Source organism: Phormidium tenue FACHB-1052, from assembly GCF_014696675.1.
Lineage (GTDB): Bacteria > Cyanobacteriota > Cyanobacteriia > Phormidesmidales > Phormidesmidaceae > Nodosilinea > Nodosilinea tenuis_A.
On record NZ_JACJQN010000001.1, the window covers coordinates 397,590 to 455,260 of the forward strand.

The 57,671-nt window shown below is 58.0% G+C and carries 50 protein-coding genes and 1 pseudogene (2 of these 51 cut by a window edge); 30 read left to right on the forward strand and 21 right to left on the reverse strand.

Features of this window, described 5'->3' with window-relative positions:
• Nucleotides 1–570: the start of a photosystem I core protein PsaA gene (psaA, locus tag H6G07_RS01840; RefSeq protein WP_073606694.1), read on the reverse strand. The gene continues 1,695 nt to the left of window position 1, outside the view; 570 of the gene's 2,265 nt are visible here — the first part of the coding sequence; its start codon is at nt 568–570; its stop codon lies off the left edge, out of view.
• Nucleotides 571–1,180: 610 nt separating this feature from the next.
• On the opposite strand from psaA, the gene H6G07_RS01845 reads away from it, so the two are divergent.
• From H6G07_RS01845 to H6G07_RS01855, 3 genes are read left to right on the forward strand one after another with little or no spacing between them, the layout of a single operon-like run.
• Entirely contained in the window at nt 1,181–1,624 is a 444-nt protein-coding gene (locus H6G07_RS01845) for an NUDIX hydrolase (RefSeq protein ID WP_073606693.1), read from the forward strand.
• Nucleotides 1,625–1,645: 21 nt separating this feature from the next.
• Nucleotides 1,646–2,404 (forward strand): M48 family metallopeptidase, encoded by a 759-nt coding sequence (locus tag H6G07_RS01850; protein ID WP_073606692.1) that lies wholly within the window; start codon nt 1,646–1,648, stop codon nt 2,402–2,404.
• 3 nt (nt 2,405–2,407) lie between these two features.
• Nucleotides 2,408–3,481, forward strand: coding sequence for a tocopherol cyclase family protein (locus H6G07_RS01855; RefSeq protein ID WP_073606691.1), 1,074 nt, complete (start codon nt 2,408–2,410; stop codon nt 3,479–3,481).
• 74 nt (nt 3,482–3,555) lie between these two features.
• On the opposite strand, the gene H6G07_RS01860 is transcribed toward H6G07_RS01855, so the two are convergent.
• Nucleotides 3,556–4,245 carry an SDR family oxidoreductase gene (locus H6G07_RS01860; protein ID WP_073606690.1) on the reverse strand — a complete coding sequence of 230 codons (690 nt, stop codon included), beginning with the start codon at nt 4,243–4,245 and terminating at the stop codon, nt 3,556–3,558.
• Nucleotides 4,246–4,395: 150 nt separating this feature from the next.
• Between H6G07_RS01860 and mtnA the strand changes: the two genes are divergently transcribed.
• From mtnA to H6G07_RS01880, 4 genes are read left to right on the forward strand one after another with little or no spacing between them, the layout of a single operon-like run.
• Nucleotides 4,396–5,466 carry an S-methyl-5-thioribose-1-phosphate isomerase gene (mtnA, locus tag H6G07_RS01865; protein ID WP_073607038.1) on the forward strand — a complete coding sequence of 357 codons (1,071 nt, stop codon included), beginning with the start codon at nt 4,396–4,398 and terminating at the stop codon, nt 5,464–5,466.
• Nucleotides 5,467–5,506: 40 nt separating this feature from the next.
• Nucleotides 5,507–6,271, forward strand: coding sequence for a hypothetical protein (locus H6G07_RS01870; RefSeq protein WP_073606689.1), 765 nt, complete (start codon nt 5,507–5,509; stop codon nt 6,269–6,271).
• Entirely contained in the window at nt 6,268–6,492 is a 225-nt protein-coding gene (locus H6G07_RS01875) for a DUF167 domain-containing protein (protein ID WP_073606688.1), read from the forward strand. Before H6G07_RS01870 ends, H6G07_RS01875 begins: the two co-directional genes overlap by 4 nt.
• 12 nt (nt 6,493–6,504) lie before the next feature.
• Nucleotides 6,505–7,131: a molybdenum cofactor guanylyltransferase gene (locus H6G07_RS01880; protein WP_073606687.1), complete on the forward strand. Its 627-nt coding sequence runs from the start codon at nt 6,505–6,507 to the stop codon at nt 7,129–7,131.
• A 16-nt stretch (nt 7,132–7,147) separates the two neighbouring features.
• Here H6G07_RS01880 and H6G07_RS01885 read toward each other — a convergent pair whose 3' ends face one another.
• Nucleotides 7,148–8,632 (reverse strand): hypothetical protein, encoded by a 1,485-nt coding sequence (locus H6G07_RS01885; RefSeq protein WP_073606686.1) that lies wholly within the window; start codon nt 8,630–8,632, stop codon nt 7,148–7,150.
• A gap of 398 nt (nt 8,633–9,030) precedes the next feature.
• On the opposite strand from H6G07_RS01885, the gene H6G07_RS01890 reads away from it, so the two are divergent.
• A complete protein-coding gene (locus tag H6G07_RS01890; RefSeq protein WP_073606685.1) occupies nt 9,031–9,765 on the forward strand; it encodes a rhomboid family intramembrane serine protease in 735 nt (244 codons plus the stop codon).
• Nucleotides 9,766–10,134: 369 nt separating this feature from the next.
• Nucleotides 10,135–10,701 carry a pentapeptide repeat-containing protein gene (locus tag H6G07_RS01895; RefSeq protein ID WP_190740676.1) on the forward strand — a complete coding sequence of 189 codons (567 nt, stop codon included), beginning with the start codon at nt 10,135–10,137 and terminating at the stop codon, nt 10,699–10,701.
• Here the strand turns inward: H6G07_RS01895 and murQ are convergent.
• From murQ to H6G07_RS01910, 3 genes are read right to left on the reverse strand one after another with little or no spacing between them, the layout of a single operon-like run.
• Complete coding sequence (murQ, locus tag H6G07_RS01900; RefSeq protein ID WP_244901895.1) at nt 10,698–11,648, reverse strand: N-acetylmuramic acid 6-phosphate etherase; 951 nt, start codon at nt 11,646–11,648, stop codon at nt 10,698–10,700. The genes H6G07_RS01895 and murQ overlap by 4 nt on opposite strands.
• A 52-nt stretch (nt 11,649–11,700) precedes the next feature.
• Complete coding sequence (locus H6G07_RS01905; protein ID WP_073606682.1) at nt 11,701–12,624, reverse strand: DUF4870 domain-containing protein; 924 nt, start codon at nt 12,622–12,624, stop codon at nt 11,701–11,703.
• An 11-nt stretch (nt 12,625–12,635) separates the two neighbouring features.
• Nucleotides 12,636–13,037 carry a DUF3110 domain-containing protein gene (locus tag H6G07_RS01910; protein ID WP_073606681.1) on the reverse strand — a complete coding sequence of 134 codons (402 nt, stop codon included), beginning with the start codon at nt 13,035–13,037 and terminating at the stop codon, nt 12,636–12,638.
• 253 nt (nt 13,038–13,290) lie between these two features.
• On the opposite strand from H6G07_RS01910, the gene H6G07_RS01915 reads away from it, so the two are divergent.
• From H6G07_RS01915 to cobW, 5 genes are all read left to right on the forward strand, one after another.
• The gene (locus H6G07_RS01915; RefSeq protein WP_073606680.1) at nt 13,291–18,768 is read left to right on the forward strand and encodes a translocation/assembly module TamB domain-containing protein; all 5,478 of its coding nucleotides are present in this window, start codon (nt 13,291–13,293) and stop codon (nt 18,766–18,768) included.
• Between the two features lie 73 nt (nt 18,769–18,841).
• Nucleotides 18,842–19,465, forward strand: a complete 624-nt coding sequence (gene lepB / locus H6G07_RS01920; RefSeq protein ID WP_073606679.1) for a signal peptidase I — start codon at nt 18,842–18,844, stop codon at nt 19,463–19,465.
• 240 nt (nt 19,466–19,705) lie between these two features.
• The gene (locus H6G07_RS01925; RefSeq protein ID WP_073606678.1) at nt 19,706–20,350 is read left to right on the forward strand and encodes a hypothetical protein; all 645 of its coding nucleotides are present in this window, start codon (nt 19,706–19,708) and stop codon (nt 20,348–20,350) included.
• A gap of 16 nt (nt 20,351–20,366) precedes the next feature.
• Complete coding sequence (locus tag H6G07_RS01930) at nt 20,367–20,870, forward strand: VOC family protein (protein ID WP_425320100.1); 504 nt, start codon at nt 20,367–20,369, stop codon at nt 20,868–20,870.
• An 88-nt stretch (nt 20,871–20,958) separates the two neighbouring features.
• Nucleotides 20,959–22,014 (forward strand): cobalamin biosynthesis protein CobW, encoded by a 1,056-nt coding sequence (cobW, locus tag H6G07_RS01935; protein ID WP_073606676.1) that lies wholly within the window; start codon nt 20,959–20,961, stop codon nt 22,012–22,014.
• Nucleotides 22,015–22,017: 3 nt separating this feature from the next.
• On the opposite strand, the gene msrP is transcribed toward cobW, so the two are convergent.
• Complete coding sequence (gene msrP / locus H6G07_RS01940; RefSeq protein WP_073606675.1) at nt 22,018–23,007, reverse strand: protein-methionine-sulfoxide reductase catalytic subunit MsrP; 990 nt, start codon at nt 23,005–23,007, stop codon at nt 22,018–22,020.
• A gap of 692 nt (nt 23,008–23,699) precedes the next feature.
• Between msrP and H6G07_RS01945 the strand changes: the two genes are divergently transcribed.
• From H6G07_RS01945 to H6G07_RS01955, 3 genes are all read left to right on the forward strand, one after another.
• Entirely contained in the window at nt 23,700–24,479 is a 780-nt protein-coding gene (locus H6G07_RS01945) for an RNA polymerase sigma factor SigF (protein WP_073606674.1), read from the forward strand.
• Nucleotides 24,480–24,548: 69 nt separating this feature from the next.
• Nucleotides 24,549–25,583: a hypothetical protein gene (locus H6G07_RS01950; protein ID WP_073606673.1), complete on the forward strand. Its 1,035-nt coding sequence runs from the start codon at nt 24,549–24,551 to the stop codon at nt 25,581–25,583.
• 137 nt (nt 25,584–25,720) lie between these two features.
• Nucleotides 25,721–26,905, forward strand: coding sequence for a bifunctional sterol desaturase/short chain dehydrogenase (locus H6G07_RS01955; protein WP_073606672.1), 1,185 nt, complete (start codon nt 25,721–25,723; stop codon nt 26,903–26,905).
• Nucleotides 26,906–26,946: 41 nt separating this feature from the next.
• On the opposite strand, the gene H6G07_RS01960 is transcribed toward H6G07_RS01955, so the two are convergent.
• From H6G07_RS01960 to H6G07_RS01970, 3 genes are read right to left on the reverse strand one after another with little or no spacing between them, the layout of a single operon-like run.
• On the reverse strand, nt 26,947–27,246 hold the full coding sequence (locus tag H6G07_RS01960; protein WP_073606671.1) for a hypothetical protein: 300 nt from the start codon (nt 27,244–27,246) through the stop codon (nt 26,947–26,949).
• A gap of 9 nt (nt 27,247–27,255) precedes the next feature.
• The gene (locus tag H6G07_RS01965) at nt 27,256–27,699 is read right to left on the reverse strand and encodes a DUF6010 family protein (RefSeq protein WP_073606670.1); all 444 of its coding nucleotides are present in this window, start codon (nt 27,697–27,699) and stop codon (nt 27,256–27,258) included.
• Between the two features lie 6 nt (nt 27,700–27,705).
• Nucleotides 27,706–28,761, reverse strand: coding sequence for an ABC transporter permease (locus H6G07_RS01970; protein WP_073606669.1), 1,056 nt, complete (start codon nt 28,759–28,761; stop codon nt 27,706–27,708).
• A 314-nt stretch (nt 28,762–29,075) separates the two neighbouring features.
• On the opposite strand from H6G07_RS01970, the gene ptsP reads away from it, so the two are divergent.
• From ptsP to H6G07_RS26610, 3 genes are all read left to right on the forward strand, one after another.
• On the forward strand, nt 29,076–31,634 hold the full coding sequence (ptsP, locus tag H6G07_RS01975; protein ID WP_073606668.1) for a phosphoenolpyruvate--protein phosphotransferase: 2,559 nt from the start codon (nt 29,076–29,078) through the stop codon (nt 31,632–31,634).
• A 382-nt stretch (nt 31,635–32,016) separates the two neighbouring features.
• A complete protein-coding gene (gene ptsG, locus H6G07_RS01980; protein WP_073606667.1) occupies nt 32,017–33,870 on the forward strand; it encodes a glucose-specific PTS transporter subunit IIBC in 1,854 nt (617 codons plus the stop codon).
• A gap of 106 nt (nt 33,871–33,976) precedes the next feature.
• Nucleotides 33,977–34,105 (forward strand): hypothetical protein, encoded by a 129-nt coding sequence (locus H6G07_RS26610; protein ID WP_277882035.1) that lies wholly within the window; start codon nt 33,977–33,979, stop codon nt 34,103–34,105.
• A gap of 548 nt (nt 34,106–34,653) precedes the next feature.
• On the opposite strand, the gene H6G07_RS01985 is transcribed toward H6G07_RS26610, so the two are convergent.
• Complete coding sequence (locus H6G07_RS01985; RefSeq protein ID WP_073606666.1) at nt 34,654–36,111, reverse strand: DASH family cryptochrome; 1,458 nt, start codon at nt 36,109–36,111, stop codon at nt 34,654–34,656.
• A gap of 142 nt (nt 36,112–36,253) precedes the next feature.
• Between H6G07_RS01985 and H6G07_RS01990 the strand changes: the two genes are divergently transcribed.
• The 3 genes from H6G07_RS01990 to H6G07_RS02000 are packed head-to-tail and all read left to right on the forward strand — an operon-like array spanning nt 36,254 to nt 38,632.
• Nucleotides 36,254–36,715, forward strand: a complete 462-nt coding sequence (locus H6G07_RS01990) for a peroxiredoxin (RefSeq protein WP_073606665.1) — start codon at nt 36,254–36,256, stop codon at nt 36,713–36,715.
• A gap of 1 nt (nt 36,716) precedes the next feature.
• Nucleotides 36,717–37,130, forward strand: a complete 414-nt coding sequence (locus tag H6G07_RS01995) for a nuclease A inhibitor family protein (RefSeq protein ID WP_073606664.1) — start codon at nt 36,717–36,719, stop codon at nt 37,128–37,130.
• A 53-nt stretch (nt 37,131–37,183) separates the two neighbouring features.
• Nucleotides 37,184–38,632: a glycoside hydrolase family 13 protein gene (locus H6G07_RS02000; RefSeq protein ID WP_073606663.1), complete on the forward strand. Its 1,449-nt coding sequence runs from the start codon at nt 37,184–37,186 to the stop codon at nt 38,630–38,632.
• A gap of 67 nt (nt 38,633–38,699) precedes the next feature.
• On the opposite strand, the gene H6G07_RS02005 is transcribed toward H6G07_RS02000, so the two are convergent.
• Nucleotides 38,700–39,671, reverse strand: a complete 972-nt coding sequence (locus H6G07_RS02005; RefSeq protein ID WP_073606662.1) for an ABC transporter ATP-binding protein — start codon at nt 39,669–39,671, stop codon at nt 38,700–38,702.
• A 190-nt stretch (nt 39,672–39,861) separates the two neighbouring features.
• Here H6G07_RS02005 and H6G07_RS02010 point away from each other — a divergent pair, with 190 nt between their 5' ends.
• The 6 genes from H6G07_RS02010 (at nt 39,862) to folE (ending at nt 45,444) form a co-directional block, all read left to right on the forward strand.
• Nucleotides 39,862–40,008, forward strand: coding sequence for a hypothetical protein (locus H6G07_RS02010; protein ID WP_171972932.1), 147 nt, complete (start codon nt 39,862–39,864; stop codon nt 40,006–40,008).
• Nucleotides 40,009–40,552: 544 nt separating this feature from the next.
• Nucleotides 40,553–41,248 (forward strand): aldehyde oxygenase (deformylating), encoded by a 696-nt coding sequence (locus H6G07_RS02015; protein WP_073607037.1) that lies wholly within the window; start codon nt 40,553–40,555, stop codon nt 41,246–41,248.
• A 194-nt stretch (nt 41,249–41,442) separates the two neighbouring features.
• Nucleotides 41,443–42,495, forward strand: coding sequence for a long-chain acyl-[acyl-carrier-protein] reductase (locus H6G07_RS02020; RefSeq protein WP_073606661.1), 1,053 nt, complete (start codon nt 41,443–41,445; stop codon nt 42,493–42,495).
• Between the two features lie 135 nt (nt 42,496–42,630).
• Complete coding sequence (accA, locus tag H6G07_RS02025) at nt 42,631–43,611, forward strand: acetyl-CoA carboxylase carboxyl transferase subunit alpha (protein WP_073606660.1); 981 nt, start codon at nt 42,631–42,633, stop codon at nt 43,609–43,611.
• 304 nt (nt 43,612–43,915) lie between these two features.
• Nucleotides 43,916–44,653 (forward strand): SDR family oxidoreductase, encoded by a 738-nt coding sequence (locus H6G07_RS02030; protein WP_073606659.1) that lies wholly within the window; start codon nt 43,916–43,918, stop codon nt 44,651–44,653.
• A gap of 83 nt (nt 44,654–44,736) precedes the next feature.
• Nucleotides 44,737–45,444, forward strand: coding sequence for a GTP cyclohydrolase I FolE (folE, locus tag H6G07_RS02035; protein ID WP_073606658.1), 708 nt, complete (start codon nt 44,737–44,739; stop codon nt 45,442–45,444).
• Nucleotides 45,445–45,555: 111 nt separating this feature from the next.
• Here folE and H6G07_RS02040 read toward each other — a convergent pair whose 3' ends face one another.
• Nucleotides 45,556–47,964: a glycoside hydrolase family 9 protein gene (locus H6G07_RS02040; RefSeq protein ID WP_073606657.1), complete on the reverse strand. Its 2,409-nt coding sequence runs from the start codon at nt 47,962–47,964 to the stop codon at nt 45,556–45,558.
• A 346-nt stretch (nt 47,965–48,310) separates the two neighbouring features.
• Between H6G07_RS02040 and H6G07_RS02045 the strand changes: the two genes are divergently transcribed.
• Entirely contained in the window at nt 48,311–49,843 is a 1,533-nt protein-coding gene (locus H6G07_RS02045) for an N-acetylmuramoyl-L-alanine amidase (RefSeq protein WP_073606656.1), read from the forward strand.
• 361 nt (nt 49,844–50,204) lie between these two features.
• On the opposite strand, the gene H6G07_RS02050 is transcribed toward H6G07_RS02045, so the two are convergent.
• From H6G07_RS02050 to H6G07_RS02080, 8 genes and pseudogenes are all read right to left on the reverse strand, one after another.
• Nucleotides 50,205–51,587 carry a cytochrome c biogenesis protein gene (locus H6G07_RS02050; RefSeq protein WP_073606655.1) on the reverse strand — a complete coding sequence of 461 codons (1,383 nt, stop codon included), beginning with the start codon at nt 51,585–51,587 and terminating at the stop codon, nt 50,205–50,207.
• A gap of 35 nt (nt 51,588–51,622) precedes the next feature.
• On the reverse strand, nt 51,623–52,360 hold the full coding sequence (locus tag H6G07_RS02055) for a cytochrome c biogenesis protein CcdA (RefSeq protein WP_073606654.1): 738 nt from the start codon (nt 52,358–52,360) through the stop codon (nt 51,623–51,625).
• A gap of 100 nt (nt 52,361–52,460) precedes the next feature.
• On the reverse strand, nt 52,461–53,651 hold the full coding sequence (locus tag H6G07_RS02060) for an FtsW/RodA/SpoVE family cell cycle protein (protein ID WP_073606653.1): 1,191 nt from the start codon (nt 53,649–53,651) through the stop codon (nt 52,461–52,463).
• A 238-nt stretch (nt 53,652–53,889) separates the two neighbouring features.
• Nucleotides 53,890–54,093 (reverse strand): phycobilisome linker polypeptide, encoded by a 204-nt coding sequence (locus H6G07_RS02065; protein ID WP_073606652.1) that lies wholly within the window; start codon nt 54,091–54,093, stop codon nt 53,890–53,892.
• Between the two features lie 251 nt (nt 54,094–54,344).
• A complete protein-coding gene (gene apcB / locus H6G07_RS02070; RefSeq protein ID WP_073606651.1) occupies nt 54,345–54,830 on the reverse strand; it encodes an allophycocyanin subunit beta in 486 nt (161 codons plus the stop codon).
• Between the two features lie 64 nt (nt 54,831–54,894).
• Nucleotides 54,895–55,380, reverse strand: coding sequence for an allophycocyanin subunit alpha (gene apcA / locus H6G07_RS02075; RefSeq protein ID WP_073606650.1), 486 nt, complete (start codon nt 55,378–55,380; stop codon nt 54,895–54,897).
• Nucleotides 55,381–55,778: 398 nt separating this feature from the next.
• On the reverse strand, nt 55,779–56,297 hold the full coding sequence (locus H6G07_RS26795; protein ID WP_338420675.1) for a phycobilisome rod-core linker polypeptide: 519 nt from the start codon (nt 56,295–56,297) through the stop codon (nt 55,779–55,781).
• Between the two features lie 33 nt (nt 56,298–56,330).
• A pseudogene (locus H6G07_RS02080) lies at nt 56,331–57,671 on the reverse strand (phycobilisome rod-core linker polypeptide) (its annotated part continues 1,329 nt past the right edge of the window); the annotation flags it as partial.

A 57,671-nucleotide genomic window follows, 5' to 3' on the forward strand; every position in this document is an offset into this window, starting at 1 on the left:
GAACCACTCGAGCTTGGGCGCTCGCTTGTGGTAGTGGAACCAGCCAGCAAACAGCATCAGAGCTGCCATGACTAACGCACCAATGGCGGTGACGTAGAGCTGGAAACCGTTGGTGATGCCAGCGGCCCGCCACATCTGGAATAGGCCAGAGGTAATTTGAATACCGTGGAAACCACCACCCACGTCGCCATTGAGAATCTCTTGACCGAAGATCGGCCAAACGACCTGGGCGCTGGGCTTGATGCCCGTGGGGTTGGTCATCCAGGCTTCGAAGTTTGAGAACTTAGCGCCATGGAAATACATGCCGCTAAGCCAGATAAAGACGACGGCTAGGTGACCGAAGTGCGCACTAAAGATTTTGCGCGAAATGTCTTCTAAATCACTGGTATGACTATCGAAATCGTGAGCGTCGGCGTGAAGGTTCCAAATCCAAGTGGTGGTTTTGGGGCCCTTAGCTAAGGTCCGATCAAAGTGACCCGGCTTACCCCACTTCTCGAAGGAAGTAGGTACTGGATCCTTATCTACGATGACCTTGGCTTTCGCCTCCCGCTCCCGCGGGGTAGTTGTCATGGAGACTCTCCTCTCTCTAGACAAAAGCAAATGGAGAATCAATCGCTTTAGGTCGAACTATACCCAAGTGAGCCATAGCTCACAGGCACAACCGATACTTAGGCGGTGATTGCTCTTGAGCATTATAGTCTCGCGATTTGACGCTTTTTGACCGAGGTTTACAATAATTCAATCTGCGAAAGCCCTTGATTCATGAGGCTTCCAGAATTGCTCTGATCACAAAATTGATCTCTGAATCAGGGTTCTATTAACAAAACTCAATAAATGCGCGGGTTGATACCTCCAAATTGGCGATCGCACCCTCTTTTTATTAACTAATGTTAATTATTGCTGCCCAACGCTTGATTTTTAGCAAGTTGCAGAGACCTTAGAGTTTCCGAAATCCTAAGTACTGGCGATGTATCTGGTGGTGTGACCAATCAGGAGGCATCCCCATGACTAGAAATAGTTATTTCGACATCAATAGTGTTAAGTACAGCGTTACATTTGGTGCGTCAGCTTACTACGAAGGACGTGGATCAGGCCGGTAGAGCATGAATGATGACGCGGAATGAGGGTTTGAATGACCTGTATGTATAAGGAGTAATGAATAGAGTGAGTGATGCTCCCTATGACAGCTAAACCTGAGGTGGCGATCGCCATCCTTTACCAAGACGATCGCTTCCTGCTTCAGCTGCGCGACGATATTCCTACCATTGCCTGGCCCGGCCATTGGGCCTTCTTTGGCGGCCACCTTGAGCCGGGCGAAGACCCTGACGCGGCGGTGTACCGAGAATTAGAGGAAGAAATCGGCTACATCGCGCCTCAGCTATCGCTATTTGAGCAAGTGGAGGATGAAACTGTGGTGCGCCATGTCTACCACGGGCCGCTGGTGGTGCCGGTGGAGCAGCTGGTGCTGAGCGAAGGGTTGGACTTGGGGCTGTGGAGCGTTGACGATATTCACCGGGGTCAGCGGTTCTCAGCTCGCGCCCGTGGGGAGCGCCCGCTGGGGCCACCGCACCAGCTAATTTTGCTGTCTTTTCTAGAGCACCGTAGGATAGAACAGGCTATTTAAAATAGTGTGTTCCTGCCGCCCATGGCTGACTCGTCTGAACAGCTAGAGCTTTTCTCGCCTGAGACGGCGGCGCTGCCCGACTACCGCATTCGGGAGAGCGATCGCGCCCGCCATGTTTCGATCAAAGTGCATCTCAATGGCCAGGTAGAAGTCGTGGTGCCCCTAGGGTTTGACCAGCGCCAGGTGCCTGAGCTATTGCATCGGCGGCGCGACTGGCTGTGGCGATCGCGCCAGCGCCTGGCCCACCAAACCGCTGGGCTGACCGACGACCACTTTGAGGAGAAGCCGGGGCAGATCGAGGTGCGATCGCGCCACCAAACCTGGCAGATCCAATACCAGCCCGCCACTACCCGCACCCTGGCTATGACCCAGAGCGGCCCCCACACCCTCTTGCTGCGCGGCGCTGTAGACAACAGCGCCGCCTGCGCCGATCTGCTGCGCCAGTGGCTGAGCCGCAAGGCCCGCGCCGAATTTGCCCCCTGGCTGCGAGAGCTGAGTTTTGTGATCAACCTGCCCTTTAGCCGCGTCTCCATACGCGGACAAAAGACCCGCTGGGCCAGCTGCTCTAGCAACAAAGACATCAGCCTTAACTACAAGCTGCTGTTTTTGCCTCCGGAGCTGGTGCACTATGTCTTTGTTCACGAGCTGTGCCACACAGTGCACATGAACCATTCCGCCGCCTTTTGGCAGCTGGTGGAAGAAAAGCAGCCAGGACATCAGCAGTTTCGCGACGAAATCCGGGATGGCTGGCAGTATGTTCCCCGCTGGGTTGAAGAATAATCTATGCCCCTCCACCCCCTTCAAACTCCCCACAGCGGCTACCACTGGGATGGCAAAGATAACCGATTCTTTGAGGGCTGGTACTTTCGCCTGACGCTGCCGGAAAGTCGCCAGACCTTTGCCTTCATGTATTCCATTGAGGATCCGGTTGGGGGTCAGCCCCATAGCGGCGGTACGGCGCAAATTTTAGGCCCAGATGACGGCTACTTTTCTCGCACCTTTCCCGATGTAGGGCAGTTTTGGGCCTGGACTGAAGGCTTGGGGCTGGGGCACTGGCGAGGAGAAACCAGCATCCGGCCTCGGCTGCTATCGTCATCCGAGTTTAAGGATCAGGTACCGGAGGGCTACCAGGTGACGGCGACCTGGCACCGGGGTTATTTGAACGATCCGGTAATGGGGTCTGTGGCGTGGGAGTATCACACCGAGCCGGTCTATGGCTGGGGGAGCACCGGGCAGCCGCAGCAGTCCACCGCTGGGCTGCTCTCTAGCCTGCAAATTTTTGAGCCGGGCTGGCAGATTCTCATGGCCCACGGCCAGGCTACAGGGTGGATTGAGTGGCAGGGGCAGCGGTATAACTTTGCCAAGGCTCCGACCTACAGCGAGAAAAATTGGGGGCGATCGTTTCCGCAGAAGTGGTTTTGGCTCAACTGCAATGCGTTTGAGGGGGTGCCCGATCTGGCCCTCACGGCTGGGGGCGGTCGCCGCCAAGTGCTGACCTGGATGGAGTCGGTGGCGATGGTGGGGGTTCACCACGGCGGCAAATTTTACGAATTTGTGCCCTGGAATGCCCGCGTCACGTGGCACATCACCCCCTGGGGCTCTTGGCACATGCGGTGCGAGCGCCCTGATTACGCGGTTGAAGTGACTGGCACCACTGCTCTCCCCGGCATTCTGCTGCGGGCACCCACCCACGAGGGTATGGCCTTCTGCTGTCGCGACACCGCCCTGGGTGACCTCAGCCTCAAGCTCTGGCAGCGGCGGGGTAGCGGACTGGATCTAGTGATCGCCGCCACCAGCACCCAAGCTGGCTTAGAAGTCGGCGGTGGCCCCTGGAATGAGCCCTGGATTAAGGAGTAATGGCGCTGAAATACACCGCTCTAATGCTGAAATACACCGCTCTAATATAGATATAGAGTCAGCAGAATTTTTCGCTACCAGGGCAACACGTCTCCATTCGAGTGCCAGAAGGTGCCGGAATTCTCCAGCGTTAGCGCGTCGATGCGGGCCAGCAGTCCCTTGACCGAGGCTTCTGGGGTAATGCCGCTGGGGGTAAACCCGGTCATGCGGGTCTGCACCAAGCCGGGGTGCAAAATGGCTACGGCGATGCCCCTGGGTTTGAGGTCGTGGGCCAACGACTTACCGGCCATCGACAGAGCCACCTTTGACATGCGATAGCCGTAGGAGCCGCCGGAGGTATTGTCAGCGATCGACCCCATGCGGCTAGTCATGATCGCCACCTTTGACCCGGTGCTTAGATTGGGCAGCAGTGCCGCCGTCAGCCGCAGCGGGGCGATCGCATTCACCTCAAACTGCCGCCGCAGGCTGTCAAAATCCAGATTCTCCAGCGTGACGCGCTCGGCCATACCAGCGTTGTTGATCAGCACGTCGATGGCGATGCCATTGAGCCGCTGAGCCAAATCGGCGACGGCGGCCTCGTCGGTGAGGTCAATGCCGGTTTCCACCTGAATGTCTAGGGATTTCAGTTCATCGGAGGGCTGGCGGCAGACGGCAATGACGCGATTCTCCTCCGGGGACGCGACGCGATCGCCCCCCTGCTGAAGCTGCCGACAATATTCGTAGCCGATGCCGCGATTTGCGCCAGTGATTAAATACGTAGCCATAGGATTCAGTCCGAAGTAGAGAATTGGGGTCAATGTCTGTGGATGCAAGCGAGGGTTGGGCTGGGCAGCATTGACAGGGGCTGAGAAACCTCCATACTAAATGTCATTGGATGAGCGGCTGCCCCCTATTATTTCTGCGAAACCGTGATGATGGCCCCTAGCGATACCCACGTTTACCCGGTAGTTTGGCAGGATGACCATCTGGTATTGATTGACCAGCGGCAGCTGCCGGAGCGCTACAACATTGTCACCATTCGCCGCTGCGACGATGTGGTGCGATCGCTCCGCTCTGGCATTGTCCAGGGCGGTTCGGCCCTGGGGCTTGCCGCCGCCTACGGCTTGTATCTGGGGGCGACCGAAATTCACACCGACGACCCGATCGCCTTTTGGGAACGGCTGGAGGCGATCGGCGACCAGTTTAAGCAGACCCGGCCCGACAAGGCCCACCTCCAGTGGGCGGTGGATAGAATGCTGGCGGTGGCCCACCACTCCAGCGAGGCCATTGAGGTGGTTAGGGGTCAGCTCTTGGCTGAAGCCCAGGCCATGCAGGCTGAGGACTTTAGCCTGTGCCACGCCATCGGCGACCACGGCATGGCGGTGTTGCCAGAAAATCCGGCAAAGCTGACCCTGCTAACCCACTGCAACCACGGGGCGCTGGCCACATCGGGCTATGGCACCTCGCTGGGCATCATGCGATCGCTCTGGCAAGCGGGCCGTCTAGAGCGCATCTACGCCGCCGAGACTCGCCCCACCTTTCAGGGCTCGCGCCTCACCGCCTGGGAGTGTGTGCAGGAGGGCATTCCGGTGACGGTGGTGACCGACAGCATGGCCGCCCACTGCATGCAGCGGGGGCTGATCCACGGGGTGCTGGCCGGGGCCGATCGCATTGCCGCCAACGGCGACACCCTGAGCAAAATCGGCACCTACAGCTTGGCCCTAATGGCCAAAGCCCACAACATTCCCTTTGTGGTGGCGGCTTCGATATCGACCATTGATCTGACGATCGCCAGCGGGGAGGGTATGGCGATCGCAGAGCACCCTCCTGAGGAGATTTACCAAATGGGCGATCGCGTCACCTCTCCCAACGGCGCAGAATTTTACAACCCGGCCTCAGACGTCACCCCGGCTGGTTTAATTACGGCGATCGTGACCGAAAAAGGAGCCTTTGCCTCTCATCAACTGGAGAAAGTCAGCCAGCTCGAGCACCGTCTAGATAACTAACTTTTCTTCTCGATCAAAAGCCAGATATTGAATCATCGTTATGATTAGGGGCATTATTGCCCCCGCCCTGTTTTCGTCATTCCTAACCATGCCCATCCAGCGCCCCTCAGCCAATGTATATCGGTATTTGCTGACGGTTGTTGTCGTTACTGCGGCTGTATTGGCCGCACGGTTTTTTATTACCTGGGCAGCGGAAGCATTTTTGCACCCCATTCCCATTTTGGGCGGCTGGCTTAAAAGCCTCGAAATTGTCGAGCTGAGCGTCATTATCCTATTTGCTTTTTTGGGCTTTGGGCTGGGGGCAGCCTCGCGTCACCTAGCCGCTAAAACTCCCGTGGCGATTAAGTCAATTGTGTTGGTTGTAGTGCTACCGCTGGTGTTTTTTAGCAGCTACTGGCTGCGGCATCACCTGTGGCTGAGCCAGCTGACCGCCGAGTCAGGCATGTCTCGCCAGGAGATCACGGCGCTGGCCAACCAGGCCCTCTCTAGCGAAGGCGGCAGCCAGGGCTTTTGGGGCTACTACACGACAACGACCCGCATGCCCATTCTGCCTGCCACGGTCGCGGAGCTACAGCGCATGGTTGAAGACCAAAAGTGGTTTCGCTCCGAGCTCACCCGCTTCAGCGGCATTGAGCCAGGCGTGTTTTCAATGATTTTTGACGGGGCCGGATGGGGTATTCGTCTGTTTTATATGGTGTTGGCCTTGCTCACTGGGGTTATCTACTTCTTTAAAGGGCTGGTTTGGGCCGATGCCGCCCGGCTGCGCAAGGTTGCCCGGGGTGCTATCACTCAGGGCAAAGCATGACGGTGGTGACGGTGCGGGTTAAGCCTAACGCCAAGCAGCAAAAAGCCATCTGTCTCGACGACGGCAGCTGGCTCCTCCACCTCAAAGCCTCGCCGCAGGATGGCAAGGCCAACCAAGAGCTAGTTGTCCTGCTGGCCCAGGCATTGGGTATTTCTAAAACTCAGGTACAGATTAAGGCGGGGCACGCCGTCCGCACTAAGCGAGTCGAAATTGATGCGTAGGGTCTGGATGAGATGACCTCCCTGGCTGCCGTAATTTTGGCGGGGGGCCGCAGCTCTCGGATGGGGCGCGACAAAGCCCTGATCGCAGTTGGTGACGAAACGCTAATTCAGCGCACCTGTCGGGTCGCGCTGCAATGTACCGATGGCGTGTATGTTGTTACTCCCTGGCCCGATCGCTATCGACCGGCTTTGCCCAACACAGTCGGTTTTATTGTAGAAGCCCCAAGTCCAAGACAGGCCGGTACTTTTCATGGGCCGCTGATGGCGCTGATCACATCCCTAAGCGTTCTGCGGGCTAGGCAGGAAGATCCCCCGGCCTGGGTGCTGGCCTTAGCCTGCGATATGCCCAATCTTTCGGCGGCGGTGTTGGCCACCTGGCGCAACCAATTGGACAATCTGGAACCGCAATACTTAGCTTACTTACCCAAGCGCCAGCAGCGATGGGAACCGCTGTGCGGGTTTTATCGGGTCAGCGCACTAGATGCCCTAGAGCAGTATGCGAATACGGGCAGGCGATCGCTGCAAGCATGGCTGAATCAACAGGCGATCGCGCCCATCCCCAACATCGATGAGGCCATGTTCGCCAACGTCAACACGCCCAGCGATCTAGCCGAGTGGCAAAAAACCAGGGATTCTTAGCGCTGTCCCTCTGTGATCACTCTCCGCCTGAAGGTGAATCGTCAGAGCTTTCCGCCTCAGTTTCAGTTGGGGTGTTAGCTTCGTCGGGGGACTCGGCTTGGGGCCAGGGAATGCGGCGATCGGCGGCTAGCAGTCGAGCCATCTCTCTCGCCCCGTAGCGATTGATGTGGCTGGGGTCAGCAAACAGGTGAGATTGCCAGCGCCACTCCTCTAACCGATCCACGAGGGTAAACGCACCCTGGTTAGCCCAATTCTGCAAAAACCGCTGAAACTGGCGCTCGTAGCGCGTGCGCGTCCCGTCTAGGTAGTCGTTACTCAGGGGCAAATTCACAAACACTAATGGAATGCCTTGACTCTCCAAAAATTGGGTCATCGCCGCCAAAGACTGGGTCTGCACCCCTTCCAGGCGAAAGGCGCGGTAAGCATCGTCATACTGACCGCGCACCCGAGGAAAGCGGCGGTAGTATACCGTCGGGTTGAACTGATCGTTAATCGCCAAAAAGCCCTGGGAGTTGATTGGGGTCAGCGGTACGGTTCCGTAGCTGGCGACGGCGGTGGCAGAGGACATTTCTGAAGCGTCGTCGGGGGTTTTAGTCGATTCTTCAGCGGGCTCAGTCCCAGCTTCAACGACGGGCTCAGACACTTCAGCTTCAGAATTGTCAGCGATTTCAGGGGATGCGGCAGTTTCAGCAGACGCCTCGGCGGGATCTTCGAGGGCAGAGGCGGAAGGAGCCTGGGCTGGCAGGGTCAACTTCGCACCCTGCTGCACGGCAGCGTAGCCTGGAGACGCCAAAATTTCGGCAAAGGTGCGGTCAAACCGACCGCTGTTAAAGGCGCGGGAGCCCTCAGCCCAGACAATTAGCCGGGGCTGCAGATCGGTGGCCAACAGCTGCCGAATGACAAAGCTCACCACCTGGGCCGTGGCCCCGTTGACGCTGAAGTTATATACCCGTAGGCCAGGGTAGCCCTCTACCGCCAGCGCCTGTTGCAGTACCTGGGGGTCAATGCCCTGGAGCGATCGCGAACTGCCCACAATCAGCACATCGGGTGGGCCTTGGGCCGCGACATAGGCCCGGTAGAGACTGACCTGCTCGTCTAGCACATCGCTGCCCAGGGCCGGAAAAGCGCGGGGTAACCCCTGCAGCTCGGCCTTTTGGTAGGCCAGCAGCAAATTTTGCCGATATTCGCGGGCCTGGCGCTGACTAAAGACATGGCGGGGGTCATCGGTGGGGATAGCTTGCAGCAGGGTTAGCGATCGCCCCCAGGCTCCAGCCACCTGTTGCCACTGGTCAGCAGTAGTGGCCGTCGCCGCTAGCTGACTAGCTCGGTTGGCTTCACCAATAGCTCCATGCCAGGGGTCAGCGGGCACCGCTGCCGCCGCTTCGCCGTTGCCGGCCTGAGGAATGCCCTGGGGGCCAGGAGAGCCGATGCAGCAGGAGAGTAGCGTGCCCAACGACAGCGACACCACCAGCCCAGCGCGAGACGTGAAGAGTTTAGTCATGGCTGTTTGAGGGCGTGGTGACGAATAGTGAATCCTGGAAATAGTGCTGTGCCCCAGCCCCTCATTCCAGTGTAGAAAATTGTGTCGCCGAGCAGACAGCATTCCCCTTGGCTTTTCGGCTCCAGCCTTCGTCCCGGAGCGGATAAGGGGGAGCAGGTTTTAAACCTTGCTTAAGTCTAGCTATGTCAGTTGCCAGCGATCGCCTTCTCAAGCCCCGCATTCAAAATCCAGATTGCTCTCAGGTACGACGGCTGCTGACCACGAGCACCACATATTGAGTTCATTCTGCTGCCAGCAGGCTGCTAAACCTGAAGCAAAGGCCCACCAGAGACAGATTTTCATTTTTTGAACACTCTGCAATAGTGTCTTTGTCTCCAGCACTATTTGCGAGGTCACTGGTGGTACCCCTAAAAGACTATAATCCAGGTCAGCGGACGCCCTACGTCACCTACGGGCTGATTGCGCTCAACATCGCCATTTTTATCTACGAGCTCAGCCTGCCCGCCTACGGACTGACCGATTTTTTCCACAGCTGGGCCTTGGTGCCCGACGAGCTGTCCACCAGCTTCACCACGGGAGTCTCAGCCCCCAACGCTGAAGAATGGGTGACGATATTCACCAGCCAGTTTCTCCACGGTGGCTTTTTGCACGTGGCCGGCAACATGCTCTACCTGTGGATCTTTGGCAACAATGTCGAAGACCAGATGGGGCATGGGCGGTTTTTGGTGTTTTACCTACTGTGCGGCGTGCTGGCCAACCTGGCCCAGTGGTTCTTTGCAATGGGTTCAGAGATTCCGTCTTTGGGGGCGAGTGGGGCGATCGCAGGCGTCATGGGGGCCTATATTTTCCGCTTTCCAGAGGTGCGCATTCTCACCCTGGTGCCCCTAGGGCCGTTCCCTCTACCGCTGAGAATTCCGGCCTTGTTTTACCTGGGTATCTGGTTTGTGCAGCAAGCCTTCTACGGTTTCGCCAGCCTCGGGGCCCCGGCCATGATCGGCATGGAAAGCGGCGGCATCGCCTACTGGGCTCACGCGGGCGGCTTTGCCATTGGGGCGCTGCTCGGCCCCCTGTTTGGTCTATTTAGTCAGCCCGGTCCTATGGCAGCTGGCGCTGAGACACCCAGCGCCGAGTAGGTCACAAACGAACTGGGAGCAGTCTGGGAACCCCAGCACGCAAACTGGCTCAAAACGAGTTTTCTTAAACCGCTGGCCCAGGGTTCACCGACTCAGGATGAAGCGCCCTACCCGTGGATCCCTGTAATCTTTCCCTCAGGCCTAAGACGAGCAAAACCCTTGGCCACTTTCAAGCTGCCGACGGATGCTGTAGCCGGAGTCGGTATTTTTTGTCGCGCTTGCAACCGGAATGAGGAGTTGTTACATTAGTTTACAATTGTGTAACAATTAGCAACGTGATGAGGTCTTGATTCGCAAGCCTGTGAGAAATCAGCTGTCCCTGAGCGGCAGCATCGGTTGGAGTATTGTCTGATGGGTAAAAACAGTCCTATGGATGCTCAATCCATCACCATCACCATGGCTCAGGTGCTAGACCTGTATGCCGCTGGTCGCCGCGATTTTAGCCGCCTCGACTTCCACGAAGCCTGGATGCCTGGGCTAGAGCTGCCCGGCATCAACCTGAGCCAGGCCAACCTGGTGTCGATCAATCTCAGCGGGGCTATGCTGGCCGGAGCTAAACTGGGCGGCTGCAACCTGTGGCGCGCCAATCTAGAAGATGCCAATTTAGACGGTGCCGACCTGGCTCGGGCCGTTTTGATTCGAGCTGAACTCAGCCGGGTCAACCTGACGGGGGCCACCCTGCGCTGTGGCGACCTGCGCCTGGCCACCCTGCACTACAGCACGCTGATCGGCGCTGATCTGCGCCATGCCAACCTCAGTTACACCGATTTGCGCGGTGCCGACCTCACTGGTGCTGACCTACGCGGTGCCGATCTCACCGGCGCTAACCTGCGGAGTACGACCTTAGGGTTCACCCGGTTAGAGGGCACCTGCCTCGATCGCGCTTGGCTGGACGAAGCCGAACCGCCTCACCCCGAACTATCTTCCAGGGTTTAAACCTTCCCCTCAGGCCGATCGGCCAAAGCCTGTCGCAGCTGCCCCCGGTGCTGGGTTAAGCGCTCGGCTGCGGCCTGGGCGTCGAGGTTGCCCAGGTGCATCATTAGGGCCAGTTTGACTTGCTGGTTGCTGCGATCGAGCAGGTCGGCGGCAGCCTCGCGATCGAGGTCGGTCAGGTCGCAGAGAATGCGTAGGGCGCGATCGCGCAGTTTAGTATTGGTCACCGCCACATCGACCATGCGATTGCCATAGACCTTGCCCAAACGCACCATCACTCCCGTCGAGAGCATGTTGAGGGCCATTTTGGTGGCGGTGCCCGCCTTTAGCCGGGTCGAGCCCGCCAGCAGCTCTGGGCCGACCAGCAGACGAATGTCGATATCGGCCTCGGTGGGCACCTGGTCGGCGGGCACGCAGGCCATAAACACCGTGGTAGCTCCGCGCCCATTCGCGGCAGCGATCGCCCCCTGTACGTAGGGCGTCGTGCCCCCAGCTGTAATACCCACCACCACATCGTGGGACTGCACATTGCGCTCGGCGATCGCCGCGGCCCCGTCTGCGGCAATATCCTCCAGCCCCTCAGAGCTTTTCACCAGCGCCCCGGCCCCTCCGGCAATGATGCCCTGCACGAGATCGGGCGGGGTGCAAAAGGTGGGCGGGCATTCTGCCGCATCGAGCACCCCCAGACGACCGCTAGTGCCCGCACCCACGTAAAACAGTCGCCCCCCCTGGCGCAACGCCTCGCTAGCAGCATCGATCGCCGCCGCTAGCGCCTCCCTAGCTCCAGCGATCGCGGTTAGGGTACGTTGATCCTCGCCATTAAATAGATCGACGAGTTCCAGCGCGCTGAGCCGATCGAGCTGGGCGCTGCGGGGATTGGCTTGCTCGGTGAGCAAGTAACCGCGATCGGTCGGGTCTGCGGGGTTAGCCAGGGAAAAATCAGCGGTCACAGGCAGCATCCATAAGGCATATACACTGCCGCTAATGTAAGGGATGGTGGGTCTAGCGCACAAACCGAATCGCTACGCCATAGCGGACGGGTTTGCCCTCGGCGGCCTGAATCGTCGCCACAATGCAGCTGACGATTTCGACCAGAGTCAGGGGCACCACCAGCAAAAAGCCCACCAAAATAAACATCAGCGCAATGGTCACGACCCAGGCAATTAGCATCGTTAGCTGAAAGTTGAGGGCGGCCTTTGCCTGGCTTTGCACGAAGGCAGAATTTGGGGCAGCATTGGGAGCCGCATCGGGGTTAGATGCAGACCCCGCTCCTTTTACTAAAAGCAGCACTAGAGGCACCACCACCCGCCAAGGCAGCAAAAATGAACTGCCCCACAACAGCGGCCACCCCCCTAGCCACTGGCTGCCGATCGCCAGATAGCTCACCAGCGGCACCAGGTGAGTCAGCGCGACCAGGGTCGTTTCTGATATTCCCCCTCTGTCATTGTCTGAAATAGGGGGCGCTGGCGGCGAGTTGTCCACAGGAGAGGCAACTGCTATCCCAGCCAAGGAATCCTGAGGCAGTCCCGTTGACTCAGCATTCTCTGCGGTAGCAGGCGGATTCAATGTCGTGCCGCTAGCGTCCTCAGCCGCTCCAGCCGCCTGAGCATCCGTTGGGGTAGATGAGCCCTTGAGACTAAAGGATTCTTGCCAGTCGGCGGTGTCAGCGCCAGTTTGTCGCCCGCTGACCCACACGCCATCGATCGGGCACGTTAACCCCAGGCGCATCATGCCCCGGCGGATGTGAGGCACCACCAGATTTTGAGGGATAGCGGTATCGGCCTCTAGATCGAGGTGGAGCATGGTACCCCGCCACTGACCACGAGCGACTACACCGGCGGCTAGGGAAGGAGTCAGTAACTGGGCGATCGCCCGAGCATCGCCCTGGCGGGCTTGAGCAACCAAGGTTGAGATCGGAGTTGGCATTGTCCGTCACCCTAAAGCAATTTCTCAAGCTGCTGGCGCATGCGGTCTAGCTCAGCTTGAGAAAGTCCGTTATCGTCGGTGGGCGCAGCACTGTCGGCCAGTGGCGCAACGGCGTCGGGGTCATCGGGGTTCCAGGTAATTTGCTCAAGGGTTTGATCGGGAGGCACAGCCAGAGTACCTTCTGGCACCAGGCGATAGCCGTACCCAGCCGAGTCGCAAAATTCTTCAATTTCGCCTTGGTCAAACCCCTCTACAGCGGCCTCGGGAAAGTCTTGGGCCTCCAGCATCAGGGCATAGCGGATGGCGTCGTCCTCATGCTCAAACATCAAGATGATGTTTTGCCCGTTCATGGTTTCGGCATGAATGCCCTCGTTATCGGTGCGGGCATTGAACAACAGCACGTACACCACCATGGCCCTATCTCGCTAACAGCATTACTTGTTTACTCTACCGGGCCGGTGCCCCGCGAACAAAGCCACCTCGATGGTCGTCTACAACTTGAAGCGCTCAGTCAAGGGACTGAAGCTGGGCGATTCAGGTTTCCTCGCGATTAGGCCCCATAGTTTCACTACAGACAGCGCCGACCATTAAGTTCATCGGAAGTGGTAGGCAGAAAGCGGGGAGTTCATTACTATTGGTGGGTGTTCTGCGGTGGCGTAAACGGGTATGACCCCTTCTCAAGAACCAGAGCCTTCTCAAGAACCAGAGTCTCATCAGGAGCCGGAGCCGAGCGGCAGTGGACGCTGGCTCACGGCGGGCCTAGTGCTGGGTTCGCTGCTAGTACTGGGAGGTGCAGCAGCGCTAGGGGGCTGGCTGTGGAGCCGCAATAACCTTGTACCCTTACTGGCCAGGGAGCTATCGGAAGCCCTGGAACGCCCGGTGGAGCTAGGGCCGATAGAACGAGTCGGTCTATCAGGAGTGCGGCTGGGGCCGTCTCAAATTCCACCAACACCAACGGATCCCGATAGTCTGTCGCTGGCAGCGGTAGAGGTGCGGTTTAAGCTATGGGATTTGTGGCGGCGAGAACTGCCCCTTACGGTGACCCTAGAGCAGGGCGAGCTTTACCTGGAGCAGAATGCCGAACGCGAATGGTTTGATATAGATCTAGACCTATCCGATCGCGACCCGGAGCGCGATCCATTCATCAATGTGAATCTCGACCAGCTCTACGTCAAAGATTCTCAGTTGACCATGGTGCCCTACGTGGAGGGTGATGTTGAGCCGGTGCGGGTAGCGATCGAAAACTTGCAAGGCCAGCTAGACTTCAACGAAACGTTCATTGAGGTGCCTGAAGCTCCTAATTCACCCATTGAAACTCGGCAGCTCGACTTAAAACTCAGCGGCGAATCTACCCAGGGGGGCGACCTAGATCTCACCGGGTCAGTGCTACTGCCGCCGCCCAAAGAAACCCCCAGCGAAACCGCTGATTCTCCGGTCGACCCGACCGAGGTACCTGGCCCTGGTCTGCGGGCCAACATTAATCTGCGCACCCAGAAGGCGCGCACCACCGACGTCATGCCCCTGGTCGACTCCTTTTTAGAGGAGCCTCTGCCGGTGCAGTTTCCCGCTGGCGTGGTCAGCGGGCAGGTCGATATTGAAAGCGGTGCTGGCATCCCCACCAACGTCGTAGGCACCGCCCGAGTAGACGAGGGCAGCGTAGTCCACCCTATTCTGCCCGAGCCCCTGCAAAATGTTCAGGGCGACGTACGCTTTCGGGGCCGCACCTTCGAATTTGAGAATGTCACCGCCAGCATGAGCGACCTGACCGCCCGCGCTGGGGGCAGCCTCAATTTAGATGAAGGCTACAATCTCAGCGGCCAGGTCAACCCGTTTACCATAGCCCAAGCCTCTGAACTGCTGGACAGAAGCCTGCCGGTCGAGGCCAGCGGCACCTTTGGAGCCGACGTCACCATGACTGGGCCTCTGGGCAAGCCGGTGCTGACTACCGAGCTAATCTCCCAAGACCAAATCATCGTTGACCGGGTAGCCTTCAGCGAAGTCAGGGCCACAGGCACCCTGCGATCGCCCAACCTAGAGATTGATAACATTCTGGCGGTGCCTGTAGGGGGCGGTGCCCTGACCGGCAGCGGCGTTTTTACTTTTGGCGAACCGGGGCGGCTGGTGCTGGCGCTGAATGGCGATCGCATTCCCGCCGACACCATTGGCCAGGCCTACGGGCTGTCTGACCAGGTGGCCCTGGGGCCAGTGTTTTTTGAGGCCGAGATCACTGGCCCCGTCAGCCAGCTCGTCGGCACGGCTAGCTGGCGCGCCCCCATGGGCGACTACCCAGCCCAGGGCAATCTCAGACTGGCGGGCAGCCAATTGCGTTTCACCGATACCTTTGTGCAGGTGGCGGGGGGCACCCTAGCGGGCGATGGCCTGCTCGCCAATGGTCAGTGGAACGCTGACCTACGGGGTCAGGGGGTGCAGCTTCGCCGCCTGGGGGCTAGTGTAGATGGGGTGGCCAGCGGCACCGCTCAGCTTTCAGGCACCCTCGACAATCCTGGGCTGGCGGGGGTGCGGGGCCAGGGCAATGGCGCGATCGCCCTAGCTGGCGGCGGCACCGTGCTCACCAATGCCAGTCTGGCGGGCGGCCAGTGGAGCGCTAATGTGCAGGGCCAAGATCTGCAAATGGCGGCCTTTGCTTCCGATCTTCAGGGCACGGCTGACGGCAATTTTCGCTTTACGGGCAGCACCGACAACCTGAGCTTGGCCGGGGTAAGAGGGCAGGGGCAGCTCGTGCTCTCCGATGGGTTAGCTACCGCCGCCGCCCGCTCGCCCCAGCTCGCCCAAGTGCGCGGCCCCCTCACCGCCAACCTGGTCTGGAATGGGCAGTCGGTGCTGGTGCAGCAGGCGAGCACCACCGGGATTCAGGCCAACGGGTTTATCACCCCGTTGCTCAGTGGCCCTGGAGCGCCAGCGATCGCCAACCTCGATCTCAACCTCAACGTCGATAATTTCAGCCTAGCGGCCCTGCCCGTGCCCCAGGTGATTCCCCTAGCGGGCAACGCCTTCTTTAACGGACGGCTGCGCGGACGGCCCGGAGCGCTGGCCCTCAGCGGCGACGCCTCTCTGGTGGGGCTTCAGGCGGGCGCTCTGGCCTTTGCCTCTCCCCTCAGCGGCCCGGTCACCTACAACCAGGGCGGTGCGCTGGCGGTCGATCTGACAGGAGGAGGCGATCGCGTCTACGTCGCCAGCGCCGAGGGCGACCGCGATCTCGCCTTTGAGATTCGCAGCGGCGAAGCCCTGGCCGAGGGCTACACCCGTGGCGATAACCTCTATGCCACTATCGAAAATCTGCCCATAGATGACCTCCGCCTGCCCCAGGCTGGCGTCAATGGCATTGGCACCGTCAGTGGTCTGATCAGCCGAGCCGACATTGTCGCTAACCTACGGCAGCCTACCCTGCAAGCCACCTTCGACGTACAAGACCCCAGCATTGGCTACCTCAGACTGCCCTACGAAACCACCACCGTCGCCATTGACCCCACTGCCCCCGAGCGCCCCGCCGAGTTTACTCAATATGGTCGGCTGAGGGGCAGCGTCACCTACGCCAACAACGTCATCGGTCTGGCCGGAGTCGTGCTCGAATCGGCCTCTGGGCTCAGCCGCTACCTGGTTAGCGGCACCTACACCCTGGGCGACCAGCCCCAGATCAACGGCGAACTCGTGGTTGACAACGGCCAAATTCAAGACCTGCTCCAAACCTTTCTGATTTTTGAGCAGGCCGATTTTCGCTTTAACGTGCTCCAACCCCCCGAGTGGTTTCGCCCCGTCACCGAGGCCGATTTGGCTTCACTAGAGGAGGTGCAGCCCGTGGGCGATCGCAACGCCAGCCTGCTCGACCAGCTCCGCCGTCTAGCCGAAGTGCAAGAGCTTAAAGACATGCTGGCCGCCCAGGGCGAAACCGCTACCCTGCCGCCCCTCGATGAATTCGTCGGCAGCTTTTCAGGCAAAGTGACCGCCAGCGGTGCCGTGCCCGACAGCCTCAACATCACCTTTGACCTCGCCGGAGCCGATTGGGTCTGGGGCAACGCCGACGGCAGCAACGGTGCCACCTACCGCATTGATGAAGTGATTGCTAAGGGCAGCTATCAAGACAGCGTCATTCGTCTCGAGCCAGTCAGCCTGCGCTCCAACTTCACCGACTTTTCCGACACCACCCAGCAGGGTGTAGCGCTGGCTACCCTCAACGGCGACTTTAGCCTGCGTCCCGATGACCCCGTGGCCCGCACGCTGCGTCTGGAGGTGAGTAATGTGCCCATCAACGCGCTGCGCCAGCCTTTACGCCTGCCCGACAACCTCGACGGTCTGGTCAACCTAGGGGCCACCCTCACTGGCACCCTGGCTGCCCCCCAGGTGCGTGGTCAGCTAGCGGTCAACGAAGCCACCATCAACCGCAACGCCATCGATCTGGCCACGGCCAACTTTCGGTACGAAAATGCCCGTCTCAACCTGATCAGCCGCGTCGCCATTGACGAACAGGTCGACCCTCTACGACTGGTGGCCAGCGTGCCCCTGCCGCTGCCCGGTCTTCGTCAACAGCCTGAAACCGATACGGTCGACGTTTCCCTCAGAGTGCGCGACGAGGGCTTTGCCCTGGTCAATCTGTTCACCCGCGCCATCACCTGGGAGTCAGGCCCAGCCAGCCTCGACCTAGCCGTTCAAGGGCGCTGGCCCGTCAACAAGCCCATCCAGGAAGCCCTCACCACCCTCAATGTGACCGGCAATGCCAACCTTGAGGGCGTCACCATCAGCTCCCGCAGCCTGTCCGAGCCCCTCACCAATATCCAGGGCCGCATTGACGTGCTCGAAGGCCCTGACACCATTCGCGGCAACTCCGTCTACACCAACGGCCTAGTGCTCGCCGTCCAAAACCTAGAGGGCGACTTTAGCAACGGCAAGGTAACGGCTGAGGGCAACCTCAAGCTGCTGCCTTCAGTGCAAGACTTGGCCCCTGGACTGTTTGACACCCGCACGGCCCTAGAGGACGGCACGCCAGCACCCACGGGTGAAAACCCCTTCCGCGTTACCCTCGACAACATTGCTCTTGACCTGCGTAACCCGGCTGGTACCTATCGGGGCCGCGTCGATGGCAACGTTGTGGTCGACGGCAGTGTCTTTTTGCTGCCGCCCTTAGTCTACGGCGAAGTGAAGCTATCCGACGGGCTGCTCACCCTGCCCGATACGAGCGTCGGAGGGGGCACCGCAACTGGCTTTGCGTCGACCGCAGAGCCCAGAATCTTTGATCCCATTCCGCCGGTGCTAGAAGACTTTAAGCTGGTGCTGGCTGAGAACGTGCGGCTGGCCATCCCCGGCATTGTGGATGTGAGGGCCGAAGGAACACTAGACCTCGTGGGTACTGTTCCCAACATCAGACCCGATGGCCGAATCAATCTACCTTCAGGCCGCATTAACCTACTGACCACTGAGTTTCGCCTCACAGGTGATGAAAACTACGCCGAGTTTAGCGATCTTGACGAAACCATCGATCCTTACTTAGTGGCCAACCTATCAGCGGCAGTGCCCGATAGTGCTGCCGCTGGCAATACCCTGGCGGTAGCCACTCCCTTCCCCCGCAACGAAATTAGCGTGTCTCGCATCGACCAGCTAGGTCTGACCCAGGCTGGGGTGCAAACCGTGCGCATCCGCGCCAGCGTCAACGGCCGCGCTAGCCGCGTGGTGAATTTGCAGGGGGTAGAGCTATCCAGCACCCCACCGCGCTCCGAGGGTGAGATTGTGGCCCTGCTCAGCGGTGGGCTACTGGCAGCGCTAGAATCCACCTTGGGCAGCGTATCAGGCGGCGGCGATGGGTTCCAGGGTCTGCTGGCGTTTGCGGGGTCAGCCCTGCTCAATAACCTGCAAAATCTGCTGGGGTCGGGGCTAGATCGCACCGAGCTACGCCTGTTTTCTGCCTCGCCACCAGGGCAGCAGGCCGGTGCTCTCGACATTGGCGGCGAGATTGGCTTTAACTTTTCTCCGAGTATCTCGGTGTCAGTGCAGAAAGTATTTACGAATGTTACTCCCGCCGTATTTAGCGTGCGCTATCGCATCAACGACCAGATCACCATCCGGGGTATCACCAGCTACGAGCAGTTCAATGAAAATACCGGCGCAGTTGTAGAATTTCGATTTCAGCCCTGAGTTTAGGGGCCACGTCCCTAGGCCTGTAAGGTGAAGGGGAAGATCGCTGCCCATATTTTGACAACGAAAGCCGATGGATCCTAAGCTACCGCAATCTGCCCCGCCCAATCGCCCCGCCGACGAAAAAGCACCGCCAGCGGAGGTTTCAGCTTGGGATCGCTGGCGATCGCTCTGGGCCGGGCAGTGGAGCAATATCCGAGTGCTGGCGATCGCTCTAGCAATAGCTCTCACGGTACGGGTGCTGATTGCTGAACCTCGCTACATTCCCTCCAACTCGATGGATCCGACGCTGCACATCGGCGATCGCCTGCTGGTCGAAAAAATTAGCTACCGCTGGCAGCCCCCCCACCGGGGCGATATCGTAGTGTTTGCGCCACCGCCACAGCTAGCTCGCCTGGGATACGAAACCCGTCAGGCCTTCATTAAACGAGTGATTGGCGAGCCCGGCCAAACCATCGCCGTTCGCCAAGGACAGGTGATCGTTGACGGTGAACCGCTGCAAGAGAGCTATACCCTCGAAGATCCTGCCTACACGTTAGAGCCCGTCACCGTCCCTCCAGGGCAGGTGTTTGTTATGGGTGACAACCGCAACGACAGCAACGACTCCCACGTGTGGGGCGGGCTCCCTCAGCAAAACATCATTGGCCGCGCCCGGTTTCGGTTCTGGCCCCTCGATCGCCTCGGCCCCGTCGGTTAAGCATCAAAGATTCAGTCGTGGGCGATCGCCGTCTCAGCTGTCCTGGGTCAAGCAGAAGGCTTAACTAACACAACGGGAATTGCCTTAAATCCCTATTTACTGACCCAGGGCGCTATGGGCTGGGGCCACAACCCCAAATCTTTGGCTAACTGCCCAATCGCGTACTGCATTACCACCACAGCCCAAGGGGTTGTGTAAGATCAAAGCGACTTCAGATCACGCGATCGCGAGGAAAGCTTCATGCTTGTACAGCTTGTTCGCCCCCTGGTGCGTACCCAAGTGCAAATGCTGGCCCAGGCCCAGTCGGCCAGCAGCAAGCTGGTGGGCATGGTATCGCAGTGGCTCGGCTATCTGGGCATTCACGCCGAAGTGACTCAGCTGCAAACCACCGGCAATCGCATTCAGGTATCGCTCTGTGTGGGCAAGCCGGAGCAGTGTACTGAGGCTGAGTGGCAGCAAATTCTCGATAACCTCAACCGAGATGTCAACGCTGCCCCCGCCGTCGACACCCTCGCCTACAGCGCTATGCCCCCAGCTCATCAAAGCAAGGTGCAGCGACTTTTGGCCGCCATTCTCCACGCCAGCGGACAAGACCCCCTCGCAGATTGGCCCGCCCTGCGTCCCCGACTAGTGTCCATGGGCATGGAAGAATCGTTGCTGATGGGCATTCACGCAGCCCTAAAGGTACCCATGCCAATGGCTCTTTTAGTGGAGCAACTCGAACCTGAGGTAGCCGCCTTTGTGCTGTCAAAAGCCATTCACATTGCCCTGCTAGACCAGCAAATTAGCCAAGCTGAAGATACTGCCCTCAAAGCCCTGCTCAATGCCGTCGATTCCGGCACGGATCCTCATGCTGAGTCGGTTTCCGTCTCTGGGATACCGTAAGCGTGACGCTGCGCGAATGGCGCAGCCGCAACTTAAGACTAGGGCGATCGCGGCCCATCATCATCAAATTGCAACCGCTAGCCCTATGGACTCTGCTGCCGTTCTATTTCACCTTGCTTTTCCTGTGGCCGACATTTCCACAGCGAAAGACTTTTACGTCACCGGGCTGGGCTGTAAGTCAGGACGGGAAACGGCCAGCTCTCTCATTCTCAACCTCTGTGGCCATCAGCTCGTGGCCCACACCACCGCCAACTTAGCCCCGCAAAAGGGAATTTACCCCCGCCACTTTGGCCTAGTGTTTTTGGTCGAGACCGACTGGGAAGCCCTACTGCACCGGGCCAAGGACAAGCAACTCAATTTCTACCAGGGCGAAAAGCGACGCTTTATGGGCAATATCCTAGAACATCGCACTTTCTTTCTGCAGGATCCATTTTTTAATCTGCTGGAGTTTAAGTATTACTGTCATCCCAGCGCCATCTTTGGTGAGGTAGACGAGGCTCGAGTGGGAGATGCCGAATAAGCTACTCCACCGCTGAGTCGCAGTAGAAGTTGTTCTCTCTCCCCGGCTGTCGCCGTGATAGGTTGAGGATCAGCGCAATAGAAAGGCTATGCATAAAATTCCAGTCACTATCATTACCGGCTTTTTGGGGGCGGGTAAAACTACCTTGATTCGCCAGCTGCTGCAAAACCCAGAGGGTCGGCGCATTGCCGTGTTGGTCAACGAGTTTGGCGAAGTCGGCATCGATGGCGACCTGCTGCGTAGCTGCCAGGTGTGTGACGAAGATGGGGAGGCGATCGCCTCCGAAACCAACATTCTCGAACTCACCAACGGCTGCCTCTGTTGCACCGTGCAGGAGGAGTTTTTGCCCACCATGCAGCAGCTCATGACCCGCCGCGAGCAAATAGACTGCATTGTGATCGAAACCTCTGGCCTCGCCCTGCCTAAGCCTTTGGTACAAGCCTTTCGCTGGCCTGAAATTCGCACCGCCGCCACCGTTGACAGCGTCATTACCTTAGTTGACTGCGAAGCACTGGCCGCAGGCGACCTGGTGTGCGACCTGCCCGCGCTGGAGGCCCAGCGCCAAGCCGACGACAGCCTCGACCACGAAACACCCCTCGAAGAACTGTTTGAGGACCAGCTCAACTGCGCCGACCTGGTGCTATTGACCAAGGTAGATAAGGTAAGCGCAGGCGATCGCACCCGCATCGAAACCTGGCTCACCCAGCAGCTGCCCCACCCGGTCAAAGTACTGAGCCTGGCCGGGGGTGAGGGCAGCAACCCCATCAGCCCCGACCTGCTGCTGGGCTTTAACGCCGCCGTCGAAGACAACCTCGACAGCCGCCCCAGCCACCACGACCATGAGCATGACCACGACCATGACGACGACATCGTCGCTATCCCCATCGTGCTCGATCAAGGTTTTGAACCAAAGGCTCTGGTCAAGCGGTTAGAAATCCTTGCTGCCAACCACGAAATCTACCGCATCAAGGGCTTCGTTGATGTTCCCAACAAAGCCATGCGCCTAGTGGTTCACGGCGTTGGCCAGCGGTTTGACTCCTTCTTTGACCGAGCCTGGCAACCCAGCGAGCCTCGCCAGACGAGACTGGTCGTGATTGGTAAGGATTTGGATCAAGCGGTGATTCGGGCGGCGATCGCTGCCTAGCCCCTACCCATACAGCCCCGCCACATACTCCCCATAGCCGTTGTAGATCACCGTGGGCTGCTGCTCCCAGGAAAACATCGCCGTCGATTCTCCGATCAATCGCTCTTTAGCCTGCGACCAGCGCGGGTGAGGCACATCGGGCTCCACATTGGCCTCAAATTTATACTCATTGGGGGCTAGCGTATTCCAGTAGGTGGCGGGCTGCTCGGCCACAAACTCAATTTTGACAATTGACTTAGCCCCCTTAAAGCCATACTTCCAGGGCACCACCATGCGAATCGGGGCACCGTGTTGTTTCGGCAGGGTGCGCCCGTAAACGCCTACCGCAAAAAAGGCCAGGTCATTGGCCATTTCTTCTACAGTCAGCCCCTCGGTGTAGGGCCAGGGCAGGTTGCGGGCAAAACCCAGACTGGGGCCAGGGCACACCGCCGCATCATAGTAGGAGATAAACCGAACATACTTAGCCGCTGAGTTCGGCTCCACTGCCGCCATCAGCGATCGCATGGGGAAACCAATCCACGGCACAACCATAGCCCAGGCTTCTACACAGCGAAACCGGTAGATACGCTCCTCCAGAGCAAAGCGCTGGGTTAAGTCATTTAAGCTAAAGGTCTGAGGATTTTTGACCAACCCTGTCACCTCTACGCTCCAAGGGTCAGTCGGCAGAGCCTGGGCGCTCGCCCAAATATCTTTGCTGCCACCAAACTCGTAGAAATTGTTGTAGCGGCTGGCATACATTTGCGGCGTCGGCTCTCGCCCAGCATCGGCAAAGGCACCGTTGAGCTTCGCCCCGCTCAGGGGTTCTCCTAGGGTATTTGCCAGGTCTGCGTCCATCGTGGGCGATCGCTGACAGGCCCCCACGGAAGCCGCCGCGAAACCAACTCCGGCTCCAATCAGCGACTTCATAAACCGTCGCCGCTGCCAAAACACCCCCTCGGCAGTCACACGAGACTCTGGCAGCTGCCAGCCGGAGCGAGAGTGAAAGAAAACCATAGCGATCAGTCCTAGGATGACAAACTGGCGATCGCCAGCCTAAAGTCCATTTTGGCATCGCCTCTCTGACCGTAGATTAATTTAGGGTGAGCAAGGTACAGCTACACCGACCCTAAACTAGGTATTGACTCCGAACTTATGTAACGGTTCTGAACCCACCCCAGGGAAAATACGGGACTTTGTTCTAGTCACCCAAGCAGAGGTTAAAGACTTAATTTCAATCAAAAGCCAGGCTTGCCCAGCCGCCTCCGTAAGAATCGGCAGACTTCGCCAAAAGTTTACAGAGCCATAGAAATTATGTAAACAAGGCCAAACCGATTGGGGTGCAAGGCCTGGCGATTCACAAATTTTGAGAGGGAGCCCCCAAATCAGCCCTCTCAGGCCTTAGCAAGCAGGAGCTGAGTTGGAAGACTTTAGAACAGAATCGCCAGCTCTTATACTAATGAGGCGAGTCCATAGGTATCCGTAGTTACGCCATTGTGGTCGCCTCCGTCGGCCCTTAGTCTTAATATCACGAGCACACGATCCTGTGATGCACTGCTTTGTCGTTAACAGAGAGTAGCTGAGCGAGGGCAGCGAGGTTTTCTCTACCGCCTATTCCCCCAACTATCTTTGCTACCGTTTAAGGCCCCACCGTCAGGCAGCATAGTTCTCGGTTTACCCGATTGGATTCACCACTTCCTGAGATCGCCATGGTCGCTACTTCCCGGTTTCAAGCTAAAGGCAGCACCCTAGAACTGCTGCGGCTCTATCAGAGCAATCCCGATCTCAACTTGCGCAATCAGCTGGTGCAGCTCAACATTGGATTAGTCCGGCGCGAGGCCTACCGCTGGCTGCAACAATCTAACGAAACCTTTGACGACCTCATGCAGGTGGGTAGCTTGGGGTTGATTCGCGCCATCGAGCGCTTTGATATGGGCAAGGGCTATGCCTTTAGTTCCTTTGCGATTCCCTACATTCGCGGCGAGATTCAGCACTACCTGCGCGACAAAAGCACCTCTATGCGCATCCCACGGCGATGGCAGGCGCTGCAAAGCCAGTCGGCCCGGGTGATTCGCCAGCTACAAGCCGATCTGGGCCGGCTGCCCAACGATGCCGAAATTTCTGCGGCCCTTGATATCTCTACAGCCGAATGGCAAGAGGTCAAGCTGGCCACTCGCAACCGATCGCTGCTGAGCCTTGACGCCCCAGTGCAAGATGAAGAATCAGGCTGTCTAGGCGACCTGCTGCCCGACCTGAAATATAAAAGCTTTCAGCTGGCTCAGGAAGATCAACTTCGCCTCCAACAGGCTCTGCACCAACTTGAGCATCGCACCCGTGAAGTGCTGGAGTTTGTCTTTCTCTACGACCTCACCCAAAAAGAAACCGCCGAACGCATGGGGATTAGCGCCGTTACCGTATCGCGCCGAGTGAAGCAAGGGCTAAAGCATCTTCAGGTGCTGATGGTGTCTAACGAAGACGAAACCGCCTAAAACGCTCTGCATCCTCAGAATTGAGCTATCGTTTAGGAACATCGGCTCAGGAAGCAAGGAGGCTAAGCCATGGGGGCGATCGCGTTTTTAGTCTTATTTATTCTCGGCTTTTTGCTGGCTACTGTGGGCAGCATCGTTGGCATTGTAGACGCGTTTAAGGTTAGCCCTGTCTGGGGTTTGCTGTCGCTGCTTGTCCCCTTTGCTCTCCTGGTCTATTGGATTAAGTTTCGAGGCCGCAAGTGGGCTCGCAACAGCTTCCTGATATCCGTAGGCGGGCTGCTGTCCATGCTGGCGTCGGTGCCTTTCTTAGGCGGGTTTATTGCCCAGAGAGCCCAGCAGGCCGGTGCCCCCATTGAAGAGAGCATTCCTGCGGAAGAAGTTCCGGTAGAGTCGGTGCCAGTACCTGACGAGCCAGTGGCGACCCAAGAGGACTTTGCCGAGCCTCTGGTGCCCATTGCACCTCAGTTCTCTCCCATTGCTCGGGCCGATCTAATTCAGTCTACAGACCCCAACGAGCGGCTTCAGCAAATTAACAACAGCCGTACCGATCCCTTCGCCATAGTGCCCATTCCCCCGCCGCCGCCCCGGGTGATTGCTCCACCGCCGCCCCCAGGAGGCACGTCCCCTGGCACGGCTACGGCTGGTAACACCGCGGGGGGTGGCAGAGCAGGTGCAGGTGGTGGCGCTGGATCCGCTGTGGCTAGGGCTGGTGGCAGTGGCGCTGGTGCAGCTAGATCTGGTGGTACTACTGGCGCTGCGGGTAGTACATCGGGTGGGTCAGGGGCCGCTGCGGGCAACGCTGGTGCTGGACGACCCACAGCCCCGCCGCCATTAGCACCGCTACCCCAGCTCCCGCAGCCCACTCTGGCGCAGGCCGTGCAGGTGACCGGGGTGATGACCATTGGCAACGAGAACTTTGCTGTGGTAGAGACCTCTGCTGGGAGTCAATACGTCAAGGCGGGTCAGCGGGTCTCGAACGGCCAGGTATTGGTTAAGCGCATCGATATGCGCGGTAGCGATCCGGTGGTGGTGCTAGAAGAGAACGGTATTGAGGTATCGCGCCCAGTGGGTGCGCCTTCTACAGCCGAAGAGCCCGCGGCTTAGCTGTTTCTGTTTGGCTAAATCCTGAGCAATAGCAAAGCCCGGAGGATCACCTCTGGGCTTTGCTATTGTTGTGAGCCCTGCACCCCGCAGCAAGTCGTGTCAGAATGTGAATTGCTCGATGTGGTGTGGATTTTTATATGCCGCTTGAAACGGTTGTTTGGCAGGGATTGTGGGGCGCGATCGCGATCCTAGTAGCAGAGGCGGTGCGCGATATTTATCATATGGTCAGCCACTACTGGCCGCCCCTCATGCGCCTTCACAACTGGCATCATCGGGCCTATAAAAAAGACTTTACCCCCGTTAGCTCCGACCTCTATCGCCAGGCTCAGCTCTATAACGACACCCCCGAAGCCATTGTCATGACTGGGGCACTGGCGGGTCTAGCGATTTCTACTGGCATCGCTGGGCTGTGGCTGGGGTCACTATATGGGTTGGGGTTTTTGCTGGCTGCGATCGCCCGCTCCCAGGGCTGGTTGCTGACCACCGACCTCACCCACGAACCCGGCGAACTCACCACAATCCCCGGCAACTGGCGCGTGAACCGCACCTACCACTGGCGGCACCACTTCGACGACACCAACGCCTACTTTGCTGGCTACTTTACGGGTCTGGACAAGCTGATGGGCACCGCTGTTTCTCTCAAGGGCAAAACCGTGGCGGTTACTGGCGCGTCGGGCACGATGGGCCGCGCCCTGCTCAAGGAGTTGGTTCGCCAAAAGGCTCGCCCGATCGCCCTGACAACTTCCCCCAATGCCACCTTTGAGGAGGGCATTCCCTGCTGGCAGTGGCAGCCTGGGGCTGAAGCCGATCTGCGCGAGGCGCTCAAGAAGGTGGATATTTTGATTTTGAACCACGGGCTGAATGTGCATGGCGATCGCACCCCTGAAGCCATTCAAACCTCGCTGGAGGCCAACGCCCTTTCAGGCCACCGTTGGATGGAAGTCTTTTTTAGCACCGTAGAAACCTCACCCCAGCGGGCTACCAAAGAAGTCTGGGTCAACACCTCCGAAGCCGAGGTAAACCCGGCTTTTAGCCCGCTATACGAATTGTCTAAACGACTGATGGGCGATTTGGTGAGTCTGCGGCGGCTCGATGCACCCTGCGTAGTGCGCAAGGTGGTCTTGGGGCCATTTAAGAGCAACCTCAACCCAGTGGGGGTAATGTCTGCCGATTGGGTAGCCTGGGCGGTGGTAGCGTTGGCCAAGCGCAACGTGCGCAACATCATCGTCACCATCAACCCGCTGACCTATTTGTTATTTCCGATCAAAGAACTGAGTCAGGGGATCTATTTCAGGCTCTTTACTCGCTCCAGTGAGAGCTGATGATCATAGGTTCACAACTCTCGCTGCTAAATTTTGCCCAACTAGCTACGGTTAAAGAACTCGACTTGGGGCAGACGGGGGTCGTTGACCATGCCCAAACCCTGGAAATCCCAGCGGTTGATTAAGGGTTTGAGGCTAGAGGCGGTGATGGTCTCGATCGCAAATTTGTCGCTCAGCTCGGGGGCGTGGGCGTTGAGGTAGCTGAGGGCATCGTAGTCGGCAGTAAACACCAGCAGAAACCCCGTAGGAAGAGGTTGATCGGGGCTAGCACCGTGGGGGCGGGCGACCAAATAGCTGCCGTCGGCGCGCGATCGCAGCAAATAATAGAGTTGAGAAACCATAGTTCAACGTTAAGATTTAAGGCTCGATAGGGCCGAGATGGGGTCAGGCGTTGCCCGGCTACGGGTTAGCTGGGTAATCAGAATATAGATGGCCACCACTAGATCAAAGCTGATGCAGCTAATGGCATACCCCTGAGGGGCAAAGGCTGAGCCACGGCCTAGCACGTGTAGCCCGACATCCCATAGGGGATGCGCTAGCCATCCCAGCATTAGCCACCAGCGCGATCGGTACAGACCCAGGCCAGCCGCTACCCCATAGCCAAGAGCCCCGCCCATTTCAGTGACCACCCATGCCGCTGAGGCCTGCCCAATCCAGGCAAAGGCAATATAGAGAACTGCGGCTATCCCCAGCCCGAGGGCCAGAATGCGATTTTCCTGCGGTGACTGCGCGGCGAGCCCCAAGAAAACAACCGCGCCCAAAGCGCCCAACAGTAGATAGGTTAAGGCGATCATAGGCCACTAGTTGATGTCTGAGAGGCGAATGCGCGGGTCAGCAAAGCTCAGCGCTAGATCCGCCAGCAGGTTGCCCACAATCAGCAGCACCGCCCCCGTAATCAAGCTGGCCATCACCAGATACAAGTCCTGAGCTTGCACCGCTTCAAGGGTCAGTTTCCCTAAACCAGGCCAGTTGAAATAGGTTTCGGTAATGAATGAGCCGCCCAGCAAACCCGCAAACTCAAAGCCCAGAAGCGTGATCAGCGGGTTCACCGCATTGCGCAGGGCATGGACGTAAACCACGCGATTTTCTGACAAGCCTTTGGCGCGGGCGGTTTGAATGTAGTTTTGGCGCAGCACGTCGAGCAGTTGCCCTCGGGTCACCCGCTGGAGCCCGGCAAAGCTGGTGATGCTCAGGGCCAGGGTCGGCAAGATCAGGTGCCAGCCCACATCCACGAGCTTGCCAAACCAGTTGAGGTCGTCGTGGATAATGCTGGTGCGTCCGCCGATGGGGAACAGCGGGGCCACGCTCTGAGCAAAAAACAGCAGCAGCAGGCCGGTGACAATGCTGGGCATGCCCTGCCCCAGATAGCTCAGCACCCGCAACACGCGATCGGTAGGGCGGTTTTGGTTGACAGCACTCACAATGCCCATAGGAATGGCGATTAGCCAGGTAACCAAAAAGGCTGCAAAGGCGAGCAACAGGGTATTAGGCACCCGCTCCCAGAGCAGGTCGATCACTGGGCGCTGGTAGGCAAAGCTGAGGCCAAAGTTGCCGTGGAAGATCACCTGGTAGAGCCAGTTGAGGTACTGCCGCCAGGCGGGCTGGTCGAGGCCAAACTGGGCTTCTAGCTGTGCCAGGGTCTCGGGCGAAAACTGCGGGCTTTGCCGATACTGATCGAGAAAATTGCCCGGCGCGAGCTGAATTACAAAGAAGCTGAGGGCCGAGGCCAGCAGCAGCGTCAGGGCGGCCTGCAAGATACGCTTCAGCACATAGAGGACGGTTTCGCTGTTGGCCAAGACCACCAGGCGTTCCCAGGGGCTGACTGAAGGGCGGCGAGGAGTAGAAGACTGAGCCATTCCCAAATGCACAGAGATTAAAGGGCTATCTGTGGTGATTCTAAACCAATCGCGCCCAGCCTATTGATATTGATGCTGATGGCGGTGGGGGCGATCGCACCTAACAAAACCGATACTTACCCGACTACTTTGCAACGTTAGATTGCTGAATTGAACCCACTAGGGTAGCCATCATCTTTGATGTTTATATTCCCCCCAAAAGGCAACGCTCAACACCACGCCTTTGCCTGACTCAGACTGAACTTTGTCATACCCCAAAGTCATTTGACGGTTCCCTAATAAACCCCGCATCACATTTTCTCCAGGATCTACCTATGACAGCCCTTGAAGCCCCCCCCACCAAAACCAACCGTCTGGTTTTAACGGCCCCGCTGTCGGGGCTAGTAGTTCCGATAGAAACCGTGCCTGACCCAGTATTTGCGCAAAAAATGGTGGGCGATGGTGTGTCTATCGACCCAACCAGTCAGGTGCTGCTAGCCCCCTGCGATGGGGATATTGTGCAAATCCACAGCGCTAGCCATGCAGTCACCGTGAAGACCACCGAGGGCATTGAAATTTTGATGCACATTGGTCTGGATACCGTAGCTTTAAAGGGTGAGGGGTTTACGGCCAGGGTAAAGGTGGGCGATCGCGTTAAATCTGGCGACACCTTAATTGAGTTTGACGCCGACTATGTGGCGCTGCACGCCCGCAGCTTGCTGACTCAGATTGTGGTGACCAACAGCGATCGCGTCGCCCAGTTCAAACCCACCAGCGGTATGGTCAACGCCGCCCGCGACACTATCTTGGAACTGGTGCTGGTTGGAGAGACTACCGAAAGTGTTCAGGAATCGGGGTCAACGGTGACCTCTGAGGCTATTGTCATTCCCAATCCGGTGGGGCTGCACGCTCGACCAGCGGCGGTGCTGGCCCAATTAGCGAAAAAATATCAGTCGGCCATCCGCCTGCATCGGGGCAGCGACAGCGCCAACGTTCGCAGCGTGGTGGCGATCATGGGGCTGGAAATTGGCCGAGGCGAGACGGTGACGCTGGCGGCCACTGGAGCCGATGCCGAGGCAGCGATCGCAGAACTCTCCACCGCCCTGCACGATGGCCTGGGCGAAGAGGGGGCCGTTCCTGTGACTGCCGCCGCCAGCATTGCCCAAGCCGAGATCTCGGCCCCGGCTCCTCGGCCCAAGAGCGACGACCCCAACATGATCTTGGGCGTAGCCGCTTCACCAGGGGTGGCCGTGGGCAACACCTACCGCCAGCGACGGCAGGAGATTCGCGTCGAGGAAACCGCCGATAGCCCCCAGGTCGAGCGCCGCAAGCTCGACAGAGCGATCGACCAAGCTGCCCTTGAGATCGAGAGCCTGCGGGCCAAGGTGCACGGCCAGGGCGACCCCAGCAAAGCCGCCATCTTTGCGGCCCACCAGGAGCTACTGGCAGACCCAGAGCTGATGGATATGGCCAGTAGTGCGATCGACCAGGGCAAGAGCGCCGCCTTTGCCTGGCAGCAGACCTACACCGCCCAGGCCGATACCCTGGCTCGGCTCAAGAGCGAGCTGCTGGCCCAGCGGGCGAATGATCTGCGGGATGTGGGCGATCGCGTGCTCCGCATTCTCACAGGCGTCAAGGCAGAAGCCCTGGTTTTGCCCGCCGAGAGCATTTTGCTGGCCGAAGACCTCACTCCCTCGGATATGGCCAACCTTGACCCAGCCCGAGTGGTGGGCTTTGCTACGGTGGCGGGGGGAGCTACCTCTCACGTAGCGATCTTGGCTAGGTCGATGGGCATACCGGCGATCGCGGGCATCGAACCCCGCATTCTAGACTTTGCTGACGGCACCCCGGTGATTCTCGACGGCACCAAGGGGCGGGTGAGGCTCAACGCCTCCGTAGACGAGCTAGAAGCCACCCAAGACCGTATCACTCGCCAAAAGGCCAGGCAGGCAGAGGATCTGGAGCACGCTTTCGAACCCGCCATCACCCAGGATGGGCGGCAGATCGAGGTGGTCGCCAACATTGGCAGCCAAAAAGACGCTGAGGCCTCCCTCAAGGTGGGTGGCGAAGGGGTCGGTCTGCTCAGAACCGAGTTTGTGTTTATGGAGGCCAGCTCGGCCCCCACTGAGGACGAGCAGGAGGTGATTTACTCAAGTATTTTGAGGGTGTTGGGCGATCGCCCCATGATTATTCGCACCCTGGATGTGGGCGGCGACAAACCCCTGCCCTACCTGCCTATGGCCCACGAGGAGAATCCCTTCCTCGGTGAACGGGGCATTCGCCTGGGCTTCGATCGCCCCGAGCTGATGCGCACCCAGTTTCGCGCCATTCTCAGAGCCTCTACCGCTGGCAAAGCGCGGGTCATGTTCCCCATGATTGCCCGCATGGAGGAGTTAGAGATGGCCAAGGCAGTGATGGAAGAGGAGCGCCAAAAGCTGGGCGTGCCGCCTATCGAAATCGGCATCATGGTCGAGGTGCCCGCTGCCGCTGTGTCCGCTGAGCGGTTTGCAGAACAGGTGGACTTTTTTTCCATTGGCACTAATGACCTAACCCAATACACCCTGGCGATGGATCGCGGCCACCCCAAGCTGGCCCCCTACGTCGATGCCCTCAACCCCAGCGTGCTGCGCATGATTGACCTGACGGTGCGCGGGGCCGACAAGCACGGCAAATGGGTCGGTGTCTGCGGCGGTATGGCGGGCGACCCCCAGGCGGTTCCCATTCTGCTGGGATTGGGTGTGAAAGAACTCAGCGTCAGCGTGCCGGTGATTCCGGCGGTGAAAGCTCAGGTGCGGGGCTTGACCCTAGCTCAGTGCCAAGATTTAGCGCAGCAGGCATTGAATTTAGACTCTGCCGCCCAGGTGCGCGATCTGGTGCCGCTAGAAGAAGCGTAGGGTGCATTCGGCGGTATGAGGTTGCGATCGGTGTCATTCCACTTTGCCCCGCCAATGCGCCATCCTCGAAAACCCAAAGCCCCGTAGGGTGGGCACGGCCCACCATGAGCTACGCAGTATTCAAATCGATAGCTTGCAGGAAAGCGTGGCGCACGATTGACGGCAAAAGCCAAGCCTGCCGCTGGGGCCATTTCGCTGGCCCCAGCCCCCCTTCTCAAAGGGCATTCCGCCGCCCTTCACCCCACGGCAAGGATTAGCTGATCATCGGTTTAAACCTCTGTTCTGCTAACGAATCGATGAGAGACATAAACTCCGCTGTGTAGGCCCCTTTGATTCACTCCATCGCCCATCCACCCCATCACCCCCTACCCCTTGACCCTCTATGAAAATTAAAGAAACCTGGAACCACACCTTCGGGCTGCTGCAAAAAATGGGGAAGTCGCTGATGCTTCCCGTGTCAGTGCTGCCGGTGGCGGGCCTGCTGCTGGGCCTGGGCAGCGCTCGGCTGATCGAGCTTCAGCAGATTGAGCAGGGCGTGCTCAGCGATCCGAAGTTTTGGTGGCTGCCGGAGTGGCTGGCCGCCATTATGAAAACGTCTGGGGACGCTATTTTTGCCAGTCTGCCGCTGATTTTTGCGATCGCCGTGGCGATCGGCTACACCGGCAACGATGGGGTCTCGGCCCTGGCTGCCACCGTCGGCTTCGTAGTATTTCTCGCCACCTTGGGCACCGTCGCCCTCGGCATGGGCTTAGAAACCAAGACAGTGCTGGGCATCCCCACGCTGGATACGGGGGTGTTTGGCGGCCTGATTATGGGCTGCATCGCGGCCTATATGTTCAACAAATTCTTTCGCATCAGCCTGCCCCGCTACCTGGGCTTTTTTGCCGGTAAGCGGTTTGTGCCAATTATCACGGCCTTTGCCGCCATTCTGACGGGCTTAGTGATGAGCGTGATTTGGCCGCCCATTGGGGCTGGCATCAACAGCTTTGCCCAGGCGGCAGCGGAGGGCGGCAACGTGCCGCTGACCGTGGCCCTCTATGGCTTTATTGAGCGCTTGCTCATTCCCTTTGGGCTGCACCACGTCTGGAACGTGCCGTTCTTCTTTGAGATTGGTTCATTCCAAGACCCAATTACCGGGGAGACTGTGCGGGGTGATATTGCGCGTTTCTTTGCGGGCGACCCCACCGCAGGGATTTTGGGTGGAGCCTACTGGTTCAAGATGTTTGGGCTGCCAGCAGCGGCGATCGCCATTTGGCACAGCGCCAAACCCAAAAACCGCAGGCAGGTCGGCGGTCTGATGATTTCTGCCGCTCTGACCTCGTTTTTGACCGGCATCACTGAACCAATTGAGTTCTCGTTCTTGTTCGTTGCCCCTCAGCTGTTCGCCATTCACGCCGTGCTGGCCGGGTTTGCCGACTGGCTATTTGTCACCCTGGGCGGACGTATGGGCTTTACCTTCTCCCACGGACTGATCGACTTTGTGCTGTTCAACAGCTTGGGGACGCGGGTTTGGCTGATTCCGGCCCTGGCTCCGGTGTTTGTAGCGCTGTATTACTTCATCTTCCGCTTTGCCATTCGCCAGTTCAACCTCATGACTCCAGGCCGCGAAGAGGATGTGGATGCAGATGAATCCACCGCCGCCATCACAGGCGACAAAGCTGAAATGGCTAAGGCCCTGGTGCTGGCCTTTGGCGGTCGCAGCAACATCAAAAACCTAGATGCCTGTATTACCCGTCTGCGGATTAGCGTAGACGATATGGCAAAGGTCAACGTCCCCCGCCTAAAGGCGCTGGGAGCCTCTGGGGTGTTACAGATGGGGCAAAATGCCCAGGCTATTTTTGGCCCCCAGTCTGACAACCTCAAGACCGATATGGCCGACTACCTCAAAACCGCTGGCCCTGAAGCCGATGTAGTAGAGGTACCTGCCACAGGCTTTGTGAATGAGACCACCCCCGATCCGATCGCAATTCCCTCTGACCCCCAAGTGGCCCAAAAAGCCGAGGCTGCGATCGCGGCTCTAGGCGGTGCCAACAACATTCGCACCGTTGACTCCGTCGCCCTGACCCGCCTGCGAGTAGAAGTCACCGACCCCGCCGCCATTGATGAAACCGCGCTCCAGGCTGCTGGGGTTCAAGGCATCATGCGGCTACAGAATGACGTGCTGCACCTGGTGACTGGGCTCAACGCCGATCAGTACGCTGATGAAATCGCCCAGCGACTCGCAGCCAAGGTATAGGTTGGTCTGCTGAGCGTCCGGTTCCATGGGTCTGTTAGGGCGTAGGGGATGCGATCGCCCCTACCGCCCTACAAAATTCATAGCAAATTAGCGTTTCATCAATTCAGTGTTGATAGCCGATGTGACCCTGGTTCATCTCTCCACCCGTGCCGCTCAGGTAGGCAATCAGGTATTAGTGGGCTACGACGGGCCGGGGGGCCGTGGCACCTGCGCCCGTTCTGCCATATCGCTGTAGTGTCGTTAGCGCTTATCGCTAACCACAAAAAACCCCAGCCGTCCAAAGCTGGGGTTGTCAGGTTAAATGGCTGATTCAACGATTTGATTTAAGGTTTTGATTTAAAGGTTTGATTTATGAAAATGCGTTAGTGGTGCTTTTGTTCTAGCTGCTAACGTTATCTTTTGGGCTGAGCCCGCCAGCATCGGTCAGTGAACTATGACATTGTCAACACTGCATAAAGCTTATGTTAGCTCAACATTGTCCGCCGTCACACAGACTACGTTTAAGTAAATGTGTGCGGCAGCGCTGCATGCTTTATCTAACCTCAACCAAGCGCGGAGAACTAAGCCTATCTCCCTTTTGCCCTAGGGCTATGGCAACGGCCTACCGATTTTTCGGCGATAAAGTATTACAGCTTAGAGTTAGAGAAACTTCTGGCATTGCTGACTACAGGTACGAATCAAAACTGCCACGTCTCTTGTGAGGGCAAACGGCTGTAAAGCCTTTGGCTTGGCTGCACCTATGCCCTACCCACATTCATGCTTCAATTCAGCGACACCAAACTTCTAACCAATTTCGCGGGCGGCATTGTAAATCGCTTCGTTGGCCTGCACCGACTTGTGCAAATCTACCACCGGGCGCGGATAGTCAACCCCGAGGATAACCCCAAAGCGCTTTTGCTCCACCGGCTGAAGTTTCCATAGCTCATGCACCTTAGCAGCAGGAACATCTGTTAGTTCTGGCAACCAGTGCTTCACGTAGAGGCCGTCGGGGTCATAATCCTTCGACTGCTTGGGAATGTTGAAATAGCGGAAGCCCCGCGCGTCGTTGCCAACTCCAGCGGTGTAATTCCAGTTGCCGTAGTTACTACATGGGTCGTGGTCGACCAGCAGCGACTCAAACCACTCAGCCCCCATGCGCCAGTCAATACCCAAGTTTTTGGTGAGAAAGCTGGCCACATTCTGCCGCCCTCGGTTCGACATAAACCCCGAGTGGGACAGCTCGCGCATGTTGGCATCCACCAACGGAAAGCCGGTTTCGCCGTTGCGCCAGGCATCGAAGCGTTGCCAGTCCTGTTTCCAGTCGATCAACAGCCCCCGCAGACCAGAGGGGTAAAACACTTTGTTGCCGTGCTTGGCACAGATAAAGCGAAAGTAGTCGCGCCACAGCAGCTCAAAAACCAGCCAGTAGGTGGAGTCGTTGCGGATGCGCTCAGCTTCGTAATCTCGCACGGTCTCGTATACCCGCCGGGGCGAGAGGCAACCCATCGCTAACCAGGCCGACAGCTTTGAGGAATAGTCGGCCCCCACCATGCCGTTGCGGGTCTGCTTGTAGGTCTTGAGGCAGTCAGCCTCCCACACATAGTGGTTGAGGCGAGCCAGGCCAGCCGTTTCGCCCCCCTCAAAGGTGAGTACAGCACGGCTGTCGAGGTTTGGGGCTTCCAAGCCGAAGTCTGTCAGGGCAGGCATGGTGCCAGGATTGACCTGAGGCAGGGGCAGAATTTTTTGGGGCGTGGGTAGAGCCACATCCACCGTGCTGTGCTGCTCCACTTTTTTACGAAACTGGGTAAACACCTCTGGCAAGCGGCTAATAGCAAAGGGCAGGTTGTCGGGATGGTAGAGAGTGGCCCCCCAGTACACCTCCGTTTTGCAGCCCATAGTCGCTAGTTTGGTTTCCACCGCCTGCTCCACTCGCAGTTCTTCAGCGGTGACTTCCTCGTGCCAGTAGACCGCCTCAACGCTGTGGGCTTTGACCAGCTCTGGGATGATGTCTTCGGGCTGACCCAGTCGCACGACGAGGTCGCTGCCCAGGGCTTGGAGCGATCGCCGCAAATCCGCCACACTCTCTAGCAAAAACTGCGCCCGATAGGCTCCCGTTTTAGGAAAACCAAAGGCGGTTTGGCCAAACTGACGCGGGTCAAAACAGTAGAGGGGAATAATCGGCTGACCGGCCCGCAGCGCCTCGTCAAGGGGCTGGTGGTCGTGAAGGCGGAGGTCGTTGCGAAACCAGACGAGAGTAGTCATGGAGGGAAGAGAAGAATGATGGGGGTGGGGAGGGTGAGGGGGGTGAGGATAGAGGCTCTGTCTGGGGTTATTCGCTGATCAGAGGGTTGGTTTATTAAGTATTCTAAAGAACTATCCATCCCCGTGCAGGAGATTTGCGTCTATGGCAATCAACGTAGGTGACCTAGCCCCCGACTTTACGCTGCCCAACCAGGCGGGCGAGACCGTTACCCTAAGCAGCTTTCGGGGGCAGCGGGCGGTGGTGCTGTACTTTTATCCCAAAGATGACACTCCTGGCTGCACGGTAGAGTCATGCTCGTTTCGCGACAGCTACGAAGACTTTGTGGCGGTAGGGGCCGAGGTGATCGGCATCAGCAGCGACTCGACTGACTCCCACAAAGCTTTTGCCCAGAAGCACAATCTGCCCTTTACTCTAGTCAGCGATCGCGACTCTGCCGTGCGCAAGGCCTACGGCGTGCCCGCCACCCTGGGGCTACTGCCGGGTCGAGTCACCTACATCATCGACAAAGAGGGCAAGGTACGGCATATTTTTAATTCCCAATTTAACCCCAAGGGCCACGTAGAGCAGGCCATGGGCATTCTCAAAACCCTACAACCCGCCTGATATGGAACTTCAACCCGAGCACTATGAACTGGCGATCGCCCTATCGGCCATCGAAGGGGCGATGGCCGGTCTCTGGTATCCCAGCGAAAGCGACGCCCTGGTCTCCCTGGTGATCTACGCCGACCCCCTGCCCGATACGGAGGCCCTGGCCCACAAGCTAGGGGCTGGCGAGGAGCACCTCGAAATTCGACCCGCCGAAACGTTTTTTCGGCCTGTGCTCAACAACCCCTACTGGGCCAGCGAACAGGGCGGTCACCTGGCGCAGAAATTTGCTAATCTCCGCGATGTGCTAGAGACTCACCTGGAAGACATCCACAGCATTCGCGTAGGTGTGGTCAATGTAACGGTATACCTGCTGGGGCGGCATTCTAGCGGCTGCTTTCTGGGGGCCTGCACCCACGTTGTCGAGACGTAGCCACCCCGGTCAGATAACGGTAGCCTGACGGTAGCAACCGAGGCAGTGTATCTATGGCTTTTCAAACCCCAGACTGGGTGAAGCACGCGGTCTTCTACCAGATTTTTCCCGACCGATTTGCCCGTACCCAGCAGCATCTCAATGACCCGGCGATGGCGGTGACGCTAGAACCTTGGGAGTCGCCGCCGACGCCCTTTGGCTACAAGGGTGGCGACCTCTGGGGCGTAGCTGAAAAACTCGACTATCTGGCCGATCTAGGGGTTACAGCTATCTACATGACGCCGATTTTTCAGTCGGCCTGCAATCACCGCTATCACACCCACGACTATTACCAGGTTGACCCACTACTGGGGGGCAATCCGGCTTTTTTTGATCTGCTAGAGGCCGCCCACGCCAAAGATATCAAAGTGGTGCTGGACGGGGTGTTTAACCACTGTAGCCGGGGCTTTTTCTTCTTTAACGACATTCTCGAAAACGGCCCCAACTCACCCTGGCTGGAATGGTTTGAGGTGGGGGGTTGGCCCCTGTCGGCCTACGACGGGTCGCAGCCCGCCAACTATCGCAGTTGGATCGACAACCGGGCTCTGCCGGCCTTTAAGCACGACCACCCAGCGGTGCGCGAATACCTGATGCGGGTGGGTGAGTATTGGGTGCGCCAGGGCATTGATGGCTGGCGGCTGGATGTGCCCTTTGAGATCAAAACCGAGGGCTTTTGGCAAGAATTTCGCGATCGCATCAAAGCCATCAACCCCGAGGCCTACATTGTGGGCGAGGTGTGGACCGATGCCAGCCAGTGGCTTGACGGCACTCAGTTTGACGGGGTGATGAATTACATGTTCACCGGGCCAACGATGGCGTTTACGGCGGGCGATCGCATCCGCATGGATCTAGTCGAAAAGCCCCACTATTACCCCTACCCTGCCCTAGATGCGGCGGGCTATGGCGAAAACATTCAACAGCTGCTGGCGCTCTACCCCTGGGAGATTCAACTCACCCAGCTTAACCTGCTCTCTAGCCACGATGTCGCCCGCATCTACTCGGTGGTGAATGGGGATGACGCCAGCATGGTGCTGTCTACCCTGCTGCTGTTGACCTTTCCGGGCGCGCCGAGCATTTACTACGGCGATGAGGTGGGGCTACCGGGCGAGCTAGACCCCGACTGCCGCCGCACCTTTCCCCCTGAAAAAGAGTGGCACCTCGATCTGCTGACCGTTCACCGAGAGCTGATTGCGCTGCGTCACCGGCACCCGGCCCTGCGCATCGGCACCTACGACGTACTGCACGCCGAGGGCCAGGTCTATGGGTTTAGCCGCACGCTGGGGAGTGATCGCATCCTCGTTTTCCTCAACGCTGGCGAAGGGAGCGCGCCCGCGATCGCGACCGATACCCTAATCTCTGAGGGGCAGACCGTCCACGAAGTCTTTAGCTACCACGGGGCCACCTGGAACCAGAACAGCCTGACACTGCCCTCGCGATCGGCGGTGGTGGTGACAGTAGAGTAAGGCAAAGGACATCCCATCGGCCCTAGATAGGGCCAATTGCCTTATCCAGGGCCACCGCCCCGAGCGTTTATCCACCCCGACGCTGGCGAATTTGAGCGATAAAAAACTCTTCTAGCGTTGGGCGAGTCTGCTGTAGGGCAATCAGGTGCCCGCCCACTAGAGAGATCTGCTTAGCAAACTCGTAAGGGTCACCTTTGACATGGCCTTGCCAGAGATCGCCCTGCACCGTCATCGGCTCAAGCCAGGGCTCTAGCTCGGCGATGCGACCGCCGCGACCTTTGGCCACGTATTGATCGGCGGTGCCCAGCAGCTGGTCTAGGCTGCCGCTGGCAATCAGCTCACCCTGGTCGAGAATAGCAATGCGATCGCAAATCACCTCCACATCGGACAAAATGTGGCTGTTAAAAAAGATCGTCTTGCCCTCCCGCTTCAGGGCCAAAATAATTTCCCGCACCTGAAAGCGCCCGGTGGGGTCAAGCCCCGACATCGGCTCATCGAGAAACACCACGTCGGGGTCATTCATCAACGCCTGGGCCATGCCCACGCGCTGGAGCATGCCTTTTGAGTACTGGCGCAGCTGCTTTTTCTTTGCCGCCTCCTGGGACAGGCCCACCAGATCAAGCAGCTCCACAATGCGGCGTTGCTGAGCCGCCCGCGACAGGCCAAACAGACCGGCGGTGTACTGCAAAAACTCCCAACCGGTCAAAAAGTCGTAGAAGTAGGCATTCTCAGGCAGGTAGCCAATGCGCTGTTTGACCGCACTGTCGCCCAAAGCATGACCCAGCAGCGTAGCCTGGCCCGCCGTTGGGCGAATAATGCCTAACAAAATCTTCAGTAGCGTCGTCTTACCCGCCCCGTTAGGGCCTAGCAGACCAAAGGTTTCACCCTGATAAACCGTAAGAGAACACTGTTTGAGGGAAGTAACCTGCTGGTTGAGCCAAAACCCAGTGCGATAGGCTTTACCTAGCCCCTCGGTCTGCACTACCGGCACCTGATCTAACGGTGTGGTAAGCCCATTTTGTGACAATACAGCGCCCATACCCGTGCTCGCAAAACCGTGATAGAACCGTATTAAGACGTTAGGCAACGTCAGCACATCTCTGTTTAGGGTACCCGCCCCGTGGCACTATGGTACCGACCTATTGCTAGTCCCGGCTGGGCTTGGCCTTGGTATAGGTTCAGCCCCAAACGACTCTCTTCACCGTTATCCCATCCCCCCAAATGCTGCCATGGATCGCTCTAAGCTCGTTGCTATCGTTACCGGCGTTATTTCTCTGCTGCTGGCCGTTGGCTATTTGGTGCTAGTACAACTTCTCGATTTTCGCGGCGATATGGTGCCAGCGCCTCTGTCAACTCTGTTTAATTTGCCGGTTTGAGCTGTGAATTTCAACCTTAATTCTATGGCAAGCCAAGATTGTTTTTAGGGTTCAGGGCGCGCCATTAAAAGTTTTTGATTTAAACGGTTGCAGTTCTTTTTATTTTCTTGAGAGAAAGGGAAGCTTGAGCCTGTGCATTCCTCTTTAAAAGGAAGTAGGGGAGAGCAACGGAGGGGGGAGACCGTGTGTCAAAGTCTGTTTCCAAATAGCGCTAAGGCCTTTGGAGTAGCTATTCTACTCAGCATCAAAGCCACCGAGATCTAGAGCGAACTTTAAGACAAGACCTTTCCTAACCGATGGCGATCGCCTGTTTAAGGATTTCCTTCCCCCGCAAACCATTCATTAGCAATACTTATAAAATTTTGCCATCGGCTCCATTTTCGCTATGAGGCTGATGGATTGGTAGCAGGATTGAATTAGGCTTGGGGCAAGATAGCTCCATATCTGTCCACTGAGTGCCCCCATAAGCCCGTTGACTTTGGCATAGTATTATTGCGATTAATCCCTAAAACATTTATCCGCTATCCAGCAGGTACCCATGGCCATGCAACAGCTTGAGACAACTTCGACCCTTGACTACCAGTCAGCGCAGTACAAAGATGCTTACAGCCGCATCAATGCCATCGTGATTGAGGGCGAGCAAGAAGCCTACGACAACTACTGCAAGCTGGCGGAGTCAATCCCTGACTCGAAGGATGACCTGCTGCGCCTAGCGAAAATGGAGAGCCGCCACATGAAAGGGTTTCAGGCCTGTGGCAAGAATTTGGCCGTGACTCCCGACATGGAGTTTGCCGCCAAGTTTTTCTCCCAGCTGCACGAAAATTTTCAGCAGGCTTGGGCCGAGGGCAAAATTGTCACCTGCTTGCTAATTCAGTCGCTGATCATTGAGACCTTTGCGATCGCGGCCTACAACATTTACATTCCCGTAGCCGATGACTTTGCGCGCAAAGTTACCGAGGGCGTGGTCAAAGACGAATACAGCCACCTCAATTTCGGTGAAGAATGGCTCAAGGCCAACTTTGAGTCGGCCAAGGCCGAGCTAGAAGTGGCCAATCGCCAAAACCTACCCATCATCTGGGCCATGCTCAACCAGGTCGCTGACGATGCCCAAGTGCTCGGCATGGAAAAAGACGCCCTGGTTGAAGATTTCATGATTACCTATGGTGAGGCGTTAGCCAACATCGGCTTCTCCAGCCGCGAAGTGATGAAACTCTCAGCCCAAGGTCTGGCTGCTGTCTAGACCCCTATCCGGCAGCCGCTAACAGCCTAAGCGTCAGCGGCCCGGCCATTTCAAACCTCCCTGACCTGCCCAGTGTGCTATTCAATCCAGCACTGGGCAGTTTATCGTAGGTAAATTGTTAACCTGCACCATAACCTTTTGGCGCACTTCCCCTCCTCAATACCCTAGACCCTCCCCAGTACCCTAGATACGCGATGTTTGGCCTAATCGGACATTTAACCAGCCTTGACCACGCCCAGCTTGTAGCCCGAGACCTGGGATACCCAGAATATGCTGACCAGGGGCTCGATTTTTGGTGCAGCGCCCCACCCCAAATTGTCGATACGATCAAAGTCACTAGCGCCACCGGCCAGCAAATCGAAGGCCGCTACGTTGAGTCGTGCTTTTTACCTGAGATGCTGGCCGCCAAGCGCATTAAAGCGGCCACCCGCAAAATCATCAACGCCATGGCCCATGCCCAGAAGCACGGCATCGACATCACAGCCCTAGGCGGTTTCTCGTCAATTATTTTTGAGAATTTTAACCTCAACCAGATTCAGCAGGTGCGCAACGTCACCCTGGAGTTTGAGCGGTTTACCACGGGCAATACCCACACGGCCTACATTATTTGCCAACAGGTGGTAGCCGCTGCCGAAAAGCTCGGCATCAACCTCTCTGACGCCACCGTGGCGGTGTGCGGTGCCACGGGGGATATTGGCAGTGCCGTCTGTCGCTGGCTGATTGCCCGCACCGACATCAAAGAGCTGCTGCTAATTGCCCGCAACCAAGAGCGGATTCAGCAGCTGCAAGAAGAATTGGGCTGCGGTGTGGCTATGGATCTCGATACCGCTCTGCCCAAGGCCGACATTGTGGTGTGGGTGGCCAGCATGGCCAAGGGGGTTGAAGTTGACCCCAATAGCTTGAAGCGCCCCTGCCTGATGATTGACGGTGGCTATCCCAAAAATCTCGACCAGCACTTTAATTTTGATGGCGTCCATGTGCTGAAGGGCGGCATTGTCGAGCACTCCCTCGACATCGACTGGCGGATTATGCAAATTGTGAATATGGATGTGCCCGGACGCCAGCTATTTGCCTGTTTTGCAGAAGCCATGCTGCTGGAGTTTGAAAAGTGGTACACCAATTTTTCGTGGGGGCGCAACCAAATCACCCTTGAAAAAATGGACATGATCGGTCAGGCATCGCGGCGGCACGGGTTTCGTCCCTTGCTCGACCTCAATACGGCTCTTTTAGTCACTGAGCCCTCCTGAGCAGGTAGGTTTTCTACCCTCAGCAGAGGGGCTGTGGCTTGGTATCCTAGATAGCAAACGGGCAAGAATTTTCTGGGTTAACCAGGGCATTCCTAGCTCCTTTGGCCGGTTAAATAATTTGTTTCTCCCCTGGCTATGGCCCCACCTGAGCGCAAGTCGATTTTGTTGTCCTTTGAAAAGCCCCTGGTCGAACTAGAGGCCCGCATTACCCAGATTCGAGAACTGGCGGAAGAAAACGATGTGGATGTGTCGGCCCAACTACGGCAGCTAGAGGCCCGCGCCACCCACCTGCGCCAGGAGATTTTTTCTAACCTAACGCCAGCCCAGCGGCTCCAGGTGGCCCGCCATCCCCGCCGCCCCAGCACCCTCGACTATATTCAGGCGATTACTGACGACTGGCTGGAGCTGCACGGCGATCGCGGCTCGGGCAAAGACGACCCGGCCCTGGTGGGGGGCGTCGCCCGGCTGGAGGGCCGACCCGTGGTGATCTTGGGTCACCAGAAGGGGCGCGATACCAAAGACAACGTGGTGCGCAACTTTGGCATGGCCTCTCCCGGCGGCTACCGCAAGGCCATGCGGCTAATGCGCCATGCCGATCGCTTCTCAATGCCGATCATTACCTTTATTGATACCCCCGGTGCTTACCCCGGCTACGAGGCTGAGGAAATGGGGCAGGGCGAGGCGATCGCCTACAACCTGCGAGAAATGTTTGGCCTCACAGTACCGATTGTCTGCACCATCATTGGCGAAGGCGGATCGGGTGGTGCTCTGGGAATTGGCGTGGGCGATCGCCTGATGATGTTTGAGCATTCGGTCTACACCGTAGCCAGTCCCGAAGCCTGCGCCGCCATTCTATGGAAAGACGCGGGTCGCTCCGGCGAGGCCGCCGAAGCCCTCAAAATCACCTCCTGGGATCTCAAGCAGTTAGGCATACTAGACGAGCTGCTACCCGAGCCTGTGGGGGGTGCCCACGCCAACCCCATTCAGGCGGCAGACATTCTCAAGCAGGCGCTGGTGGAGCAAATCACCGAGCTGTCTCAGCTCGCGCCCGCCACCCTCCAGCAGTTGCGCTATCAGAAGTATCGCCAGATTGGAGTCTTTGCCGAAGCCGCCTAGGGCGCTTTGGCTGGGCAGCCAATGGTGGCTCGTTCTGCTTTACCAAATCGGTGCTCTAGGTTTCAAGCCCTGTTTCCCCAGGAAGGAGTTAATGCTCGGTTCATAGGCTCGGCCACGGTCAGCGCCAGGGTAGGCAAAGACTGCACCGCTTACCCACGATACCGGCGCTCATAAACTGTTTACATTTGTTAACATAGGAAAAGTGTCTAGCCCACGGGCCGTTCCCGGGGGGCAGTTTGCTCTGATTCTCTGGCGATCCTGGGGTGTTAGCTGTCCTGAGTTCTTTGTTGATTGGTAACTACCATTGCAGAATTCTGTATCTTCTGACCTGCCGCGCCGCGCCCTGGTAACGGGGGCGAGTCGTGGCATCGGCAAGGCGATCGCCCAAGCCCTTGCCTTGGCTGGGTATGACGTTGCTCTGCTGGGTCGCTCCCTAGAGACCTTGCAGCCGGTGCAGGAGGAGCTGAGCAGCCACGGTGTTTTGGCTAAAGCCTACGCCGTTGACCTGGCCCAGATAGAGGGCTTGCAGCCCCGCCTGGCCGAGGTGCTGGCCGACTTTGGCCCCCTCAACGTCGTGGTCAACAATGCTGGCATGGGCTATACCGGGCCGCTGGCCACCATGCCCCTAGCTGACTGGCAGCAGGTGATGGATTTGAACGTTACCAGCGTTTTTCAATGCATTCAGGCGGTGCTGCCGGTGCTGCGGCAGGGCGGTGGCGGCACCATCGTCAACATTGCCTCCATTGCGGCCCGGTCGGCTTTTCCCGATTGGGGTGCCTATACCGTGAGCAAGGCCGCGATTGTGGCTCTGTCGCGGGTACTGGCCGCCGAAGAGCGCTCCCACGGCATTCGGGTGGTGACGGTGTCACCGGGGGCGGTCAACACGCCGATTTGGGATACCGACACGGTGCAGGCCGATTTTGATCGGTCGTCCATGCTCACGCCAGAGATTGTCGCTCAGACCGTTTTGCACACCATTCTCTTACCCCCTGAGGCGGTGATCGAAGACCTCACGCTCATGCCCGCAGGCGGTGCCCTGTAAACCAGTTTTCTTGCCGATCGCGCCCTGGCCAACTCAGCGAGTGGCCTCATTTCTGTTGAACCTCTGGAGTGTTTAGAAACCCTATGACTATCGCATCCTCAAACAGCCTGAACGACAAAACCACCAACGGTGCTGGCCTCAAGGGCAAAGCCCCTGAAATTCGGCCCGATCGCACCCACAGCTACCGAGAGGAAGCCGAGCAGTATCCCATCCCCGAGACCAGCCAAGAAGACATGAGCGACGCGGTGCGCACCATGCTGCTGTCGGTGGGCGAAGATCCTGAGCGCGAGGGGCTGCTCAAAACTCCCAAGCGCGTCGCCGAAGCCATGCGCTTTCTCACCAGCGGATACCAGCAGTCGTTAGAAGAACTGGTGAATGGGGCCATCTTTGACGAAGGCCACAACGAAATGGTGCTGGTGCGCGACATCAATCTGTTCAGCCTGTGTGAGCACCACATGCTGCCGTTTATGGGCCGTGCCCATGTGGCCTATATTCCCAACCAGCGGGTGGTAGGGCTGAGCAAGCTGGCCCGCATTGTTGAAATGTATTCGCGCCGCCTTCAGGTGCAGGAGCGCCTCAACCGCCAAATTGCCGAAGCGGTGCAGGAAATTTTGGATCCTAAGGGCGTGGCCGTGGTGGTGGAAGCCAGCCACATGTGCATGGTGATGCGCGGCGTGCAAAAACCCGGCTCTTGGACCGTCACCAGCGCCATGCTGGGGGTATTTCAGGAGGATTCTAAGACGCGCGAGGAGTTCCTCAGCCTGATTCGCCACCAGCCCTCGTTCTTCTAAGCTGAAGGCTGCTAGCCCACGGATCGAGCCGAGGCGATAGTTCCTAAAAAAAGGGTTTCTGTAGGCTAATTCCAACGCTTGGATGTCGCCCAGAAACCCTTTTTTTGATGCCTACGAGGGTGAGCGCCCCGCCAAGTAGCCCCAGGCGTAGGCCGCATCGCCCATGCTCTGCATCACCGTGAACTCGTTGAGGTTGGGCACATAGTAGATGTCGAAGTAGGTCTCGACCGACGGCCACTGCCGGGCCGGGGGAACGGCCACCGATTCCAGTTCATCAAAAAACCATTCAGAGCCGTAGAAGTCGGTGTCGATGGGGCCGTAGAGGGTGATGCCCGGCAGCAGGTCGCCGGTAATGCGCTGATCGACGATCAGAGGATTTTGGGGCGACTTATGGCCCAGGCCAGTGGTGTAGGTCATGTTGTCGGGGTTGGCCCCAGCGGAGAACTGGCAGGCCAGCAGGGCGGCGTTGAGATAGCGATCGCCACCGGTCAGCGAGTGGGCCCGCAGCAAAATCCGCACCTTGGGAGCGCCCAGCCCATCGCCCCAGCCGACGGGGGTTGAGGGGTGCACCTTAGTCCAGCCAAAGGCGGTAGTTTGCCCCGTTTTCACAGCGGCATCGGCTTCGGCCAGCAGCGCGGCTCGCAGTTCGGCCTGGAGTTTGGCATCAACCTGGTCAGCGGGAAGGCGGCTGTAGAGAAAATTGAATTCTCGTTCGGGGGCGGCGATGCGGTAGTCGCCGCGCGCCTCGGCGGGAATGGCCGATCGCGCGACCACAAAGCGATCGTGCCAGAGGCGATCGTTCGTCAGGTCATACAGCTCCAGGGCTGCCAGGGCGCGATCGGCCTCAATGCGGTGGCCGGGCCATTCCTGAGCCTGAATGCCGACTTGATGCTGGGCCTCGGCCCAAGCCATGGCCGCCAGGGCGCTGTCGCGGTAGCCCCCCGCTTGGTCGGGGGTGTAGGTCTCCAGCAGGCGGGCCGTGCGGGCCGCGACCCCGGCGTAGATGTAGCTGCTCCAGGGGTCGGGGGCGTAGGCCATCACCGGCAGTGTCTCTTGCCAGCTAGTTTCGCCCCGCTTGGGGTGCTCTGCCGACTCAATGCCGCCGCGCACGCCGCCCTCAGGGGTTTGCAACCGGCGAAAGAAATCGACGCCCCACAGGGCCTCATCGAGCAGATCGGGGCGATCGTTGGCGGATTCTGGAATGTTGAGCGCCAGATCGCCTAGGGGCTCAGGGAAGAGTTCGAGCAGTTCGAGCAGCCAGCGGGCCACATCTAGGTGCTGAATGCGGCGATCCCAGTCGCCCGCATCGAAGTAGCCGCCCCAGGCGTTGGCCACCAGTTCATCGGTCTTGCCCTTGACCAGGTTGGCAAAGTTGCCCTCGTCAGTGCCCTGGGCATTGAGGCCGTTGCCCGTATCCATTAGCCCCGTGGTGGATTGGTAAACCTTGACCCCATCGTCGGGGTGAAAGGGCCGGGGGCGCGAAATATCGGTATAGGGCTGCCCTAGGGCAATGCCGCTGCGCTGGTGATAGAAGCCGCGGGCCGCTATATAAAAGGCCTGTTGCCAGGCGTTTTCGGCCACCGCAAAGGAGTTGGAGCAGCCGACGGTGTCTACACAGAGCCGGTACTGACCGGGCTGGTTGAGGGCACTAAAGTCGAGCTGGTCAACGTCGGTGAGGGTGTAGGTGCGATCGCGGCCATCCTCCGCCGTTCCATCCCGATAGCGACGGCTGGCCTGTCCCCGCAACACCACCTGATCGGTCGCCTCGTCAATCACCTGAAAAGACAGCCCCTCGGGATAGCTCAGCCCGCCGCCCGTACCCATCCAGGTGGACAAAAACCCGACTTTAAGAGCATCGTCGGGGCGAAACCCCAGGGCCGATACGTGCACCGCCTCACTGATCTGGCGATCGGGCTGGTAAGCCAGCGTCACAGGCGGTAGCGCCTGCCCCGTGACCTGCACCTGGTAGGTCTGCCCTGGAGTGAGGGGGGTGGGCAACCGCAGATAGAAGCGATGCTCCATCACCCAGCGGCGATCGCCTCGGCTGACCTGGGCCATGTCTATAGGCTTGCTTTTGCGATAGACCTCCGTCGGCGTTACGGGCTGCCGGTAGCTGGGGTCATCCTCAGACTGAATGCGGTAGCCGCGCGGCTGGCTAGCCCGATTGGCGTTAAACGGCTCCTCACTGTAGCGGTCAAAGCCGTAGAGCACCGATTGATCGGGGCTGACCAAGGTGCCCAGCGCCTGCCCCTGCCGCAGCACCCAGGTGTCGTTGCCCGAAGTTTCTAGCTTGTCCTGGGGCTGGGGACGGTAGGGTTCCTGACGAGCGTGGGTGATCGTTCCCTGGCGCAGGGAGACCACGATCACCTCTGGGCTAACCGCCGCCACCGTCACCGCAGGCTGCGCCGAGCTGGCATTGGGCAGCCGCAGGGTACCGGCTGTGCAGGCCATTAAAAAGGTCAGTAGCCCCAGCAAAAACGCAGTCCGGCGGGGCCAGCGGCGGGCAGTAGCAAACAACATTCTCAGCAACTCTCCTGGACAATTGACCAAAGGCAGCAGGGCGGGCGCTCACGATGCCCTCTCCAGCTCTGGGGCTATAGTACAAACTGCGCCGGTAGGTGTGGAGCCCTGTTCCCACGCTGTACCAAAGTTTTACCCCAGCTAAACAATTGGGCTATTGCTTCATTAAAAGTGAGCTAATATCTAAGCCGATTCAGCCTTTCCTTTCTGAACGGTCGCTGCTCGCGGGCTGGGGTATACAGCTCGGCTTGCGGTTTGCGATCGCCAGAAACCCGGCTAAATTTTGTGGTGTGTGGGGAGATCGGCCCGATTGCGGCTAAGGCAGCTTTTTACTGGAGTAGTTGGGGTGGCTGGGGTATGCCTGTTTGGCAGCCTACCGGCCAAAGCCAGCGCACGGCTTCAGGCCTGGGAATTTGACAGTGGCCAAAACCGCCTGGTGTTCTCCACCGAAAATGCGGTAGAGCCGCAGGTCAGCTGGCTCAGCGATCCGCAGCGGTTGGTCATCGATCTGCCGGGCATTTTGACAGAAGAAGCCCTAGGCGACCAGTTCGTTGGCGGTGCAGTCGCGGCGGTACGAGTCACCCAGGCCGATGCCCAAACCACCCGCATGGTGCTAGAACTCAATCCTAACTACAGTCTCGACCCCAGACAGGTGAAGGTGTGGGGCCTGACCAGCCAGCAGTGGGTGGTGCAGCTACCGGGTTCGACAGCGGCGATCGCCCCCGATGACGGCTTGAGCATGCCAGATTTTTCTAAAGCAGCCAGACCGCGATCGCTGACAGCGGCTGGGGCCGAACCGCTGCCGCCGCTGATCAGCCGCAACCAAGTCAGTACCGTCGCCGTCAGGGCAACGGCCACCGTACTGCGCGGCGTTCAAACTACCGCAGAGGGCTTTTTCATTCCTACCGCTGGGGCCGCACCTCAGGTGCGTGTGTACCGCACTCGCGATGCCAGTCAGGCGCGACAGATTGTCATTGACCTGCTAGATGCGGCCATTGCCCCTGGCCTTATCCCCGAGGCCCTGCCTCAGGGGCGCTACGGCATTCATCGCTGGAGCATCAACCAGTTTGCCACCTCCCCGCCTGCCATTCGCCTTACCCTCACCCTCGATGGCTTTAGCCCCGACTGGCAAATCACTCCCTTACCCAGCGGCGGCATTTGGGTCACCCCCATCGGCGTCGCCCCAAGCCAAATTACGGCCCCGCCCACCACAGTCGTGTTGCCTGTGCTTAACCCGGTGACAACGCCACCGCCGATCGCCCAATCCCGTCCCCCCGCTGCGGCAGTTCCGGCATCGGTCGTCGCTTCAACACCTGCCCCCCGCCCTGCCCAGGGCCAGGTGCTCGTCATGCTCGACCCAGGGCACGGCGGCGTTGACCCCGGCGCGGTGGGCATTGGCGGCCTGCAAGAAAAAGGAGTGGTGCTGGCGGTGGCCCAGTACACAGCTGCCGCGCTGCAAGCCCAGGGTATTGCCGTACAGATGACCCGCCAGAGCGATCAAACCGTCGATTTGCAGCCCCGGGCCGATATGGCCACAACGGCTCGGGCCACGGTGTTTGTCAGCATCCACGCCAACGCGGTAAATATGCAGCGCCCCGAGGTCAATGGGTTAGAGACCTACTACTATTCCGATGCTGGGCAGGTGCTAGCTGCCGCCCTTCAACGCCAGGTACTCAGCACCATGGCCATGAACGATCGCGGCGTTCGCCAAGCGCGGTTTTTGGTGCTGCGCCGCACCGCAATGCCTGCTGCCCTAATCGAAATTGGCTTTGTGACCGGTGCCACCGATGCCCCCAAGCTCCGCGATCCGCGCTGGCAGGCGCAGATGGGGCAGTCCATTGCCCAGGGAATTCTTAACTACTTGGGTAGCCAACCTTAGGCCGACTGTGAATGACGCCCGGTAGGTGCAGCCGCTCAACCAGCCAAAGTTGCCCTAAACGTAGGGTAGACCCAAGCAAGGGCTCCAAAAAGGGCAACGGGGAACCTAGAGCATTAACCTCAGACCAAACTCCTTATTTGTTCAGAGATATAGGGCGCGGACCCTCGAGGGGTAGCGATAGAATCCTATTTTTCGAGTCGGTTCCCGTTTTTGGCATGCGGTAAGACTTGATGCTCTGCAAATCGCTCGATCGCCACAGCCGCAACGTCTACTGCTTAATTTTGCTGAGGCTACCCCTGAGTGCCCAGCGATCGCCTCAACTATGCCCAAACGCTAGTCGCCTACCTAAACTCCCCCCACATCAGCTAACCGGAGCTTCGGCTAATTCGGCCCTGTTAGCCTTGACAGAGACAGCTTCCAGCAGGGCGAGTAGCTCGCGTTCAAAGGCCACCTGGGCGCGGTTTGTTCTGCCACCCACATACACCGTGCCCCCCTGAGCCAGTGCCCACACCTGCGAGTGCGACACATAGCTCATGATCACCCCCAACATCAGCAGGCCAAACCCTCCGTAAACCAGAGGAATACCCGGATCAGCCTTAATTTGAAGACCCGTGCTACCTACTACATCTACCAGCGAGAGCCTAACGCCATTCACCTCTGCCGCCATGCCTTTACGCACGGTGGAGATGAGCTGGCCGGCGTTGTCGTAGATCAGCACAGAACCCTGAAGATCGCTGGCCAGCAAAGTCACGCCTTCGCTCATATCAGGTTTGGTCGGTAGCCAGGTACCCCAGAAGCGGGGGCCGTCGTTCTCGAGCTGCTGCATGGGCAGTTGCAGCACCGGGCTGTTGTTGAGCTTCACCTGCACCGCCGCTACGCCCCAGTCGGCTTGGTATAGGGTTACGCCCTTATGGCGTAGGGGCTGATTAACAAAGATGGTCTTGCGATCGACCTCATCCCCGGCCCGATCTAGCACCGATAGATCAGAATAGAACTGGTCAATATTGCCCTCGGGGGTATAGTCAATCCAAAATCGGTTCACCCGCACCGACCAGTCTTTAGGAATTTGGGCCTCAGCCCAAGGGCCAGCATCAAAAATGTTGCGAATTTGAAAGGTCTCGCCGCTGGGCACGATCTCCTGGGCAAAAAAGCCGGTCATCGCCCCCAAAATAGCCCCCGCCAAAATCAGCAGCATGCTGGCATGCACCACAATGGGGCCGATGCGACCCACAATGCCCTTGCGTCCGTAGAGCTGGTTGCCGTCTTGAAACACCCTATAGCGGCGTTGGGCCAATCCCCGCGATAGGGAGTCTAGGTTGGTCTCAGACAGCTCCGCGCTCAAGGCCAGCTTTTGAAACTGACGGGGCTGAGTATAGTACTTCCACTTTTGAGCCGCCCCCAGCGCCGGGAACTGGCGGGTAAAGGTGCAGGCAGTCAGGCTAGCGCCAAACACAATTAGCAGCGCCAGAAACCACCAGGTGCGGTAGACGTGATCTAACCCCAGGGTGAGAATTACCTTCCAGCTCAAGAACCCAAACAGGGCCGGATCTTGGGGATAGTTGGTCTGGTAAAACTCTAGGGTTTGGCCCTGCTCGATGACGGTGCCGCTGATGCTAAAGGCCGCGATCGCCAGCAGCAGCACAATTGCCAGCCGCAGATCGGCCAGCAGCGGCAGCAGATCCTGTCTAAAGTAGTCGCGCACCCCGTCCCAAAGGGTTGGTTGAGGAGCTTCAGACGGGGCCATAGTATCCCTCAGAAACGGATGACGTATTCAGACGATTACACCAAGCTGGTTGGCAGCAGCCGAGACAGCAGCGAAAATACTCCAAACCCCAGCAGCAGAGCACCGCTTGCCGGAGTCACCCAACTCGACCACTGTCGCAAATTCAGCAGTCGCTTGAGAGACGCGGTGAAGGTGCCAGCCAGCACCAATGGCGTTACATAGCCCACGGCATAGGCCAGCAGCAGGGCACCGCCCAGCACCGGATCTTTTGTGGTTGAAATCCAGGCTAGGAGGGTAGCGAGCACTGGGGTGCTGCAGGGCGACGCCACAATGCCAAAGGTGAGACCTAGAGCATAGGCCCGCAGCCAGGGGGGTAAGTTCAAATTTTCAAAGGTGGGGCCAACCCCAGCGGGCAAGGCTAAGGGAATGACTCCTAGCAGATTTAGCCCCATCACGATCGCTACCAGGCTCACCACGATCGGTAGCCCCCAGGCCACCTGGCCATAGACGTAGCCAAAGAGCCCGGCAATCAGGCCCAACAGAGCCAGGGTGGTGGCCAGGCCAAGGGCAAAGGAGAGCGATCGCGCGATCGCACCACCTCGCTCTTCATAGCCGCCCATATAGCCCACCATAATCGGCAGCATCGACAGCAGACAAGGAGAGAGACTGGTTAAAAGCCCCGCCAGCCCCACCACTGATAGGCTCACCCAAGACACCTGAGTGAGCTGTTCACTCACCAGTTGATTGGCCCACTGGGCAATCTCGTATAGATAAATTTGCAGGCTCTCAGACATCAGCGAAGTAGTGAGACGCAAAGGCACTCACCATTGTAACAATCCTGCAACCCGCTCTCAGATTTTTGCGTCAAGAAAGCATACTGCTGCCATTAAGCACTCACAGGGACAGAGACTCCTGACGGCTTGCCTTAGACCATCGTTGCCGCAAGGGTACCGGCGTATCCAGATTAATCTCCCGCGCCGCCCGCACCAGCAGCGCCGCCGTTGCCAAACTAGCCATCATCGAGCTACCGCCATAGCTCAGCAGCGGAAAGGGGAGTCCTGTCGTCGGCAAAAGCCCTGTAGCCACACCCATATTCAGCAGTGCTTGCCCCACTAGCAGCACCATCGCACCCACCGCTACCAGACGGTGCAGGGGTTGCTTTAGACGTAGCGCCACCAAAAGAGCTAAAGAAGCGTAAACGCCTAAGACCGTCAGCAACACTAAGCAACCCACAAAGCCAAATTCCTCGGCAAACACTGAAAAAATAAAGTCCGTGTATTGAATAGGTAACGAGTACAGCTTTTGCTGAGACAGCCCAAAACCCTGGCCCCAAAACCCGCCTGAGCCAACCGCTAACAAACTTTGCACTAGCTGATACCCCTGATCGCCTGCATCAGCCCAGGGGTCTAAAAACGAGACAATGCGCTGGCGCTGATAAGTCTTGAGACTGACACTGACCGTCGCAGTCAGCAACCCCCCTCCCGCCGTTAGCAACAGATACAGGTAGGGCAGCCCCGCCGCTAAAGCAATTAGCCAAAGCGTTAAGCCACAGATAGCCGCTGTACTCAAGTTAGGCTGCAATAAAATCAGCCCCAAAATAGCGACAAAAATGCCCAGCCAAGTCAACCGTGTTTGCCAAGTGAGCTGCGGCCACCGCCCAAACAGTCGCGCCCCCTGCAACACCAAGCAGGGCTTGAGTAGCTCCGAAGGCTGAATCATGAACGGGCCCAAAGGTAACCAGCGAGTAGCTCCATTCACCGTTACCCCTAGGGAAGGCACCAGCGTTAGGCTCACCAAACCGACCAACACCAGCAGCACAATACCCGACCCCTGAATGAGCCGATCCAGCGAGGTGTGGACAATGCGGTTAAAAATCACCAAACCAATTGCAACCCACAGTAGCTGCACCATCACATAATGCAGCCCATAGCCATGCTCAGCCACAGACACAGCATAGGAAGCTGAAAACAGTACCAGTAAACCGCTGCCCAGCCAGACAAACGTCAACCAGCGCAGCCAGCGCGCTTCCGCGGACCAATGGCTCACTGTAGGGTCAATCCATGGAACCAATCGAGCAATGTTCACCCTAGTTAACCCCACGTGCCTAAGAGCCAGATCTTTCAAGGGCTTAGTATAGCTGAGGGGGCCGAAAGCCGCTCAAGATTCTGGCCGCATTTTCACGGCTGTGGAGCGTATTCCAGAAACGTGAAAGTATCCCTAAAAACACAACGGCAGGGCTGACCCCTAGGCCGACCCTGCACGTATCGCAGCATGAAAAAAAGCAGTAAAAATTTTTATCAGACGCTTAGCTGAAGTAGGCGCGTTAGAGCAAACCGGTATTGGCACCCTGCCGACCAGTCGCCAGCTCAACCTTAACGATTTTGCCGCCCATTTTTTGAATCCGCTGCTGCTCTTTGAACCAGTTCTCGTAGGGCACCAGCTTGGTAAAGAACGTATTTTGCAGCTCCCGTTGAGTGCGAATCCTAGTTTGACTGGGAACGCAAGCGGTGATCTTAAACATGCGCATGGCCGAAAACTCTCCTGCTATATCACTGGACAGATGTAAACCAAAGCCAAGTCCAAAAATGAAGCTTTACCGTTAGGAAAACACAGCTTCCAAGCTGGACTTGGTCTGAACACTGAAAAGCCAGAGTCGAAAGCCAATGCTATGGACAGCAGGAAGACAATACAGCACAACCTAGTGTCCTTAACACTCACCCCTGACTCTGGCCTAGGTTCGCTCTGGCCTGCGGCCAAAGCGCAATGGATGAGCCTGGACTAGCTCAAGCCAGAGGAGATGTAGTCGAAGTAAACGCCCATTTCCTTACCAGCATCAGCACCCACTAGGCTAGCGGTCACTTCTTTCATGGCTTGGATGGAGTTGACGGTAGCGCCGATGGGTACACCCAGGGAGTTGTAGGTCTCCTTGAGGCCATTGAGCACCCGCTCATCCAGGATGGAGGGATCCCCAGCCAGCATGGCGTAGGTGGCATAGCGCAGGTAGTAGTCGAGGTCGCGGATGCAGGCTGCATAGCGACGGGTGGTGTACATGTTGCCGCCGGGACGGGTGATGTCGGAGTACAGCAGGGACTTAGCCACAGCTTCTTTCACGATTTCAGCAGCGTTGGCGCTGATGGTGCTAGCGGCACGAACGCGCAGCTCACCGGTTTGGAAGTAAGCCTTGAGCTTGTCGAGGGCGGAACCGTCCAGGTACTTGCCCTGCACGTCGGAGGAATTGATAACAGAAGTAATTGCGTCTTGCATTGGTGAAGCTTCCTTAGAACTGACGTAATCTCAACAACGAATCGACGGAGTAGCGCAGCTGCGACTACTGCATAGCGCCGACAACATAGTCGAAGTAGGATGCGGCTTCAGCAGCATCTTCGCTGGACAGCAGACCGGTTGCGACACCCTTCATGGAGCGCACAGACTCAGCCACAGCGGGGATAGGAGTGCCCAGGGAGTTGTACATTTCACGCACACCCACTAGACCGATTTCTTCGATGGGGGTAACGTCACCAGCAACCACGCCGTAGGTAATGAGACGCAGGTAGTAATCCATGTCGCGCAGGCAGGTAGCGGTCATCTCTTCACCGTAGGCATTGCCACCGGGAGAAACAATGTCAGGGCGCTTTTGGAATAGCTGATTGCCAGCTTCCTTGACGATGCGCTCGCGGGATTCAGTTAGCACCTGAGCAATCCGCAGGCGACGCTCACCAGAGGTGACAAAGCCCTTGATGCGATCCAGCTCACCGGGGCTAAGGTAACGGGCCTCAGCATCGGCATTCACGATTGACTTCGTGACAATACTCATTGATGGATTCCTCCGAAAAGTATGACCAGATATATGAAACTGGCATTTAAGGGTGCGGAGCCAGAGCTAACTCTATTAAAGAACCTCAGTTCTGGCGGCCTTCCCGATTAATTGTCCGGTATTGCGTAAGCCTTCTTCAAAGCAGCGAAATATTTTGTAACAGTTTTCCTCAGTTTCTTGAAGGCTAGACAGCAACGCCACTGTAGAGGCTCAGGGAAACCCCTAAATCCTCAAAAAACTATAAACCGGGTGCAATTTAGCATCCGGTTTTAACATTTCGTAACAGAGTGAAGAAGGGCTATTAGCGAGACAATGTCTTTGCTAAAAAACTGCTGGTTAGCAGGTTGTTGGATCAACAGATGGGGATGATTTAGGCCACCCCCATCTGTCATCACGGCCTAGACGCGACGGTAGGGTACCCCCTGCTCGCCAAAGTAGCGCAGGTACTCAGCCGAGCTGAGCATAGCTTCGGCAACAGCCATAGCGCCCTGTTGGGCTGCAATAGCACCGTATTCGGCGGCATCCTCTAAGTTTCGCCCCAGCAGCTGGCGGCCCATAATGGCTACGAGCTTGGGTGCTGGGTAGGCAGCGACGAACCGGGTTTGATAGGCAGGGGACTGAATTAGCTGGCGAATGAACTCTCGCAGGGTAATGCGATCGCTCTTCACCAACGCCTCAGCCTCAGTCAATCGCCAATCAGTTGGGATCTCTCCCTCAGGCAGCACCATCACCTGACGGTAGACAGCGGTGAGCACCTGGTCTACCTGCTCAGGGCTAGCTCCAGGCTGTAAACGATAGAACCGCGTCGTCGGGGCAACAGCAACCACATCAACCTCTACGGAAGAGCGCCCTACCGTTGCGGCCAGTTCCGCAGCAGCAGCAGCCTGGGAAGCCACCGCATCAGCCATCAAAGGCATATCGGCCACATTGACAGCGTTTTGGGAACTGACAAAGCTAGGCACGATCAGATCGCGGTTTTGCTTGGTGAGCCGGTTGTACAGCTTCTCCGTATTGGGGAAGTTGGCCGCAGGCAGAGTGGGATAGCGGCGATAGGGCACGGTATCTTCCCCAAAGCTTTCGGCATACTCAGGGGTGTTGAGCATCGAGCGAATAAACCCACGAATGCCCTCGCTAGCCAACACCTGGTTGTACTTGCGAATTTCTGCCTGATCCTGCGGAGCGCGACCCAAGAAGTGCTTAGTACCGAACTCAATCACTTGGGTATTGGGGTAGGGCGCGTAGAACTCTTTGATATATAGAGTCGAGGTACCTAACCCTTCAATAAACTCCTTCAGGTTGATTTCGCCGTTGCCCAGCTTGCTCTCCAGGGCGGTGAACTCGCTCTTAACGATGTAAGGAGCAATGTCTCGCTCAAAGATCTGCCGGTAAGCCGCAGCAGTGACCAGCTTGAGGTTGGGCTTGTCGGCTAGAGAGGTGAGTTTGAACACCTTAGTCTGCTGACGCTGGCGGTTCACACCTTGGTTGAGACGGCGCTGCACCTCAGGGATGGCGCGATCCTCGGTGACGGTACCCAGTTCCACAAAGCGGGGAATACTGGTATCGGCCACAGGCACCATGCCTTTCTCGGCCAGAGAACCAGCTCGCATACTGCGTAAAGCCAGACCCTTGGGAGTCAGGTAGCGCTCATAGGGTACAGTATCGTCTCCAAAAGCTTCGACATATTCCTGGCTGTCGATGATCGAGTCGACCAGAGCATAGAAGCCCTTCTTGGCGCAGATGTCGAAGTAGGCGTTGGTTTCCTTACGGCCATAGGTGGGGCGACCCAGCAGGCGACGGTGAATGTACTCCACCGCCTTCATCACGTACAGCGACGACCAATAGGTCTTGCGGAACGCCTCAGACTTGGCGATCGCCCGAATGAACTCCTTCATGGAGATTTCGCCGTTCTCCAGCTTGATCTCAGCGACCTTTGACCGCTGACCCGAGTACACCTCACGACCAAAAACCTGCCGGTAAGCCGCGCTAATGATCGTCTGAGTCGAGCTTTCGGAGTAGCGTACGCTGTTTTGGGTGTTGCCGGTTCTAGGAACTTGATCCAGCTTGAACACCTTGGCCCCCAGTGAACCTGGATTCTCAGGGCGGGCGGCGGGATTGCTCAACTGGTTGTTGATGCCCGCACCACGGTGAATCAGAATGCGGCGGGTGTCTTTGTTGAAGAACGCAGGAGTAGCGCTGACATTGCGGGTCTCTTTCGGAAAGATCGCCCCAAACTGAATCTCCAGCGGGTCATTGCCAGAACCGTAGGGGTGCTGATCGGGCAGGGGCTGCTC

Coding starts and splice junctions, on each gene's coding strand:
- H6G07_RS01845 (WP_073606693.1), top strand. CDS start 1,181: ATGACAGCTAAACCTGAGGTGGCGATCGCCATCCTTTACCAAGACGAT.
- H6G07_RS01850 (WP_073606692.1), top strand. CDS start 1,646: ATGGCTGACTCGTCTGAACAGCTAGAGCTTTTCTCGCCTGAGACGGCG.
- H6G07_RS01855 (WP_073606691.1), top strand. CDS start 2,408: ATGCCCCTCCACCCCCTTCAAACTCCCCACAGCGGCTACCACTGGGAT.
- H6G07_RS01860 (WP_073606690.1), bottom strand. CDS start 4,245: ATGGCTACGTATTTAATCACTGGCGCAAATCGCGGCATCGGCTACGAA.
- mtnA (WP_073607038.1), top strand. CDS start 4,396: ATGGCCCCTAGCGATACCCACGTTTACCCGGTAGTTTGGCAGGATGAC.
- H6G07_RS01870 (WP_073606689.1), top strand. CDS start 5,507: ATGATTAGGGGCATTATTGCCCCCGCCCTGTTTTCGTCATTCCTAACC.
- H6G07_RS01875 (WP_073606688.1), top strand. CDS start 6,268: ATGACGGTGGTGACGGTGCGGGTTAAGCCTAACGCCAAGCAGCAAAAA.
- H6G07_RS01880 (WP_073606687.1), top strand. CDS start 6,505: ATGACCTCCCTGGCTGCCGTAATTTTGGCGGGGGGCCGCAGCTCTCGG.
- H6G07_RS01885 (WP_073606686.1), bottom strand. CDS start 8,632: ATGACTAAACTCTTCACGTCTCGCGCTGGGCTGGTGGTGTCGCTGTCG.
- H6G07_RS01895 (WP_190740676.1), top strand. CDS start 10,135: ATGGATGCTCAATCCATCACCATCACCATGGCTCAGGTGCTAGACCTG.
- H6G07_RS01905 (WP_073606682.1), bottom strand. CDS start 12,624: ATGCCAACTCCGATCTCAACCTTGGTTGCTCAAGCCCGCCAGGGCGAT.
- H6G07_RS01910 (WP_073606681.1), bottom strand. CDS start 13,037: ATGGTGGTGTACGTGCTGTTGTTCAATGCCCGCACCGATAACGAGGGC.
- H6G07_RS01915 (WP_073606680.1), top strand. CDS start 13,291: ATGACCCCTTCTCAAGAACCAGAGCCTTCTCAAGAACCAGAGTCTCAT.
- lepB (WP_073606679.1), top strand. CDS start 18,842: ATGGATCCTAAGCTACCGCAATCTGCCCCGCCCAATCGCCCCGCCGAC.
- H6G07_RS01925 (WP_073606678.1), top strand. CDS start 19,706: ATGCTTGTACAGCTTGTTCGCCCCCTGGTGCGTACCCAAGTGCAAATG.
- H6G07_RS01930 (WP_425320100.1), top strand. CDS start 20,367: ATGGCGCAGCCGCAACTTAAGACTAGGGCGATCGCGGCCCATCATCAT.
- cobW (WP_073606676.1), top strand. CDS start 20,959: ATGCATAAAATTCCAGTCACTATCATTACCGGCTTTTTGGGGGCGGGT.
- msrP (WP_073606675.1), bottom strand. CDS start 23,007: ATGGTTTTCTTTCACTCTCGCTCCGGCTGGCAGCTGCCAGAGTCTCGT.
- H6G07_RS01945 (WP_073606674.1), top strand. CDS start 23,700: ATGGTCGCTACTTCCCGGTTTCAAGCTAAAGGCAGCACCCTAGAACTG.
- H6G07_RS01950 (WP_073606673.1), top strand. CDS start 24,549: ATGGGGGCGATCGCGTTTTTAGTCTTATTTATTCTCGGCTTTTTGCTG.
- H6G07_RS01955 (WP_073606672.1), top strand. CDS start 25,721: ATGCCGCTTGAAACGGTTGTTTGGCAGGGATTGTGGGGCGCGATCGCG.
- H6G07_RS01960 (WP_073606671.1), bottom strand. CDS start 27,246: ATGGTTTCTCAACTCTATTATTTGCTGCGATCGCGCGCCGACGGCAGC.
- H6G07_RS01965 (WP_073606670.1), bottom strand. CDS start 27,699: ATGATCGCCTTAACCTATCTACTGTTGGGCGCTTTGGGCGCGGTTGTT.
- H6G07_RS01970 (WP_073606669.1), bottom strand. CDS start 28,761: ATGGCTCAGTCTTCTACTCCTCGCCGCCCTTCAGTCAGCCCCTGGGAA.
- ptsP (WP_073606668.1), top strand. CDS start 29,076: ATGACAGCCCTTGAAGCCCCCCCCACCAAAACCAACCGTCTGGTTTTA.
- ptsG (WP_073606667.1), top strand. CDS start 32,017: ATGAAAATTAAAGAAACCTGGAACCACACCTTCGGGCTGCTGCAAAAA.
- H6G07_RS01985 (WP_073606666.1), bottom strand. CDS start 36,111: ATGACTACTCTCGTCTGGTTTCGCAACGACCTCCGCCTTCACGACCAC.
- H6G07_RS01990 (WP_073606665.1), top strand. CDS start 36,254: ATGGCAATCAACGTAGGTGACCTAGCCCCCGACTTTACGCTGCCCAAC.
- H6G07_RS01995 (WP_073606664.1), top strand. CDS start 36,717: ATGGAACTTCAACCCGAGCACTATGAACTGGCGATCGCCCTATCGGCC.
- H6G07_RS02000 (WP_073606663.1), top strand. CDS start 37,184: ATGGCTTTTCAAACCCCAGACTGGGTGAAGCACGCGGTCTTCTACCAG.
- H6G07_RS02005 (WP_073606662.1), bottom strand. CDS start 39,671: ATGGGCGCTGTATTGTCACAAAATGGGCTTACCACACCGTTAGATCAG.
- H6G07_RS02010 (WP_171972932.1), top strand. CDS start 39,862: ATGGATCGCTCTAAGCTCGTTGCTATCGTTACCGGCGTTATTTCTCTG.
- H6G07_RS02015 (WP_073607037.1), top strand. CDS start 40,553: ATGCAACAGCTTGAGACAACTTCGACCCTTGACTACCAGTCAGCGCAG.
- H6G07_RS02020 (WP_073606661.1), top strand. CDS start 41,443: ATGTTTGGCCTAATCGGACATTTAACCAGCCTTGACCACGCCCAGCTT.
- accA (WP_073606660.1), top strand. CDS start 42,631: ATGGCCCCACCTGAGCGCAAGTCGATTTTGTTGTCCTTTGAAAAGCCC.
- folE (WP_073606658.1), top strand. CDS start 44,737: ATGACTATCGCATCCTCAAACAGCCTGAACGACAAAACCACCAACGGT.
- H6G07_RS02040 (WP_073606657.1), bottom strand. CDS start 47,964: ATGTTGTTTGCTACTGCCCGCCGCTGGCCCCGCCGGACTGCGTTTTTG.
- H6G07_RS02050 (WP_073606655.1), bottom strand. CDS start 51,587: ATGGCCCCGTCTGAAGCTCCTCAACCAACCCTTTGGGACGGGGTGCGC.
- H6G07_RS02055 (WP_073606654.1), bottom strand. CDS start 52,360: ATGTCTGAGAGCCTGCAAATTTATCTATACGAGATTGCCCAGTGGGCC.
- H6G07_RS02065 (WP_073606652.1), bottom strand. CDS start 54,093: ATGCGCATGTTTAAGATCACCGCTTGCGTTCCCAGTCAAACTAGGATT.
- apcB (WP_073606651.1), bottom strand. CDS start 54,830: ATGCAAGACGCAATTACTTCTGTTATCAATTCCTCCGACGTGCAGGGC.
- apcA (WP_073606650.1), bottom strand. CDS start 55,380: ATGAGTATTGTCACGAAGTCAATCGTGAATGCCGATGCTGAGGCCCGT.
- H6G07_RS26795 (WP_338420675.1), bottom strand. CDS start 56,297: ATGCCTTTGATGGCTGATGCGGTGGCTTCCCAGGCTGCTGCTGCTGCG.